43 protein-coding genes and 2 pseudogenes are annotated in these 40,415 nt (G+C 64.5%); 12 read left to right on the top strand and 33 right to left on the bottom strand.

Annotated features, from left to right (window positions below; all coding sequences use genetic code 11):
• The 4 genes from AB3X89_RS34380 to AB3X89_RS34365 form a co-directional block, all read right to left on the bottom strand.
• Positions 1–1,501 (bottom strand): glucose PTS transporter subunit IIA (locus AB3X89_RS34380; RefSeq protein WP_368587233.1); only part of this gene is annotated, 1,501 nt, incomplete at its 3' end.
• A 38-nt stretch (positions 1,502–1,539) separates the two neighbouring features.
• Positions 1,540–2,556 carry an SIS domain-containing protein gene (locus tag AB3X89_RS34375; RefSeq protein WP_368587232.1) on the bottom strand — a complete coding sequence of 339 codons (1,017 nt, stop codon included), beginning with the start codon at positions 2,554–2,556 and terminating at the stop codon, positions 1,540–1,542.
• Positions 2,540–3,643, bottom strand: a complete 1,104-nt coding sequence (gene nagA, locus AB3X89_RS34370; protein ID WP_368587231.1) for an N-acetylglucosamine-6-phosphate deacetylase — start codon at positions 3,641–3,643, stop codon at positions 2,540–2,542. The genes AB3X89_RS34375 and nagA overlap by 17 nt, the downstream gene beginning before the upstream one ends.
• 75 nt (positions 3,644–3,718) lie before the next feature.
• Positions 3,719–4,453: a GntR family transcriptional regulator gene (locus tag AB3X89_RS34365; protein WP_013088293.1), complete on the bottom strand. Its 735-nt coding sequence runs from the start codon at positions 4,451–4,453 to the stop codon at positions 3,719–3,721.
• Positions 4,454–4,820: 367 nt separating this feature from the next.
• Between AB3X89_RS34365 and AB3X89_RS34360 the strand changes: the two genes are divergently transcribed.
• A complete protein-coding gene (locus AB3X89_RS34360) occupies positions 4,821–5,747 on the top strand; it encodes a GNAT family N-acetyltransferase (RefSeq protein WP_368587230.1) in 927 nt (308 codons plus the stop codon).
• 76 nt (positions 5,748–5,823) lie between these two features.
• On the opposite strand, the gene AB3X89_RS34355 is transcribed toward AB3X89_RS34360, so the two are convergent.
• Positions 5,824–6,636 (bottom strand): MetQ/NlpA family ABC transporter substrate-binding protein, encoded by an 813-nt coding sequence (locus AB3X89_RS34355; RefSeq protein ID WP_368587229.1) that lies wholly within the window; start codon positions 6,634–6,636, stop codon positions 5,824–5,826.
• A gap of 271 nt (positions 6,637–6,907) precedes the next feature.
• Here AB3X89_RS34355 and AB3X89_RS34350 point away from each other — a divergent pair, with 271 nt between their 5' ends.
• On the top strand, positions 6,908–7,198 hold the full coding sequence (locus AB3X89_RS34350) for a YciI family protein (RefSeq protein WP_368587228.1): 291 nt from the start codon (positions 6,908–6,910) through the stop codon (positions 7,196–7,198).
• Positions 7,199–7,274: 76 nt separating this feature from the next.
• Here the strand turns inward: AB3X89_RS34350 and AB3X89_RS34345 are convergent, their stop codons facing one another.
• From AB3X89_RS34345 to AB3X89_RS34325, 5 genes are read right to left on the bottom strand one after another with little or no spacing between them, the layout of a single operon-like run.
• On the bottom strand, positions 7,275–7,904 hold the full coding sequence (locus tag AB3X89_RS34345; RefSeq protein WP_368587227.1) for an SCO family protein: 630 nt from the start codon (positions 7,902–7,904) through the stop codon (positions 7,275–7,277).
• 4 nt (positions 7,905–7,908) lie between these two features.
• Positions 7,909–8,814, bottom strand: a complete 906-nt coding sequence (gene cyoE / locus AB3X89_RS34340) for a heme o synthase (RefSeq protein ID WP_176136911.1) — start codon at positions 8,812–8,814, stop codon at positions 7,909–7,911.
• Between the two features lie 5 nt (positions 8,815–8,819).
• Entirely contained in the window at positions 8,820–9,929 is a 1,110-nt protein-coding gene (locus AB3X89_RS34335) for a heme A synthase (RefSeq protein WP_368587226.1), read from the bottom strand.
• A 22-nt stretch (positions 9,930–9,951) separates the two neighbouring features.
• Entirely contained in the window at positions 9,952–10,638 is a 687-nt protein-coding gene (locus AB3X89_RS34330; RefSeq protein WP_368587225.1) for an SCO family protein, read from the bottom strand.
• Positions 10,639–10,689: 51 nt separating this feature from the next.
• Positions 10,690–11,406: an SURF1 family protein gene (locus AB3X89_RS34325; RefSeq protein ID WP_368587224.1), complete on the bottom strand. Its 717-nt coding sequence runs from the start codon at positions 11,404–11,406 to the stop codon at positions 10,690–10,692.
• 111 nt (positions 11,407–11,517) lie between these two features.
• Here AB3X89_RS34325 and AB3X89_RS34320 point away from each other — a divergent pair, with 111 nt between their 5' ends.
• Positions 11,518–11,727, top strand: a complete 210-nt coding sequence (locus AB3X89_RS34320; RefSeq protein ID WP_008921867.1) for a twin transmembrane helix small protein — start codon at positions 11,518–11,520, stop codon at positions 11,725–11,727.
• A 189-nt stretch (positions 11,728–11,916) separates the two neighbouring features.
• Here AB3X89_RS34320 and AB3X89_RS34315 read toward each other — a convergent pair whose 3' ends face one another.
• From AB3X89_RS34315 to AB3X89_RS34280, 8 genes are all read right to left on the bottom strand, one after another.
• A complete protein-coding gene (locus tag AB3X89_RS34315; RefSeq protein ID WP_176109649.1) occupies positions 11,917–12,774 on the bottom strand; it encodes a cytochrome c oxidase subunit 3 in 858 nt (285 codons plus the stop codon).
• 125 nt (positions 12,775–12,899) lie between these two features.
• Positions 12,900–13,109 (bottom strand): DUF2970 domain-containing protein, encoded by a 210-nt coding sequence (locus AB3X89_RS34310; RefSeq protein WP_018419310.1) that lies wholly within the window; start codon positions 13,107–13,109, stop codon positions 12,900–12,902.
• Positions 13,110–13,159: 50 nt separating this feature from the next.
• Entirely contained in the window at positions 13,160–13,786 is a 627-nt protein-coding gene (locus AB3X89_RS34305) for a cytochrome c oxidase assembly protein (protein ID WP_368587223.1), read from the bottom strand.
• A gap of 42 nt (positions 13,787–13,828) precedes the next feature.
• A complete protein-coding gene (locus AB3X89_RS34300) occupies positions 13,829–13,963 on the bottom strand; it encodes a cytochrome oxidase small assembly protein (protein ID WP_368587222.1) in 135 nt (44 codons plus the stop codon).
• Positions 13,964–14,088: 125 nt separating this feature from the next.
• Positions 14,089–15,702: a cytochrome c oxidase subunit I gene (gene ctaD, locus AB3X89_RS34295; RefSeq protein WP_368587221.1), complete on the bottom strand. Its 1,614-nt coding sequence runs from the start codon at positions 15,700–15,702 to the stop codon at positions 14,089–14,091.
• 44 nt (positions 15,703–15,746) lie between these two features.
• Complete coding sequence (gene coxB / locus AB3X89_RS34290) at positions 15,747–17,384, bottom strand: cytochrome c oxidase subunit II (protein ID WP_368587220.1); 1,638 nt, start codon at positions 17,382–17,384, stop codon at positions 15,747–15,749.
• 64 nt (positions 17,385–17,448) lie between these two features.
• Positions 17,449–17,925 carry a DUF2244 domain-containing protein gene (locus tag AB3X89_RS34285; protein ID WP_368587219.1) on the bottom strand — a complete coding sequence of 159 codons (477 nt, stop codon included), beginning with the start codon at positions 17,923–17,925 and terminating at the stop codon, positions 17,449–17,451.
• A 395-nt stretch (positions 17,926–18,320) separates the two neighbouring features.
• Entirely contained in the window at positions 18,321–19,286 is a 966-nt protein-coding gene (locus AB3X89_RS34280) for a methyltransferase domain-containing protein (RefSeq protein WP_368587218.1), read from the bottom strand.
• 82 nt (positions 19,287–19,368) lie between these two features.
• Here AB3X89_RS34280 and AB3X89_RS34275 point away from each other — a divergent pair, with 82 nt between their 5' ends.
• A complete protein-coding gene (locus AB3X89_RS34275; RefSeq protein ID WP_368587217.1) occupies positions 19,369–20,154 on the top strand; it encodes a phosphoribosyltransferase family protein in 786 nt (261 codons plus the stop codon).
• A gap of 18 nt (positions 20,155–20,172) precedes the next feature.
• A complete protein-coding gene (trmL, locus tag AB3X89_RS34270) occupies positions 20,173–20,643 on the top strand; it encodes a tRNA (uridine(34)/cytosine(34)/5-carboxymethylaminomethyluridine(34)-2'-O)-methyltransferase TrmL (protein WP_368587216.1) in 471 nt (156 codons plus the stop codon).
• Here the strand turns inward: trmL and AB3X89_RS34265 are convergent.
• The 5 genes from AB3X89_RS34265 to AB3X89_RS34245 all read right to left on the bottom strand — a co-directional run bounded on the left by AB3X89_RS34265 (position 20,616) and on the right by AB3X89_RS34245 (position 23,600).
• A complete protein-coding gene (locus AB3X89_RS34265; protein WP_368587215.1) occupies positions 20,616–21,170 on the bottom strand; it encodes an O-acetyl-ADP-ribose deacetylase in 555 nt (184 codons plus the stop codon). The two genes, trmL and AB3X89_RS34265, sit on opposite strands and share 28 nt — an antisense overlap.
• Before the next feature lie 97 nt (positions 21,171–21,267).
• Positions 21,268–22,266: an NAD(P)H-dependent glycerol-3-phosphate dehydrogenase gene (locus AB3X89_RS34260; protein WP_368587214.1), complete on the bottom strand. Its 999-nt coding sequence runs from the start codon at positions 22,264–22,266 to the stop codon at positions 21,268–21,270.
• A gap of 22 nt (positions 22,267–22,288) precedes the next feature.
• Positions 22,289–22,768, bottom strand: a complete 480-nt coding sequence (gene secB, locus AB3X89_RS34255) for a protein-export chaperone SecB (protein WP_176109659.1) — start codon at positions 22,766–22,768, stop codon at positions 22,289–22,291.
• 149 nt (positions 22,769–22,917) lie between these two features.
• Positions 22,918–23,178: a glutaredoxin 3 gene (gene grxC, locus AB3X89_RS34250; RefSeq protein ID WP_013088272.1), complete on the bottom strand. Its 261-nt coding sequence runs from the start codon at positions 23,176–23,178 to the stop codon at positions 22,918–22,920.
• A complete protein-coding gene (locus AB3X89_RS34245) occupies positions 23,175–23,600 on the bottom strand; it encodes a rhodanese-like domain-containing protein (RefSeq protein WP_368587213.1) in 426 nt (141 codons plus the stop codon). Before AB3X89_RS34245 ends, grxC begins: the two co-directional genes overlap by 4 nt.
• A gap of 137 nt (positions 23,601–23,737) precedes the next feature.
• Between AB3X89_RS34245 and gpmA the strand changes: the two genes are divergently transcribed.
• The 3 genes from gpmA to AB3X89_RS34230 all read left to right on the top strand — a co-directional run bounded on the left by gpmA (position 23,738) and on the right by AB3X89_RS34230 (position 27,329).
• Positions 23,738–24,484 (top strand): 2,3-diphosphoglycerate-dependent phosphoglycerate mutase, encoded by a 747-nt coding sequence (gpmA, locus tag AB3X89_RS34240; RefSeq protein ID WP_368587212.1) that lies wholly within the window; start codon positions 23,738–23,740, stop codon positions 24,482–24,484.
• A gap of 263 nt (positions 24,485–24,747) precedes the next feature.
• Complete coding sequence (locus tag AB3X89_RS34235) at positions 24,748–26,325, top strand: S41 family peptidase (protein ID WP_368587211.1); 1,578 nt, start codon at positions 24,748–24,750, stop codon at positions 26,323–26,325.
• 245 nt (positions 26,326–26,570) lie between these two features.
• Positions 26,571–27,329 carry a ThiF family adenylyltransferase gene (locus AB3X89_RS34230; protein ID WP_368587210.1) on the top strand — a complete coding sequence of 253 codons (759 nt, stop codon included), beginning with the start codon at positions 26,571–26,573 and terminating at the stop codon, positions 27,327–27,329.
• Between the two features lie 96 nt (positions 27,330–27,425).
• On the opposite strand, the gene ptsP is transcribed toward AB3X89_RS34230, so the two are convergent.
• The 7 genes from ptsP to AB3X89_RS34195 all read right to left on the bottom strand — a co-directional run bounded on the left by ptsP (position 27,426) and on the right by AB3X89_RS34195 (position 35,215).
• On the bottom strand, positions 27,426–29,171 hold the full coding sequence (ptsP, locus tag AB3X89_RS34225) for a phosphoenolpyruvate--protein phosphotransferase (RefSeq protein WP_368587209.1): 1,746 nt from the start codon (positions 29,169–29,171) through the stop codon (positions 27,426–27,428).
• Between the two features lie 398 nt (positions 29,172–29,569).
• A complete protein-coding gene (locus AB3X89_RS34220) occupies positions 29,570–29,839 on the bottom strand; it encodes an HPr family phosphocarrier protein (protein ID WP_013088266.1) in 270 nt (89 codons plus the stop codon).
• A gap of 124 nt (positions 29,840–29,963) precedes the next feature.
• Positions 29,964–30,491 carry a PTS sugar transporter subunit IIA gene (locus AB3X89_RS34215; RefSeq protein ID WP_368587208.1) on the bottom strand — a complete coding sequence of 176 codons (528 nt, stop codon included), beginning with the start codon at positions 30,489–30,491 and terminating at the stop codon, positions 29,964–29,966.
• 227 nt (positions 30,492–30,718) lie between these two features.
• Positions 30,719–31,675, bottom strand: a complete 957-nt coding sequence (gene gshB / locus AB3X89_RS34210; RefSeq protein ID WP_368587207.1) for a glutathione synthase — start codon at positions 31,673–31,675, stop codon at positions 30,719–30,721.
• Positions 31,676–31,778: 103 nt separating this feature from the next.
• Positions 31,779–33,068, bottom strand: a complete 1,290-nt coding sequence (gene gshA, locus AB3X89_RS34205) for a glutamate--cysteine ligase (protein ID WP_018434736.1) — start codon at positions 33,066–33,068, stop codon at positions 31,779–31,781.
• 250 nt (positions 33,069–33,318) lie between these two features.
• A complete protein-coding gene (locus AB3X89_RS34200) occupies positions 33,319–34,830 on the bottom strand; it encodes an ammonium transporter (protein ID WP_368587206.1) in 1,512 nt (503 codons plus the stop codon).
• A gap of 46 nt (positions 34,831–34,876) precedes the next feature.
• Positions 34,877–35,215: a P-II family nitrogen regulator gene (locus AB3X89_RS34195; protein WP_006048089.1), complete on the bottom strand. Its 339-nt coding sequence runs from the start codon at positions 35,213–35,215 to the stop codon at positions 34,877–34,879.
• 386 nt (positions 35,216–35,601) lie between these two features.
• Here AB3X89_RS34195 and AB3X89_RS34190 point away from each other — a divergent pair, with 386 nt between their 5' ends.
• The 3 genes and pseudogenes from AB3X89_RS34190 to AB3X89_RS34180 all read left to right on the top strand — a co-directional run.
• Positions 35,602–35,856, top strand: a complete 255-nt coding sequence (locus AB3X89_RS34190) for an accessory factor UbiK family protein (RefSeq protein WP_026228952.1) — start codon at positions 35,602–35,604, stop codon at positions 35,854–35,856.
• Positions 35,857–35,976: 120 nt separating this feature from the next.
• A pseudogene (locus tag AB3X89_RS34185) lies at positions 35,977–36,303 on the top strand (magnesium chelatase domain-containing protein); the annotation flags it as partial.
• Positions 36,304–36,444 (top strand): annotated as a pseudogene (locus tag AB3X89_RS34180) (ATP-binding protein); the annotation flags it as partial. It lies immediately after the preceding pseudogene.
• A 332-nt stretch (positions 36,445–36,776) separates the two neighbouring features.
• Here the strand turns inward: AB3X89_RS34180 and AB3X89_RS34175 are convergent.
• A complete protein-coding gene (locus AB3X89_RS34175; RefSeq protein WP_368587205.1) occupies positions 36,777–37,460 on the bottom strand; it encodes a hypothetical protein in 684 nt (227 codons plus the stop codon).
• A gap of 205 nt (positions 37,461–37,665) precedes the next feature.
• Here AB3X89_RS34175 and AB3X89_RS34170 point away from each other — a divergent pair, with 205 nt between their 5' ends.
• Positions 37,666–38,202, top strand: a complete 537-nt coding sequence (locus AB3X89_RS34170; RefSeq protein ID WP_368587204.1) for a TlpA disulfide reductase family protein — start codon at positions 37,666–37,668, stop codon at positions 38,200–38,202.
• A gap of 57 nt (positions 38,203–38,259) precedes the next feature.
• Here AB3X89_RS34170 and AB3X89_RS34165 read toward each other — a convergent pair whose 3' ends face one another.
• Both AB3X89_RS34165 and AB3X89_RS34160 read right to left on the bottom strand, forming a co-directional pair.
• Positions 38,260–39,609, bottom strand: a complete 1,350-nt coding sequence (locus AB3X89_RS34165; protein ID WP_368587203.1) for a sigma-54-dependent transcriptional regulator — start codon at positions 39,607–39,609, stop codon at positions 38,260–38,262.
• A gap of 31 nt (positions 39,610–39,640) precedes the next feature.
• Positions 39,641–40,415, bottom strand: a 775-nt coding sequence (locus tag AB3X89_RS34160; RefSeq protein ID WP_368587202.1) for a sensor histidine kinase, incomplete at its 5' end; no start/stop codon positions are given.

Here is a 40,415-nt window from a genome sequence, read left to right as displayed (position 1 = left end):
GTGCGAACGCAGCCGCCTCGCCGACCGCGACCAGCGCCGGGATGCCCGCCTGACGCGCGAGAATCGCCGCGTGCGAGGTCGCGCCGCCGCGCGCCATCACGAGCGCGGTCACACGCGTGCGATCGAGCGACGACAGATCCGACGGCGTGAATTCGTCGGCCGCGAGCACTGCCTCGTCCGGCAGCGTGCGGGCCGCGCTGCTCGTGTAGCCGAGCGCGCGCTGCACGCGCTTTTCAATGTCGCGCAGATCGGCGGCCCGCTCGGCGAGCAGTGCGTCTTCGACATTACTCAGGATGTCTATTTGCGCGCGGATCGCCTCGCGCCACGCAAAACCCGCGCTCTTGCCGAGGCTGATCAGATCGCGCGCGGCGTCGAGCAGCGTCGGATCTTCGAGCAGCACGCGATGCACCGCGAAAATCCCCGCCTCGCCGACCGAGCCGCGTTGCGACGCATCGCGCACGATCGTGTCGAGATCGGCGTCGACGGTCGCGATCGCCTTGTCGAGCAGACGGCTCTCCGCCGCCGACGTGCCGCTCGCCTGCTCCGGCGGATCGACGTCCGCGTCGTCCCAGCGCACCAGCTTGCCGACCGCGACGCCCGGCGCCGCGCATACGCCAGCGAGCGTATTCGGCGCGAGCGGCTCGCCCGCGGCGGGCGTGGCAACCACGCTCGCCGGTGCTGTCGCCGGCCGCGCGGGTTTCTGTTCCACCTCACCGTGCGCTTCGCGCGTCAGTTCATCGGCGATCGCATCGACCGCCGCCTGCGCCTGCGGACCGACGCCGAGCAACTCGACGCTCGCGCCTTCGCCGGCACCGAGTCCGAGCAGACCCACGACGCTTTCGATCGGCGCCTTGCGTCCGTCGTAGCGCACTTCGACGCGCGCGTCGAAGCCACGCGCCGCTTCGCGCGCACGCGCCGCGGGCCGCGCATGCAGACCGCCCGCGTGCGTCAGCGTGATCTGCCGGCGCGCTTCGTCCATCACCTGCGCGGCGCACGCCTCGCGCACCGCGTCATGGCTGACGCCTTCGCGCGCACGCAGCACCAGCAGCGGCGTTTCGGCTGCCTTGACGTGACCGTCCGGCGCCCGCTCGATGATTTCGAACGCTTCCGAATTCGCAATCGCGACCACCGACACGAGGCTCGGCGCATTCAGCGCGACCTGATCCTGATCGAACTCGATCAGCACGTCACCGGCGCGCACCTTTGCGCCCTGCGCGACCATCGGCGCAAAGCCCTTGCCGTTCAACACGACCGTGTCGATACCGATATGCAGCAGAATCTGCGCGCCTTCGGCGCTCTCGAGCGTCACCGCGTGGCCGGTGCGCGCGAGATGCGTGACGACGCCGTCGCACGGCGCGACGAGCCGCCCCTCGAGCGGATCGACGCCGATGCCGTCGCCGAACATGCCACCCGCAAACACCGGGTCCGGCACCTTCGCGAGCGGCACGACCGGGCCGGTCAGCGGTGCAAGCAAAACAATGTGATCTTCGGAATGGCTCATCAGGTTGGACTTCTCGACACGTCGCATCGTCGTTCTCGTCAGTGAGTTTCGGTGACTTTATTCAGATGGCGTGGCGCGTCCGGATTGCGCCCGCGCGCGGCGGCAAGATCCGCGGCCATCACGTAAAAGGACAGGATGGCGGCGATCGGATCGAGCGCCGCGTGTGCGGTAGCGACGAGCGGCAGCGAAGCGTCCGCGACGTCGTCGGGTGCCGCGAGCAGCACGCGCGCGCCGCGCACGCGCATGTCGTGCGCGAGTTGCAGCAGACCCGCCTGCTCCGGCCCGCGCGGTGCGAACACGAGCAGCGGATAGTCGCGATCGATCAGTTCCATCGGACCATGACGCACTTCCGCGCTCGAAAACGCTTCGGCCTGGATGCCGGAAGTTTCCTTCAGCTTCAGCGCGGCCTCCTGCGCGATCGCGAGGCCAAGGCCGCGGCCGATCACGATCATCCGCTCGATGCCGCGCAACTCGTTGACGGCCATCGACCAGTCGAGCCGGCCCGCGCGTTCCAGCGCGTCGGGCAGCGTATTTAGTCCAGCGAGCAACTCGGCGTCGTTCTGCCAATGTGCGACCAGCTGCGCGGAGATCGACAGCATCGCGATGTAGCTCTTGGTCGCCGCGACGCTCAGTTCGGGACCGGCGACGAGCGGCAGATGCCACTCGCAGGCGTCGGTAAGCGGTGAGTTCGGTGCGTTGACGGCGGCGACCGTCAGCGCGCCGGCTGCACGCAACGCGTTCATCGTGCCGACGAGGTCGGGGCTCTTGCCCGATTGCGAAAACGCGAGCGCAAGCTGATCGCGCCCCTGCAGCGGCGCCTGCTGCAGCGTCGCGACCGACATCGGCAGCGACGCGACCGGCACGCCCAAGCGGCTCATCGTCAGCGATGCAAAGTAACTGGCGGCGTGGTCGGAGCTGCCGCGCGCGACGGTCAGCGCGACATGGCGCGGCTGTTGCGCGAGCTTCGCGGCGAGCGCCGCGACGCGCGAGGTGTCCTTGAGCTGCTCGGCGACCGTTGCGGCGGACGCGAGCGCTTCTTTAAGCATATTCGACAATGGCTTCTCCTTCGACGTAGGTTGCGCACAGCGCCAGCTCGCGGTCGAAGACGACCACGTCGGCCCACGCACCCCGCGCGATGCGGCCGCGGTCTTCGATGCCGAGATAGTCGGCGGCGTAGCGCGACAAACGGTGGGATACATCGGCGATCGGCAGGCCGATCGAGACAAGATTGCGCAGCGCCTGATCCATCGTCAGCGTGCTGCCCGCGAGCGTGCCGTCGGCCAAACGTACGCCGCCGAGACACTTGGTCACGTGCTGGCTGCCGAGGCGGTACTCGCCGTCGGGCATGCCGGTCGCCGACGTGCTGTCCGTCACCACATACAGGCGCGGTATTGCGCGCAGCGCGGTGCGGATCGCACCCGGATGCACGTGCAGCAGGTCGGGAATGATTTCGGCGTACTCGGCGTGCGCGAGCGCTGCGCCGACGAGGCCAGGGTTGCGGTGATGCAGCGGCGACATCGCGTTGAACAGATGCGTGAAGCCGCACGCGCCGTGCTTGAGCGCGGCGACCGCGTCGTCGTAGGTGCCGAGCGAATGGCCGAGCTGCACGCGCACGCCGCGCGCCGCCATCTCGGAGATGATCTCCATGTGGCCGGCGATCTCGGGCGCCAGCGTGACGACGCGGATCGGCGCGATCGACAGATACTTGAGCACCTCGTCCAACACCGCCGATACCGCCGCGTCGGGCTGCGCGCCGAGCTTGCCGGGGTTGATATACGGTCCTTCCAGATGCACGCCGAGCACACGCGCGCAGCCCGGCGTGCGCACCCGCGTGACGGTGCCGAGCCCGGCGACGACGTTCATCAGTTCGTCGCGGGGCGCGGTCATCGTCGTGGCGAGCAGGCTCGTGGTGCCGTAGCGAGCATGCGTGCGCGTGATCGTTTCGATCGCGTCGCCGGCTTCCATCACGTCGGCGCCGCCGCCGCCATGCACGTGCAGATCGATGAAGCCGGGCAGGATGTACGGCGCGTCGTTCGTCGACGGATCGACCCGCTCGCCTGACAGCGCCGTGATGCGGCCGTTTTCGTATTCGAGCGTGCCGTGGATCCACCCTTCGGTGGTGAGTATGTTTCCGGTCAGCATGAGTCTCTCTGGTGCGTGATGCGTATGCGGCAAAAATGCGTTCGCCGGACCTGCGGCCTATGCGGCCCTCGCAATTCAGGTGCGCAATTCAGCGACGAAGTCGTAGTAGTCGTCGCGGCAATAGGTGTCGGTCAGCTCGATCGCGCGCTGATCCGCGCTGTAGCCGATACGGGTAATGACCAGCAGTGCGGTGCGCGGTTCGATGTCCATCAGCGCGGCGATTTCGCTCGACGCGTTGACCGCGCGGAAGTGCTGCAGCGCGCGCACCACAGCCGCGCCGCGTTGCTCGAGATAGCTGTACAGCGAGTCGCCGATCACGAGCGGATCGGGCACGATCGCGACCGGCAGCGCCGAATGCTCGACCGCCATCACGATGCCGTCCGCACGCCGCAGCCGCCGCAGGCTCGCGACAGCCGCTCCCGGCGACAGGCCGAGGTGCAGCAGCTCGTCGCGATTGGCAGCGCGCACGTCGCGTTCGAGCCAGACTGAATCCGGGCGAAAACCGCGCTGCTGCATCTTCTTCGTGAAGCCGGTGAGACGCGACAGCGGGTCTTCGACGCGCGGCGTGATAAAGCTACCGGCGCCGCGCGAGCGCCGGATCAGCCCCTGCTCGACCAGCAGTTCGATCGCCTTGCGCGCGGTGATGCGCGATACGCCGATCGCGTCGGACAGTGTGCGCTCGGAAGGCAGAGCCTCGCCGGCCGACCAGACGCCACAATGGATCGCCGTCGCCAGGTTGCGCGCGAGCTGCAGGTAGAGCGGCGTGACGTTGCGCACGTCAGGCATCAATGCGGACCAGCGAGTTTCCATGGGGCTCCAAGGACGCCGCGAGCAGCACGGCCTCGAAAAATGAGAGCCCATTATATAACCAACATAATACCAGTCAACGGACTGGTACCATGCCGGTCGATACCACCGGAAAGCCTTATCAGGTAAGGCTCAGAGGCAGTTTTGCGGGCTGATGAGAAAGGGATTCGCAGACCAGGACTTTCCCGGATCGGACCAACTGGCGATACCAGCGAGCGGCGAACGGCCTTTAGTGGTATCAAAACACGCTCAATGATCAATACCTGTTTAATACCACTTGGCGCGTGGCTGCGATGGACTGGCTTTGTAAATAAGGGTCGTGCCGATATAGTGCGCTGTACCGACCACAAAAAGTTTCGGGGAGCCGTCCTTGACTGATTCCGAGGCGCTGCGGCGCGCTCAGGCCGTCCGCCATTTCAATCGCTTCTATACCCAGTGCATCGGCGCCCTGCACGAGCATCTGGCGCGAAGCGAGTTCTCGCTGACGGAAGTGCGCGTGCTGCACGAGCTATCGCGTGCCCGTGCGCAGACCGCATCGGTGCTCGGGCGCGCGCTCGGGCTCGATAGTGGCTATCTGAGCCGCTTGCTGACCAGTTTCGAGCGACGCAACCTGATCTCGCGCCGCCCGTCCGACACCGACGCGCGCCAGTCGCTGATCGCGCTCACCGAGCACGGCCACGCAACCTACGCGCCGCTCGACGCCGCCGCCATCCACGAAGCACTCGGCCTGCTCGACAAACTCAGCGCGCTATCGCAGGAGCAGTTGATCGCCGCGATGAAGCTGATTGAGCGGCTGCTCGGCGACCAGCCGAAGCATGAGCTCGTGGTGCTGCGTCAGCCGCGCGCCGGCGAATGCGGCTGGCTCGTGCATCGGCAGGCGCAGTGGTTCGCCGCGCAATACGGTTGGGATCACACGTTCGAGGGCTTGCTCGCGCGCGTCGTCGCCGAGTACGCGCAGCGCAACGACCCAGTGCGCGAGAAGTGCTGGATCGCCGAACAGGAAGGTCTGGTGGTCGGCTCGGTTTGCCTCGTCGGAGTCTCGACGACGGTCGCGGGCATACGCCTGCTGTGGGTCGAACCGGACGTGCGGCGGCTCGGCATCGGCACGCAGCTGATCAGCGAATGCGTGCGCTTCGCGCGGCGCGCGGGCTACACGAAGCTGACGCTGACCACCGCGAGCGCATTGGCGGAGCCGCGGCGGCTCTGCGAGCGCGCTGGGTTCAAGCTGGCCGACGGCGCGACGCAGCGCCGCTTCGGCCACGATCTGATGATCGAAAGGTGGGAGTTGGAGCTATAAAAAAGCACGCGCCTGTGCGGCGCGTGCTTTTCTCGATGCTATGCGACTGCGCGTATGATCGCGCCGAACGCGTCGCTTAGAACGACGGCACCATCGAGCCCTTGAACTGCGTCTTGATGAACTGGCGCACGTCTTCCGACTGATACGCGGCGACCAGCTTCTTCACCCACGGCTGATCCTTGTCCTTCGTGCGCACGGCGATCAGGTTCGCGTACGGGCTGTGGATGTCTTCGAGCGCGATCGCGTCCTTGGTCGGCTGCAGGCCAGCGGCCAGCGCGAAGTTCGTGTTGATGACGGCGGCATCGACGTCGGCGAGCGAACGCGGCAGTTGCGCGGCGTCGAGCTCGACGAACTTGATCTTCTTCGGATTGTCGACGACGTCGAGCGGCGTCGCGTTGTTGCCGCCCGTGGCCGCGCCGTCCTTCAGCTTGATCAGGCCTTGCGCCTGCAGCAACAGCAGCGCGCGATTTTCGTTCGACGGATCGTTCGGCACCGCGACCTTCGCGCCTTGCGGCAGGTCCTTCAGCGAATTCAGCTTCTTCGAGTACGCGCCGAGCGGCGAGATGTACGTGAGGCCCGCGTTGACGAGCTTGTAGCCGCGTTGCTTGATCTGGCTATCGAGGTACGGCTGGTGCTGGAAACTGTTGGCGTCGAGGTCGCCGGCGTCGAGCGCGGCGTTCGGCTGGATGTAGTCGTTGAACTCGACGACCTTTACGTTCAGGCCTTCGCGCTTCGCAACCTTGGTGACGACTTCCCAGATCTGCGCGTCCGGACCGCCGATCGTGCCGACCTTGATGACCTTGTCGTCGGCGTGCGCGCCGAAGCTGGTGAGGATCGCCGCGCCGGCGACGACTGCGGTGAGGGCTTTGAGGATATTTCTGCGCTGCATGTGTTTCTCGCTGTTGCGGTTCGACTTTTTGAGTCGATGGCTCCGATGGATGCCGGAGTCGGATGAAAATGGGCGGCGCTCCGGTTCGTGCCGGTGCGCCGTCGGCCAAGCCCAAAATTGTTTCATACGAGCGGCAAGTTGGAAAATACCCTTAGCGCATATGGATATGCATAGCGCGAGCGCGCTGGCTAGCGCGACGCAAAACCGCAGCTAACCGATAATCTGGAGCCGTGGCCTCGCACGGCCCACTCAACCGCCACTGAGAACGACCATGTATCTAATCAACCTGATCTACACCGCCCCGCTCGATCGCATCGACGACGCGCTCGACGCGCATCGCGCGTTTCTCGCAACGCAGTTCGACGCGGGCATCTTCGTCGCGGCCGGCCCGAAAGTGCCGCGCGACGGCGGCATCATCATCGCGGTGGGTATAGAGCGCGACAGGCTGGATCGCATTCTCGCGAGCGATCCGTTCGCCGAGCAACAGCTCGCGCGCTACGAGGTGACGGAGTTCAAGGCAACGCGTGTCGCGCCGGGGCTGAATCTGCCGACGCCGGTTTGAGCGCGAGTTGCGAAGAGGAGATCGATGCGGGGACGCGTGAGCGGCGTCGCGATAAAAAAGCCGCCTGCGATGCGCGTCAATCGAGCAGAAGCTTGAAGTCGTGCACCCACGGCGTCGCGCCCTGACCATCGCGCGCGAACAGACGCAGCTTGCCGTCCGTGTCGAACACATAGCTCGCGGCCGTGTGGTCCATCGTGTAGCTGTCGGGCGTCTTGCCCGGTACCTTCGCGTAGTAGACGCGGAAGTCTTTCGCGAGCTTCGCCAGCTGCTCTTCGCTGGCAGGACGCAAGCCCACGAAGCTCGTATTGAACGCCGGCACGTATTGCGCGAGCAACTGCGGCGTATCGCGCTCGGGGTCGAGCGTGACGAACAGCACCTGCACCCTCTTCGCGGCTTCCGGACCGAGTTGCTGCAACGCCTGTGACAGCTCGGCCATCGTCGTCGGGCAGACGTCGGGGCAATGCGTATAGCCGAAGAACAGCACGACGACCTTGCCTTTGTAGTCGGCAAGCGTGCGAATCTTGCCGGACGTGTCGGGCAATGAGAAATCGCTGGCGAATTGTGTATTGCCGGTGATGTCGAGATTCGTAAAAGCCGGCGGCTGCTTGCCGCAACCGGTCATCAGCAGTGTGCCGCCCAGCGCCGCGCCGAGCGCGCAAGCGATCACAGCGGCGCGCGCGACGCGCGCAAAGCGGTTGTTGAGCATGGTGTTACGCGCCGATTACGACGCGCGCATAGTGGTCGATCAGCAGCGCGGCGAACAGCAGCGACAGATAGACGATCGAATAACGGAAGGTTTTGCGCGCGAGCTCGTCTGAATACTCCCGGTAGATCTTCCACGCATACGCGAGAAACACGGCGCCAAGCAGCACCGCCGCCGCGAGATACACGACGCCGCTCATGCCGGAGATGAACGGCATCAGCGTGACCGCGAACAGAATGACCGTGTAGAGCAGGATATGCAGGCGCGTGTACTTTTCGCCGTGCGTGTTCGGCAGCATCGGCAGGCCGGCGTTTTCGTAGTCTTTGCGGCGATACAGCGCGAGCGCCCAGAAATGCGGCGGCGTCCATACGAAGATGATCAGCACGAGGATCCATGCGTCGCCGGGCACGTGGCCCGTGACCGCTGCCCAGCCGAGCGCCGGCGGCATCGCGCCCGACGCGCCGCCGATCACGATGTTCTGCGGCGTGGCCGGCTTCAGCAGCAGCGTATAGATGACCGCATAGCCGACGAACGTGGCGAGCGTCAGCCACATGGTCAGCGGATTGGCGAACGTGTACAGCGTCCACATGCCGAGGCCGCCGAGCACGGCCGAGAACAGCAGGATTTGCGGGGTAGTGATTTCGCCGCGCGCCGACGGACGCCACGACGTGCGGCGCATTTTCGCGTCGATCTGCTGCTCGACGAGGCAATTGATCGCGAACGCGGCGCCGGCCAGCAGCCAGATGCCGACGGTGCCGCCGATCAGGACGGTCCACGGCACCATGCCCGGCGTCGACAGGAACATGCCGATGACCGCGCAGAATACCGCGAGCTGCGTAACACGCGGCTTGGTCAGTGCGAGATATTGGGAGACCCGGCTGCCGGGCGATTGGGAGAGTGTTGTGCTGTCCATGTGAGTCACGCTGGCGCGGCTTCGCGCGCAGGGATCGCAGCGCGGCCGGGACGGCTATAAGCGATCCGAAAGTTTAACATAACGAGCAATAGCAGCAGGATCGCGGCCCCGCCGTTATGGGCGACCGCGATCGGCAATGGCCATTGCAGCACGATGTTCGACAAGCCGGTGATGAACTGGATCAGCACCACCAGCAGCACGCCGTTGGCGGGTCGCCGCAGCGACTCGAAACGGCGCATCTTCACCGCGAACCACACCAGATACGCGATCACGGCGAACGCGAACGTGCGATGCGTCCAGTGAATCGCGACCAGCGCATCCTGCGTGATCACGTCGCCGTCGCCGGTCATGCCGAGCGCGCGCCACAGATGAAAGCCGTGCGCGAAGTCCATCGGCGGAATCCATTGGCCGTTGCAGGTCGGGAAGTCGGTGCACGCGAGCACCGCGTAGTTCGTGCTGACCCAGCCGCCCAGCGCAATCTGCAGTACCAGCAGACCAAGACCCGCGAGCGCCGCCGCGCGCCAGCGCGCGGCCTCCGGCTCGTAGGCGGGCAGCGGCGTCAAGCGCGCCGCGAGCCAGCCGAGCGTGCCGAGCAGCGCGAGGCCGAGCAGCAGATGCGTGGTCACGATGATCGGCTGCAGCTTCATCGTCACGGTCCACGCGCCGAAGGCGCCCTGCACGACGATCAGGAGCAGCAGCGAAGTCGGCCACCACGGTGACACATGCAGCGGACGACGCTTGATGCGCGCCGTCCACGCGATGACCGTTTGCGCGATGATCAGCACGCCGATCGCCATCGCGAAGTAGCGGTGGATCATTTCGATCCACGCCTTCGTCATGCTGACGGGGCCGCTCGGCATCGCCTGGTAGGCGGCGGAAATCGCCGCGTGCGCGATGAACGGCGACGACGTGCCGTAACAGCCGGGCCAGTCCGGGCAGCCGAGGCCCGAATCCGTGAGGCGCGTGAAGCCGCCGAACATCACGAGGTCGAGCGTCAGGAAGGTGGTGAGCCAGACCAGCTTGCGGAATTTGTTGTCGTCGGCCTTGACCCATACGTAGGACAGCGGCAGCAACGCGATACACAAGCCGATCAGGCCCAGTTGCAATACGAACATCTCATTTACCCAGGTTGCGGCTTCAGCCGATGGTCGACCACTTGAGCAGCTTGGTCAGGTCGCCCTTGATCTTGCTCGGGTTCGCGTCTTTCGGAAAACGCATCATCAGATTGCCGTTCGGATCGACCAGGTAAATGTGGTCGGTGATCTGCGTGCCGGTGTCGGCGGGCAGCCACGCGGCAACCTGCGCCGGATCGGCGATCAGCATGTCGGTGTTGGGGTAGGCGGTTTGTATCACATCGGCGACCTTGTCCGCATCGGTGCGCAGCCACACCTCCACGACGCGCTCGCGTTCCGGGCCCTGCGCTGCGCGGATTTGTCGCATGAAGTACAGCTTTGTCACGCAAGCTTTGTCGCACGCGCTGTTGTCGACCGAGATCATCAGCCAGCGGCCGTGCAGCGACGCGAGCTTCAGCGGCTTACCGTCCTCGCCGGTCACCACGAGCGAGTCGGGGATCGGCCGTTGCGGGTCGATCAGCGTGCCGTAGTTCGTGCTACCGCCGGTCGGCTTGATGACGTAGTACATGAAGTACGAGATCGCGATCGGCGCCGCGCAGATCACCGCGAGGAGCAGCAGCACCCAGCGGCCGCGCCGCCACGAACCCGGGCCGTTCGGTTGGCCGGGCATCGGCCTGGCCGCGGCGGGTTTGCCGGTGGGTTTGTCAGCGGGTTTGCCAACTTCCGGCGAACGGGGAGTATGAGTCGACACTACAGAACCTCTTTCAATGTTTGAACGGCGGCGAGCCGTGCCTTGCGTTCTTCACGCGCCCGGCGCGTGTTCTTTTTTGCCCGCGCGGCGCGCCGCATACAGACCGAACGCGAGCGCAGCGGCGGCCATGCCCCACCACTGCAGCATGTAGCCGTAGTTGCGTTCGACGCCGGTGGTCGGCGCGGGCCAGTCGCGCACCAGGCCGTCGTGGGCGTCGCCGATCTGCTGGATCACGAACGATTGCAGCGGCAAACCGGTTTCCGCGGCGTACGCGGCGACATCGAGATTCTGCCGGATCAGGTGATGCGCGGCCGATCCGCCCTCGCCGAGCTCGAACGCGCGTGACGCGTCGGCTCGCGCAATCCCTTCGATCTCGACCTCGCCCGACGGCGTCGTATACGGCGCGATGGTCTCGCGATTGCTCAGGTTGCGCGGCAGCCAGCCGCGATTAACGAGTACATAGCCGCCGTCGGCGAGTTTAAAAGGCATCACGACGTAAAAGCCCGGCTGATCGTTATACGGACGGTTATCGAGGTACACGACCTTGTCCGCGACGAAACTGCCGCGCGCCTTCACGCGATGAAACTCGACGTCTTTCAGCGCGAGCGGCGTCGCGCTGACGGGCAGCGCGGGCGCGTTCTCGAACTGCGTGATGCGCGCCTCGAGCGCTTCCTTCTGATGCGCGCGATCGCGCTGCCAGAAACCGAGCCGCACCGTCACGACGACGACCAGCAGGATCAGCAGCACGGGAATCAGGCGAAACTTCATTGCAGGTACTCCGTCATCGCGTGCAGGGCCGCCGGGAACCTGCGGCAGACGCCCGCGCGCGGTGCGATAATGAGTGTCTTGCCACTGCGCTTTCCGGTTTCAGTTGGTTCCATGCACATTATCGTTCCCATCGCCTTTGCTCTGATCATCGCCAGCATGGTGTCGGCGCTGTATTTCATGATGCACGACAAAGGCAAGACCAAGCGGATGGTCTGGTCGCTCGCCACGCGGGTGGGCCTGTCGATCTCGCTGTTCCTGTTCATCCTGTTCGCACACTGGATGGGCTGGATTCAGTCGACCGGGATTCCGTACGGGCGCTGACGCTCGCGGATAAGTCGCCGGCGCAATGCGTCGGCGGCAAAATTTTCCCGCCACCAAACAAAACGCCGCCCTGACAGGTCGAGGGCGGCGCCGCATTCATCCTTGCATACTGCTCGTGCGCGCCGCCTGACAGGTGTTGCGCACGTCCCGCGCCTGCGCCGACGTGCGGCGCGCGCGGGTCTGACTGCATTACAGCCAGTACACGACGACGTACAGACCGAGCCACACGACGTCGACGAAGTGCCAGTACCAAGCCGCGCCTTCGAACGCGAAGTGATGTTCCGGCGTGAAGTGACCACGAATCAGGCGCGCCAGCACGACGGCGAGCATCGTGCCGCCGAGGAACACGTGAAAGCCGTGGAAGCCGGTCAGCAGGAAGAACGTCGAACCGTAAATGCCCGAAGCCAGCGTCAGGTTCAGCTCGTGGTATGCATGGAAGTATTCGAAACCCTGCAGGAACAGGAAGCACACGCCCAGCACGAGGGTCGCCGCGAGCCACGCGATCGCCTTCTTACGATGGTTGTCGCGCAATGCGTGGTGCGACACCGTCAGCGTCGCACCCGACGACAGCAGCAGCGCCGTGTTGATGGTCGGCACCGGCCACGGCTGCATCGACTTGTAGGTGCCCACGAGTTCGGCCGGGCCGTTGTTCGGCCACACCGCCGTGAAGTCCGGCCAGATCAGCTTGTAGTCGAGGCTGCCCAACTGATGCATCGCGATTTCGCGAGCATAGAACAGCGCGCCGAAGAATGCGCCGAAGAACATCACTTCGGAGAAGATGAACCAGCTCATGCTCCAGCGGTACGAGCGGTCGACGTTCTTGCCATACATGCCGCCTTCCGACTCGGCGATCGCGTCGCCAAACCAGTGCCACAGCGTAAAGAGCAGCCACAGCAGACCGATGAGCACGCCGAGCGGCGCCCACGTGTGGTCATTGATCCAGGCCGCAAGCGATCCGAGCATGACCAGCAACCCGGTAGCGGCGCTGATCGGATGCCGCGACGGATGCGGTACGAAATAGTACGGGCTCTCGTTTTGACCGCTCATTCTTGATTCTCCACTTCAGTCCAGTTGTTCCGGAATCTCCGGCTGTATCTTCGGCGGCGCGTCGATACCGCACCGCTTCTCTCTAATTCGTGGGCTCTTCTGTGCTGCTGTGCCCTGCTACTGCCTCAACCGACCACGAGGCGCACGACCAGAATCAGTACCCCGATCAGAACGGCCGCACCGATCAGCGCCGCCACGATCACATGCAGCGGGTTCAGCTGCGTCGCGTCCGCCTCGAGATCGCGGCGCTTGCGCACGCCGAAAAACGACCAGAACACCGCGCGCATCGACTGACCGAAACTGCTCTTGCGCGGACTGCCGCCGTTATCGTTCATCTCGCTTCGTCTTCCTTCGTTCGTCCGCGGCTCGCGCCGTCCAAGCTGCTTCAGGCCGGCTTCGCGGGAGTGGCTGCGGCGTTGTTCACTGCATTCCCCTTCGGCGCCGCGTCATCCGCGCTTGCCGCCGCCGGCGTGTTCAACTCGAAAAACGTGTACGACAGCGTGATCGTCTTCACGTCCTTCGGCAACTTCGGGTCGACCACGAACACCACTGGCATCCGCTTCGTTTCGTTCGCGTTCAACGTCTGCTGCGTGAAACAGAAACACTCGATCTTCCTGAAGTACTCGGTCGCCTGCTTCGGCGCGTAGCTCGGAATCGCCTGCGCACGGATCGTGCGCGACTGCTCGTTGCTGACGTCGTACATGACGGTCGTCACTTCCCCCGGATGCACGTCCAGACTGCGCTGCTCCGGCTTGAAACCCAACAGGCCGCGCGCGTTCGCATCGAATTCGATCGAAATCGTGCGGCTCATGTCGACCTGCGTATTCCTCGCCTCGCGCGCCGAAACGTCGCGCTGCACGAGGTTGTTCACGCCCGTGATCTGGCAGATCGCGCGATACATCGGCACCAGCGCGAAACCGAAACCGAACATCATCAAAGCGACGACGAACAGCTTGATCAGCATGGAACGGTTGAAAGAGCGGTCGGCCTCGGCCGGCGGTTGCGTCGACATCTGAATCCTCAACAAACCTGCATACGGACTGCGACTGCGGTGTTAGCTGAACCAGCACTGCTTCAGAATGATGCTCGCGAAAAACACCGCGGCGATTGCGAACATCACCAACCCTATGCGCCTGTTGCCCGTGAGAATCTGCTCCGGCGTACGTCTTTCCTGTGGATTGCGCGTCATGCTCGACTTTCTGAATACGGTTCTTGACTGGTGAGACCGCCCGACTGCAGCCGCCTCGCGAAGCGCCCGGTCCCGGTAGCGGCATGTGTCGCGCCGCCGGAACCCGGCACTTCGCCGGATGACGCTTATTCGACGGTAGGCGGATGCTCGAACGTGTGGAACGGAGCCGGGCTCGGCACGGTCCACTCGAGGCCCGTTGCGCCGTCCCACGGCTTATCGCCCGCTTCGACGAGCTCACCGCCACCACGGTAAGCCGGCAGCGCCACCGCGAACAGGAAGTAGACCTGCGACAAACCGAAGCCGAATGCGCCGATCGAGATCACCTGGTTCCAGTCGGTGAACTGTGCCGGGTAGTCCGCATAGCGACGCGGCATGCCCGCGAGACCGACGAAGTGCATCGGCAGGAACGCGAGGTTGAAGAAGAACATCGACGCCCAGAAGTGGATCTTGCCGCGCGTTTCGTTGTACATCCAGCCGGTCCACTTCGGTGCCCAGTAGTACCACCCGGAGAACAGCGCGAACAGTGACCCCGCCACCAGCACGTAGTGGAAGTGCGCGACCACGAAATAAGTGCCGTGATACTGGATGTCGAGTGGTGCCATCGCGAGCATCAGACCCGACAGGCCACCGAACGTGAACACGATCAGGAAGCCCACCGCGAACAGCATTGGCGTTTCGAACGACAGCGCACCGCGCCACATCGTCGCGACCCAGTTGAACACCTTCACGCCGGTCGGCACCGCGATCAGCATCGTCGCGTACATGAAGAACAGCTGGCCCGTCACCGGCATGCCGGTCACGAACATGTGGTGCGCCCAGACCATGAACGACAGGATCGCGATCGACGCGGTTGCGTACACCATCGAGCTATAGCCGAACAGCGGCTTGCGCGAGAACGCCGGAATCACCTGCGAGACGATCCCGAACGCCGGCAAGATCATGATGTACACCTCGGGGTGGCCGAAGAACCAGAAGATGTGCTGGTACATGACCGGGTCGCCGCCGCCTGCCGCATTGAAGAACGACGTGCCGAAGTGACGGTCGAACAGCACCATCGTGATCGCGCCCGCGAGAACCGGCATCACCGCGATCAGCAGGTACGCGGTGATCAGCCACGTCCAGACGAACATCGGCATCTTCATCAGCGTGAGGCCGGGTGCGCGCATGTTCAGGATCGTCACGACGATGTTGATACCGCCCATGATCGACGACGCGCCCATCAGGTGGACCGCGAAAATCGCGAAGTCCATGCCCGGGCCCATCTGCGTGGACAGCGGTGCGTACAGCGTCCAGCCCGCGGCGGTCGCGCCGCCCGGCGAGAAGAACGAGCCGACCAGCAGGACCGCCGCGACCGGCAGCAGCCAGAAGCTGAAGTTGTTCATCCGCGCGAAAGCCATGTCCGATGCGCCGATCTGCAGCGGCACCATCCAGTTCGCGAAGCCGACGAACGCCGGCATGATCGCGCCGAACACCATGATCAGCCCGTGCATGGTGGTCAACTGGTTGAAGAACTCAGGACGCATGATCTGCAGGCCCGGCTCGAACAGTTCGGCACGGATCATCAGCGCCATCACGCCCCCGGACAGGAACATGGTGAACGAGAAGATCAGGTACAGCGTACCGATGTCCTTGTGGTTGGTGGCGAATAGCCACCGGCGCCAGCCGTGCGGCGTCTCGTGGGCATGGTCGCCGTGCACGTGCTCGTGGCCCGCGACTACATCGTGTCCGATGCTAGACATGAATATCTCCTAAAGCGAATTCTGCGGTGCTGACCATGAACACGTCAGGCTGCCGGGCTGATCTGAACGCGCCGGGCTTCCTTCGCGTCGGTGCCGCCGGTGATCGTCTCCGGCTTCTTCAAAATAATATGGTCTTCGGCAATGCCGGCTGCTTTCAGTGCGTCGCGAACGGCCTCGGCACGACTCTTCGCGAGCTTCGCGTTGACGTCGGCGGAGCCGGTTGCGTCGGTGAAGCCCGACAGCGTGAATTTCGCGTCCGGATGCGCTTTCGCGTAGGCCGCGGCCGCGTCGACCGCTGCTTTCGCGTCGGCCGGCAGCGTGCTCTTGCCGGTCTCAAAGTAGACGCTCGCCGGCAGAGTGGCCTCGGCGCTATTCGCAGCCGCCGCGCCTGCGTCAGTGCCCGACGCTTCAGCCGGCGCCGAAGCCGCTTCCGCACCCGATGCCGCCGCCGCGCCGCTTGCCGCGGCACCCGCCTCGGCCAGATGGTTGCCGCCTTCGGGCAGCTTGCCGTTGCGCGCGTCGGCGACCTGCTTCGGCTGCAGGATGTCGCCCGTGTGGTTGCCCCAGGAGTTACGTTCGTACGTGATCACCGAAGCGATTTCGACGTCGTTCAGCGTCGGCGCCCACGAAGGCATCGCGTTCTTGCCCTTCAGCACGAGGCTCACGTGCTGACCGATCGGACCGTTGGCGATCTTGCTGCCGTCGAGCGCCGGGAATGCGCCCGCGCCCTTGCCGGTCGGCTGGTGGCAGACTGCGCAGTTCGCCGCGTAGACCTTGCCGCCGCGCTCCATCAGCTCGGCCATCGCGTAGGTCTTGTTCGGATCGTCCTGGCCGGCGGCCATTTTCTTCTTCTCAGTGTCGACCCACTTGGCGTAGTCGTCGTCAGACAGAACTTCGACGACGACCGGCATGAACGCGTGTTCCTTGCCGCACAGCTCAGTACAAAAGCCGCGGAACGTGCCGGTGCGGTCAGCCTTGAACCACGTGTCGCGCACGAAGCCGGGGATCGCGTCCTGCTTCACGCCGAAGGCCGGCACATACCAGGAGTGGACCACGTCGTTGGCGGTGGTGATGATGCGGATTTTCTTGTTGACCGGCACCACGAGCGGGTTGTCGACCTCCTGCAGATACAGCGTGGAGATCGGCTCGCGGCCTTCGGTTTGCGCGCGCGGCGTGGCAAGCGTGGACAGGAAACCGATGCCCTCGCCCGGACCCTTCACGTAGTCGTAGCCCCACTTCCACTGGTAGCCGGTGACTTTGATCGTGAGGTCGGCGTTCGAGGTGTCCTTCATCGCGACGACGGCCTTGGTGGCGGGCAGCGCCATCAACACGACGATGATGAACGGCACGATCGTCCAGATGATTTCGACGGTGGTGCTTTCGTGGAAATTGGCTGCCTGGTGGCCCTTCGATTTGCGGTGCGCGAAGATCGAATAGAACATCACACCGAATACACCGACGAAAATGACGGTGCAAAGGAGCAGCATGAACATGTGGAGGTCGAACAGCTCCTGAGCGATTCGCGATGCAGGCGGCTGGAGATTGATCGCGTTGACGGCAGGGCCGCCCGGAGCATCGCCCACTGCCAGGGCGGCACCGGCGAAAAGCAGTCCGCTCGTCGCCAGCACGCTCATGAGCGCTCGCTTGATTGTTTTCATAGCTTCCTTACCCAAATTTTCCATTCAAACCCCTCGACCCCGCTGGCAGCGTGTCGCGCCCCCTTGAACGCCGCGCGTCCGGCACCATCTAACAACGTGCCAGCCACATACGCAGTTCGCCTGCGAACTGCGCGCGCCGATTTTGCGCGAGATGTTGCCCGATCATGATCGTCTGCCCGCGCGAGACCAGCTTGATCAGATCGCGCGGCGTTGCGCCCGGCTCTATCCGCACCCAGCGCGGATTGAATTCGAACTGCGTAATCTGCTCGGCGCTGACCTGCTCGATCACGAGCCGGTTCGGAAACAACCGGATGCGCTCGTAATCGACAGCATGACGCGCATATATTGCAAACGCGATACCTACCGCCAGCAACTCGATTCCGGTGAACGGCAACACCAGCCAGGCACCGACCAGAACCAGCATGAATGCAATTGCCAACGAGAACAACGCAAGCGACACGTACAGACAGACGAACTGCCGCGGCGATATCGAACAGTTGCGCTTCATGGTCCAGTCCCTGAGGACCGGCTCTGAATCCGCCAGCAGATGATCTGATGCGCCCATCGCTGCCTCCTGCGAATCGTCGCGTCCGGCCTGCCTTCTTTTACTTCCGGATGCATTTCGCGGCCGCCGCTCGTGTCACTGTTTACAGCATCACTCGCGACCGCGACAACCCCTACCGCATCACTTCATTTTGCAGCCCTGCGCCTCGGGCTTGCCACCCCAAATGTGGGAACGTCGGGCGACAAACTGACGCATTATAGGCGCGATCCATAGCATCGACAAGCAAGCCCCGATCGGCCCGCAAGCCCGGCGCGACAAGCCTTCGCGCCATTTTGCCCGGCATTTTGCGGCTCTTTCGAAGGGCAAATCCCAGGCATAACGGATGTCCTCTTTACCGCTTTTGCAACAGGTCAACCGCACCGTCGGCAAGCAGTTGATGACCGCGCCGCAATCTGCTACCCACGCTTGCCCGGACCTCGTCCGATGTCCTCGAGCCGCACGATGCCATGTCCTTCGGCCGTGGTGCGCGGCACGGCTTTCCATGCGTGTCCGTAGATCACCTCGAAGGTCAGCGCGATCGTGCCGTCGGCACCCCGGCGCGCTTCGAGCGCGGCGAGCAGGGCTTCGTACAACCGACGCGCGAGCGCGCCGTCATGCGCATCGCGCTCGAACGGGTATGCGCCCCAGCGGCGAACGTCCGCGAGCAGCGACTCGGGCGACTTGTAGGTGATCGTCAGCGTCTCCTGGTCCATCACTGGAATCTCGAAGCCGGCCTCGACGAGCATGTCGCCGAGATCATGCATGTCGACGAAGTCGATCACATGCTTGCGCGACGCGACGCCGTGCGCGGCCTCGATCTCGGCGTAGGCGCCGCGCAATTCCTTTAGCGTGTCGGGGCCGAGCGTGCTGAACATCAGCAGACCGTTGACCTTCAACACCCGCTGCCATTCGGGAAAGACCAGATCGGGCCGCGAATGCCAGTGCAGCGCAAGGTTGGACCAGATGAATTCGAATGCGCCGGCCGTGAATGGCAGCGCGGAGAAATCGGCTTGCGCGAAGCGCGGGCCACGCGCGCCGAGCGCCTTGCCGAGCGAGGCGGGAAGAAAGCGTCGCCAACTGGTGTCGCCGGCATCGTGACGCAGCGCGCGGCGCAGCATGCCGTGCGACAGGTCGGCGCCGAACACCGGCGCCTCGGGAAAGCGCGTGCGCAATGCGGGGATGTCTTCGCCCGCGCCGCAACCGGCATCGAGCACGCTCGAGGGCGCCACCTTGATGTAATCGAGACGCTCGCGCATGCGCTGCGCGATCTCGCGCGGCAGGAATGCAACCTCGTCGAAGGTAGCGGCGCGACGGTCGAAAATACGCCTGAGGCGCCGTGAATCGTAGGCCGGACGGCCAGATTGAGCGGATGTTGGGGACATGTGTGTCGTGCTGGCGTGAGCTCGAAGTATACTCGTTCGTTCCCCACCATTCAGCGTGAACGGCATTCAGCGGCACTCACTCGTGCGATTCCAGTCTTTTTCTTCGTCGTGTCGAAATCAGGTCGCGCGTTTTGCGCGCGGTCTGCATTCGGCATGGCCGCGCGCTTTGAACGTCGCGCTGCCGAACCTGTGCGCGTTATGCGGCAATATGTCGCATAAGACGTTGTGCGACGGGTGCGACGCGGCCTACTGGAACGAGAACCGCCTGCGCTGCACCGTTTGCGCGGTGCCGTTGCCGGCGTCACGCTGGGCCGCTCAGGCGCGGTATCGCTGCGCGGATTGCGCGGCCGAGCCGCCGCCGTTCGACGCCAGCTTCGCGCTCGCCGACTATCGCGCGCCGCTGGATACCCTCGCGGTCGGCCTGAAATTCCGCGCCCGGCTGATGCTTGCGCGCGATTTCGCGCAACGTCTCGAGCGGCTTGCTCAGGACAACTGGCATGACGCGGCCGAGCGGCCCGATGTGATTGCACCAGTCCCGCTCGCCGGTCGCCGGCTGGCCGAGCGCGGCTATAACCAGGCCTGGCAGATCGCGCGGCCGCTCGCCCGGGCGCTCGGCGTGCGCAGCGATGCGACGCTGCTCGAACGAACGCAAAACACCGCGCCGCAATCGCGCCTCGATCTCGATGCGCGTCGGCACAACGTCGGCCGCGCGTTTCGGGTCGCGCGCCCGGTGCGCGGCCTGCACGTCGGCATCGTCGACGACGTGATGACGAGCGGCGCGACGCTCGAAGCGCTCGCGCACACGCTGAAGGACGCCGGCGCGTGGCGGGTCACGAACTTCGTCGCGCTGCGCACTCCGAAAAACTAGCTTTTACGTGGTCCCCTTATGTTCAACGTCGTTCTCGTAGAACCCGAAATTCCGCCCAACACCGGCAACGTGATTCGCCTGTGCGCGAATACCGGCGCCCAGCTGCATCTGATCGAGCCGCTCGGCTTCCCTCTCGACGACACCAAGATGCGGCGCGCCGGCCTCGACTATCACGAGTACGCGGAAATGAACGTGCACGCCGATTGGGACGCGTTCATCGTCAAAGAAACACCCGACCCGTCGCGCATGTTCGCGTTCACCACGCGCGGCTCGGGGCGCTTTCACGACCACGCGTTTCAACCGGGCGACTGGTTCGTGTTCGGCGCCGAAACGCGCGGCCTGCCCGACACGGTGCTCGAGCGCTTTGCGAACGAACAGCGCGTGCGTCTGCCGATGCGTCCTGGCAATCGCAGTCTGAATCTGTCGAATACGGTGGCGGTCGTGGTGTTCGAAGCGTGGCGTCAGGCCGGCTTCGAGGGCGGCGCCTGACGGCGTTCGAGCTCGACCGCGTAGCGCGCGAACATCGCGTCGTCGAAGCACGCGAACGTCACGTGCTTCACGTGGGGTGTGCGCGGCAATGTGTCGAGCACGGTTCCGACCGCGATGCTGACCGCATCGTCGGCGGGGAAACGGTAGATGCCGCAACTGATCGCGGGAAACGCGATGCTCGTGCACTGCTTCTCGCGCGCGACTTCGAGCGAGCGCTGATAGCACGATGCGAGCAGGTCGGCTTCGCCATGCGCGCCGCCGCGCCACACTGGACCGACCGCATGGATCACATGCTTCGCGGGCAGCCGATAGCCGGCGGTGATTTTGGCGTCGCCGGTCGCGCAGCCGCCGAGCGTTTCGCATTCGCGCAGCAACTCCTTGCCGGCCGCGCGATGAATCGCGCCATCCACGCCGCCGCCGCCGAGCAGCGAAGTATTCGCGGCATTGACGATCGCATCGACGGCGAGCGTCGTGATATCGACCACGCGCGCTTCGAGCGTGCCGTGACTGAGATTGAAGGTGGGCATGGAAACCTCGCTGACCCGAGTCTCGATAACGAAGTGGACAGCCAAGTGAGGCAGCCGTTCAACGCGAATATGCGCTAAACGGCTGAAAGAAAAGACTTTATTCGGCCTTCGAATCGCGCCGCAGCAGCGCGCTGACCGCATCGCGCGGCGCCACGCCGTCGAACAGCACCGCGCAGACCGCTTGGGTGATCGGCATTTCGATTGCGTGGGCGCGCGCGATCGAAAGGACCGCCTTCGCGCAGCGCACGCCTTCGGCCACATGACCGAGGCCGCCGAGGATGTCGTCGAGCGTGCGGCCGGTGGCGAGCTGCAGGCCCACGGTGCGGTTGCGCGATAGATCACCGGTCGCGGTCAGAATCAGATCGCCGAGCCCGGTCAGCCCGGTAAAGGTTTCCGCGCGCCCACCGAGCGTCACGCCAAGACGCGACATTTCGGCGAGTCCGCGGGTGATCAGCGCCGCGCGTGCATTGAGGCCGAGGCCGAGGCCATCGGCGATGCCCGTCGCGATGGCGAGCACGTTTTTCACCGCGCCGCCCACTTCGACGCCGACGACGTCGTCGCCGGTATAGATGCGCATCGCGCCGTGATGGAACGCCGCGACCGTGCGTTCGCGGCACGCCGCCGACGAACTCGCAATCGTCAACGCAACCGGCAGTCCCTGCCCGACTTCGCGCGCGAAGCTCGGCCCGGACAATACGCCGTTGCTCGCATGCTCGGGCAATTCCGCCGCGACCGCCTGATGCGGCAACAACTGCGAATCCGCCTCGAAACCCTTGCACAGCCACACGATATGCGCGGGCACCTTGCCGGCATCGCGCATCGCGCGCAACAGACCGCGCAGGCCAGCCACCGGCGTCGCGACCACGCACAGCGCAGCGTCGGCGAGCGCGTGATCGAGCGCCGCGCCGAGATCCGCTTCGTAGCGAAGCGCGCGCGGCAACGCAACGCCCGCGAGATAGCGGGCGTTTTCATGCGAAGTGGAAAGCTCGGCGATGAGCGCGGACTCGCGCGCCCACAACACCGTGTCGTGCCTTAAGGCCAGATGGCCGGCGAGGGCGGTGCCCCAGGCGCCAGCGCCGAGAACGGCGACCTTCATAGCCGGCACTGCCTGCGGCGCCTTAATGCGTGACGCCGCTTTGCGCCGCGCCGTCGCCCTGCTGGGCCGCGCTCATTTGCGCGAGACGCTGCTCGTACAGCGCCTGGAAGTTGATCTCGGCGAGGTGGATCGGCGGGAAACCGGCGCGGGTGATCGCGTCGGCGATGTTGGAACGCAGGTACGGGAACAGGATGGTCGGGCAGGCGATGCCAACGAGCGGATCGATCTGCTCGGCAGGAATGTTGCGAATGTCAAAAATGCCGGCCTGTTTCGCTTCGATCAGGAACGCGACCTTGTCCGACACCTTGGCCGTAACCGTGCCCGTCACGAGGATTTCGAACACGGATTCTGCGAGGCGCTCGGCCTTCACGTCGACTTCGACTTCGACCGACGGCATTTCCTGCTCGAGGAAGATTGCCGGCGAATTCGGCTGCTCGAGCGACATGTCCTTCAGATAGATGCGCTGGATGTTGAAGAACGGCTGGTTATTCTCGTCGGACATGATGGTGATTCCTGATAGGTATGCGTGGCGGCGGCCGATGCACGCATGGGCCGCCAGATTATTGCGCCGGCTCGCCGGCTCCACGAGGAGCGCGCACGCGCCGGCTTATCGAGTGGTCCGCCCGCTCGCGCGGCGCGAAACGCGCGAACTCAGGCTGCTTCGAGCAGCGGCGTCAGACCGCCCGCGCGATCGAGCGCGGAAAGGTCATCATAGCCGCCGACATGCGTCTCGCCGATGAACACCTGCGGCACCGTGCGACGACCGGTCCGGGTCATCATCTCCTCACGACGGGCCGGGTCTTTATCGATCAGTACTTTCTCAACGTGCTCGACGCCGCGCGACTTTAAAAGACGCTCGGCCATCTGGCAATACGGGCACACCTGGGTGCTGTACATGATCACTTTGTTCACTTGGCTGCTCCTTGTTTCACAACCGGCATACCGGCTTTCTGCCAGGCGTCGACGCCGCCCTCGAGAACATGGACTTCCGCGTATCCCGCTTCCTGCACGATACGCGCAGCCTTGTTCGACTGCTGGCCGGTCTGGCATACCAGCAGCACCGGGTTGCTCTTGTTCTTCGCGAGTTGCGCAACTTTCGCCTGCAACTCCGCGAATTCGAAATGCCGTGCCGAGGGCAGGTGCCCCTTGGCGTAATCGGCGGACGACCGCAGATCGATGACCGCCGCGTTGCGCCGGTTGATCAGTTGGGTGGCTTCAGCGGCCGACAGGCCGCCACGTCCACGCCGACTGATGGTCGGCCACAGCAGCAACCCACCGGAGATAAGGACGATTGCGATCAGGACAAGGTTTGTGTATTCGGTGAAAAACTTCACGGAAGATCCGCCGGAAAGAGAGAAATCGAAAAGGTCAACCCGAGCATTATAAAATAACCGTTTGACGCGATGGCGATGCGCCGCCGAAGGCGCCGCACAGCGCGAGACCGCTTCCTCACTACCGACCGGCAACTCACATGTACAAACTCGTTCTCATCCGCCACGGCGAATCGACCTGGAACAAGGAAAACCGCTTTACCGGCTGGGTCGACGTCGACCTCACCGAGCAGGGCAACCTCGAGGCGCAGCAGGCGGGCGTGCTGCTCAAGGAATCGGGGTACACGTTCGACATCGCCTACACGTCGGTGCTCAAGCGCGCGATCCGCACCCTGTGGCACGTGCAGGACAAGATGGACCTGATGTACCTGCCCGTCGTGCATTCGTGGCGCCTGAACGAACGCCACTACGGCGCGCTGTCGGGTCTGAACAAGGCCGAAACGGCCGCCAAGTTCGGCGACGAACAGGTGCTGGTCTGGCGTCGCAGCTACGACACGCCGCCGCCCGCGCTCGAGCCGACCGACGAGCGCGCGCCGTACACCGATCCGCGCTACGCCAAGGTGTCGCGCGAGCAACTGCCGCTGACCGAGTGCCTGAAAGACACGGTCGCGCGCGTGCTGCCGCTGTGGAACGAGTCGATTGCGCCGGCCATCAAGTCGGGCCGCAGCATCCTGATCGCCGCGCACGGCAACTCGATCCGCGCGCTGGTCAAGTATCTCGACAACATCTCGGATAACGACATCGTCGGCCTGAACATCCCGAACGGTGTGCCGCTCGTCTATGAACTCGACGAGGATCTGAAGCCGATCAAGCACTACTATCTCGGCGACCAGGACGCGATCGCGAAGGCGCAAGCCGCGGTCGCGAGCCAGGGCAAGGCGGGCTGATCGAGCGTTTGCCGCCGCGACCCCATGCCACGGGAAGGCGCGGGGCCGCACGGAGACAACCGGCCCGGCGGGCAATACTGTATTGCGCCGCGCGGCGTATCGTACGGCCCATCATCCGCGGGCCGGCCCGCCAGAACCAGGACCTTCCCGTACTGTCGAATCACGATTGCCTGCACCGCGCCCTGACCAGGCGGGTGTGCAGTTATACTTGTCCGTCCAATCTTTATCGACGCTGCCACGCGCTTCCGACCGCAACAGACTCTATGCGAAAGAACCTGAAAAATATCGGCCTGATTGCCGCGGGCCTTGCTACCGGTGTCCTTGCCACCCTGCAATTCTCCGCCTCGGCCCAGCAACCCGCTAGCGCCGCGGTCGCCCCGCTGCCGCTAGACCAGCTCAGGCTCTTTGCCGAAGTGTTCGGGCAGATCAAGCACGAATACGTCGAACCGGTCGACGACAAGAAGCTCCTCACCGCCGCGATCAAGGGCATGGTGTCGAGCCTCGACCCGCACTCGTCGTACCTCGACAAGACCGATTACGAAGAGCTGCAGGAGCAGACCAAGGGCCGCTTCGCGGGCCTCGGCATCGAAATTTCGTCGGAAGACGGCCTGATCAAGGTGATTTCGCCTATCGAAGACACGCCCGCGTTCCGCGCCGGCATCCGTCCGGGCGACCTGATCACGCGCATCAACGACAAGCCCGTACGCGGCATGACGCTCGACCAGGCGGTCAAGCAGATGCGCGGCGAGCCGGGCACCAAGGTCACGCTGACCATCTTCCGCAAGACCGACGACCGCACGTTCCCGCTGACCGTCACGCGCGCGCTCATCAAGGTGCAGTCGGTGAAGGGCAAGATCGTTGCGCCGGGCTTCGCGTACGTGCGCATCACGAGCTTCCAGGAACGCACCACGCCCGATCTCGCGGCCAAGCTGCAGGATCTGGCGCGCCAGGAGCCGAACCTGAAGGGCCTCATCCTCGACCTGCGCAACAACGGCGGCGGTCTGCTGCAAAGCGCGGTCGGCGTCGCGGGCGCATTCCTGCCGCCGAATTCGGTGGTGGTGTCGACCAACGGCCAGATTCCGGATTCGAAGCAGATCTATCGTGACACCTACGATAACTACCGTCTGCAATCGTTCGACAGCGATCCGCTGAAAGACGTCCCGGCCATCTTCAAGACCGTGCCGATGATCGTGCTGACCAACGCGTACTCGGCGTCGGCATCGGAAATCGTCGCGGGCGCGCTGCAGGATCAGCACCGCGCGCTGATTCTCGGCAAGACGACGTTCGGTAAGGGTTCAGTGCAGACCGTACGCCCGATGACGGCGGACACCGCGCTGCGCCTGACCACCGCGTATTACTACACGCCGAGCGGCCGTTCGATCCAGAACAAGGGCATCCGCCCCGACCTTCCGGTCGATCAATACGCGGACGGCGATCCGGACGACGCGCTCGTCACCCGCGAAGTCGACTACTCGAATCACCTTGCGAACACGCAGGATCCGAACGAGAAGAAGGAAGCCGAGCAACGCGAGTCGGAGCGCATGGAGCAGCTTCGTCAGCTCGAAGAGCAGAACGACAAGAAGACGCCGGAACAGCGTCAGAAGGAACGCGAACGCAAGCCGGTCGAGTTCGGTTCGAACGACGACTTCATGCTGCAACAGGCGGTCGGCAAGCTCGAAGGCAAGCCGGTTCAGGAATCGAAGTCGCTGATGGAACGCCGTCTCGCGCAGAACAAGCCGGGCACGTCGGCCTCCGCGCCGGTCGCGGTGAAGCCGACGCAACCGGTGCCGGGCGCATCGGGACCGGCTCCGGCTTCGACACCGGCTCCTGCTGGCAAGTAAGCCGGCAAATAAGCTGGCCAATAAGCAGCCAGCCCGCGCGTGTCTTCGCAGCACGATAGTCTGCGAAGACACGCCGCAGCAGTTTCAGCACAAGCCGCCGCTCAACCGGCGGCGTCTCACGGCAAGCCGCAGCAGCCACCCTCCCCGCGCGATTAAAATAACAGCCGCGAATGCGCGCCGCGGCCCCTCGGCCAGCCTCTCGTTGCGCGACACCGCGACATAGCGACACACCCCACGCGCCCGCCATGAATGACGATCAACTCCTTCGCTACTCCCGCCATATCCTCGTCGACGAAATCGGCATCGAGGCGCAGCAGCGTTTTATCGATGCCCACGCGATCATCGTCGGCGCGGGCGGGCTCGGTTCGCCGGCCGCAATGTATCTCGCGGCGGCGGGCGTCGGCCGTCTGACGCTCGTCGATGCCGATACCGTCGACCTGACCAATCTGCAGCGCCAGATCCTGCACGTCAGCGCGTCGGTTGGGCGCAGCAAGGTCGAGTCCGGGCGCGACACGCTCGCGCAGATCAATCCCGAGGTCGTCATCAACGCGGTGGCCGAGCGCGTCGACGATGCATGGCTCGATCGCGAGGTGCCGCACGCGAGCGTCGTGCTCGATTGCACCGACAACTTCGCGACGCGTCACGCGATCAACCGCGCGTGCGTCCAGCATCGCGTGCCGCTCGTGTCGGGCGCGGCGCTGCGCTTCGACGGCCAGATCAGCACTTTCGATTTCCGCGACGAAGCGTCGCCATGCTACGCATGCGTGTTTCCCGAAGACCAGCCGTTCGAGGAAGTCGCCTGCTCGACGATGGGCGTGTTCGCGCCGACGGTCGGCATCATCGGTTCGATGCAGGCGGCCGAAGCGCTGAAGGTGATCGGCGCAATCGGCACGCCGCTCGTGGGCCGCCTGACGATGCTCGATTCTCTGCGGATGGAATGGAACACGATGCGCATCGGACGTCAGCCGGATTGCCCGGTGTGCGGCCACGTGCACGGCTCTTGAGGGGGTTCCCCGCTGCCCGCTCGATTGACGCCGCAATAGAAAAACGCCGCATATGCGGCGTTTTTCGTTCAACGGGCGCGAGCGAGCGCGTCGGATTCACACCAGCGCGACCCGCTTGAGCGCCGCCTGCACCTCTTCCGGCTCGAACGAAGCCAGCACGTCGGCCACGGGCTTTTCGAGCGTCTTCAGATGCGAGCGCAGCACCTCCTGCTTGACCTCGAGCAGTTGGCTCGGATGCATCGAAAACTCGGTCAGACCCATGCCGAGCAACAGACGCGTCAACGCCGGATCGCCCGCCATCTCACCGCACACCGACACCGGTACGCCCGCACGCTTCGCTTCGCGCAGCGTGAACGCGATCAGATGCAGCACGGCCGGATGCAGCGGGTCGTACAGATGCGCGACCGCGTTGTCCGCGCGATCGATCGCGAGCGTGTACTGGATCAGATCGTTGGTGCCGATCGACAGGAAATCGAGCCGCTTCAGAAACAGCGGCAACGCGATCGCGGCGGCCGGAATCTCGATCATCGCGCCGACCTGCACGTTCGGATCGTAAGCAATGCCCGCGTCGTCGAGTTGGCGCTTGGCTTCGCGGATCAGATCGAGCGTCTGGTCGATTTCCTGCGCGTGCGCGAGCATCGGGATCAGGATCTTCACCTTGCCGAACGCCGACGCGCGCAGGATCGCGCGCAGCTGCGTGAGGAACATCTGCGGCTCGGACAGGCTCCAGCGAATTGCGCGCAAACCGAGCGCCGGATTCACGGCGGTCTCGTAGCCGTCGCCGCCGGCCATCGAATCGAGCGGTTTGTCGGCGCCGACGTCGATCGTGCGGATCGTGACCGGCAAGCCGTTCATCAGCTCGACCGCGCGACGATACGCGCTGAACTGCTCCTCCTCTTCGGCCATCCGGTCCTTGTGATTCATGAACAGGAACTCGGTGCGAAACAGACCCACGCCGGTCGCGCCCGATTCGATTGCCGCGCGCGCATCGTCCGGCAGCTCGATGTTCGCGCACAGTTCGATGCGCGTGCCGCACAACGTTTGCGTCGGCGAGAACTTGAGCCGTTGCAGCTTGCGCTGCTCGAGCTCCTTCTCGCTTTGCCGATACGAGTATTCCTCGAGCACGATCGGCGCGGGGTCGACGATCACTATGCCGTGGTCGCCGTCGACGATGATCAGATCGTCCTGGCGGATCAGCGCGCTCGCATGCTGCACGCCGACCGCGGCCGGAATGCCGAGGCTGCGCGCGACGATCGCGGTATGCGACGTGCGTCCGCCGAGATCGGTGACGAAGCCCTGGAAGGTCTGCGTCTTGAACTGCATCATGTCGGCCGGCGCGATGTCGTGCGCGACGACGATCATTTCATCGCACGCGCCATGCACGTTGTCGACGATGCCCGGTGCACCCGCGAGCGCCTTCAGCACGCGCTCGACGACCTGTTCGATGTCGGCTTTGCGTTCGCGCAGGTATTCGTCTTCGATATCGTCGAAATGGCGCGAGAGTCTTTCGAGTTGTTCGGTCAACGCCCACTCGACGTTGTAGCGGCGTGTGCGGATCAGGTCGATGGTTTCCTGAACGAGCATCACGTCGTTCAGGATCATCGTGTGAACGTCGATGAACGCGCCCACTTCACTGGGGGCATCCGCGGCGAGATCGGCGCGCAGCACGTTGAGTTCTTCATGGACGCGTTGCTGGGCCGCGCGAAAGCGCCCGACCTCCCCTTCGATCTGGGCGGGTTCGATCAGATAGTGGTCTACGTCGAGTGCTGCCGGGGCGATCAGATAGGCCCGCCCGATGGCGATACCGCGTGACACGGGAATTCCATGCAGCGTGAATGACACGCGCACCTCCTCTAGTTGTGTAATGCCGCGGCAAACCGCTGCAATGCTCTCAGACTGTACCTGGCATTATAAATTCCGCGCCTTTTTGAAGTATGTCGGCGGTGTGTGCAGCGCAGCACGAATTATCGCAACCAGGTGTCCTCATACCCGACCAAACGTCGCTCTATACGCGTCGCGCAAAAAAAAATATGGTTTAAACATTGAAAACGCGTGTCGCCATGCGCGCATGCCGCCCCATGTCGCCTCACGCATTCTTCCCTGCGGCTTTCGCGCCGCTTCTACAACCCTTAATGTCGATTAACAGCGGGCCTCTTCCGATATTCAAATGTCGGCGGCGAAAAAAAACCGCGGACTGAGCCGCGGCATTTTTGGGTTTGGCGAACGCAAAGCGCGCGGCGTTATTGACCTTCGCCAAATTTATCGGCGATCAGTTTCAACAGCGCGTCCATCGCTTCCTGTTCGTCGGTACCTTCCGTTTCGATCAGCACGGTACTGCCAATACCCGCGGCTAGCATCATCACGCCCATGATGCTCTTCGCGTTGATACGGCGGCCATTGCGGCTCATCCAGATTTCCGCCTGGTAGTTGCCCGCGAGTTGCGTCAACTTGGCCGACGCGCGCGCGTGCAGCCCCAGCTTGTTCACAATTGTCGTTTCTTGTTGCAGCATGTGATGGTCCGAAGCGCGGGTGAATGAAATGGTGAAAAGTGAAACTGCAAAGCGGCTGCAATGCGCCAGGCGCCGTTGCGATACCGCTTGAATCCGTCGAAGCCTGCCTACGAACCAGCCCGAGTTACAGGCCGGGCGCGTCCGGCTTCTGCGTCAGATCGGCATCCGCCGGCAACGCGGGAACACAGTCAGCGGGCGCCGCGTCGGGCGGCAGCGCCGGCAGGCAATCGACCGGGCAGGCTGCCGCCGCGACCGGTTCCGGCGTCGCCGGTCCGATCGCGTGCACGCCCTTGGTCGCGCCGGCGAGCGCCTTGTCGACGAGCGTGTCGAGCGGCGTCGCGCGATAGCAGACCGCACGCACCAGCATCGGCAGATTGACGCCGCACAGCACGCGCACATTCGGCTCAGTGGCAAGCCGGCCCGCGATGTTGGCCGGTGTCGCGCCGAACATGTCGGTCAGCACGAGCGCGCCATTCTCTTCCTTCAACCGCGCGACTTCCGAATTCGCGAACGCGACGACCTGCGCGGGATCGCAATCCGGCGACACATCGATCACGCCGATACGCGCCGGCAAACCGCCATAAATGTGGGAAATGCAATCGCGCAACGCGGTGGCGAATGGAGCGTGCGCAATGATCAGAATGCCTGCCATGTCAGCCTTACTGCAATAGAACGGCCCCAAAACCGTGGACCGGGACTCGAGCCCGGTTCGCCATCGCCCCGGACCGGCCGTGGGTCGCGGGGGCGGGAATGCATCGTCGGGCGAGCGGGCATTGTAGCAGCCTCATTTTCGCGCCAATCCCGACGGCGCGCCTGGTGCGGATTTACTACCCAGATTGGGGGTGCGGCCGGGCAATCAAGGCCGCTAGAGTCGGCGCGTCAGCCGACCGCGCGCTCCAACGCGTCGACGAACATCGCGGCGACGTCGAAGCCGGTCTGATCCATGATCTCGCGGAAACACGTCGGGCTCGTGACGTTGACTTCGGTGAGCCAGTCGCCGATCGCATCGAGTCCGACCAACAGCAAGCCGCGCGCCGCCAGCACCGGTGCGAGCGTATCGGCAATCTTGCGATCCTGCTCGCTGAGCGGCCGCGCGACACCCAGTCCACCGGCCGCCAGGTTGCCGCGCACCTCATTTCCCTGAGGAATGCGCGCGAGCGAGTACGGCACCGCTTCGCCGCCGATCAGCAGGATGCGCTTATCACCCTCCTTGATCTCGGGGATGAATTTCTGCGCCATCACCGAGCGTGCGCCGTCGTGGCTCAGCATTTCGACGATCGAGCCGAGGTTCATACCGTCCGCCTTCACGCGGAACACGCCCATGCCGCCCATGCCGTCGAGCGGCTTCAGGATCACGTCGCCGTGCTGTTCGTGGAACGCGCGCAGACGCGCCGGGTCGCGCGTGACCAGCGTCGGCGCGACGAACTGCGCGAACTCGCCGATCGCGAGCTTCTCCGAATGATCGCGAATGGCCTGCGGCTTGTTGAAGACGCGCGCGCCGCCACGCTCGGCCAGCTCGAGCAGCCACGTCGACGTCACGTATTCCATGTCGAACGGCGGGTCTTTGCGCATCACGACCGCGCCGAAGCTTGCAAGCGCTCGCGGCGCGGCGGCATCGGCGGCGAACCAGACGTCACGATGCAGATCGGCGGTATCGCCGGTGATCGCAATGCGCTGCACGTTCGCCTCGACATCGCCGCCCGTCCACGCCAGATGCTTCGGCTCGCAGGTGTACACCGTGTGACCGCGGCGCGCCGCTTCGGCCATCATCGCGTAGGTCGAGTCTTTGTAAATCTTGAATTGGCTGAGCGGATCGGCGATGAAAAGAATGTCCATGAAAGTCCCGGTGCGCCCTGACGGGCGTGACATTGTTCGTCAATATAGTCTTTGAAGACGGCGATGGCGGCACGCATGCCGCCATCCTGCCGCGCGAGGTGGTTTAGACCTGGATCGCTTCGGGATCGGTCTTTTCGAGTTCGACCGATGCGGCCAGCAACCCGAGCCGCGCCACGACGCCATACATATAGAAGCGGTTCGGCGGCGCCGCGCCGGGCTTCGCGTGCGCATCGGGCAGCGCCGTGTGCTCGAAGCCGAGCGGCACGAAGTGCATGCCCGGCGCGTTCAGGTTCTGGTCGCGCTCGCGGCTGCCGTGCACGCGATAGAAGCCGCCCACCACATAGCGGTCGATCATGTAGACGACCGGCTCGGCGACTTCCTCGCCGATGCGCTCGAACGTATACACGCCTTCCTGCACGATCACGTCGTGCACTTCGAGGCCGTCTTTGGTCGCGGCCATGCGCGTGCGCTCGCGCTTCGTCAGCGCGGCGACCTCCGACGCGTCGTGCACGGTCATCACGCCCATGCCGTAAGTGCCCGCATCCGACTTGATCACGACATACGGTTTTTCGGAGATGCCGTACTCACGATACTTGCGCGCGATCTTCTTCAGCACGCCGTCGATCGCATCGGCCAGCGCTTCCTCGCCGGTGCGCTGCTGGAAGTCGACGCCCTCGACGTGCGCGAAGTATGGATTGATCATCCACGGATCGATCTCGACCATCTTCGCGAACTTCTTCGCGACGTCGTCATAACACGAGAAATGCGTCGACTTGCGGCGTACTGCCCAGCCCGCGTGAAGCGGCGGCAGCAGGTACTGCTCGTGCAGATTTTCGAGCACGGGCGGAATGCCGCCGGACAGGTCGTTGTTCAGCAGAATCGAGCACGGGTCGAAGTTCTTCAGCCCCAGGCGCCGCTGCGAGCGCTCGAGCGGTTCGAGCACGAGCTTCTGGCCGTCGGACAGCGCGATCGTGACCGGGCCGTTGATGGTTTCGTCGAGCGTGCCGAAGCGTACGTTCAGGCCCGCCTGGCGCATGATCGACGCGAGCCGGGCGACGTTTTCGAGGTAGAACGCGTTGCGCGTGTGGCGCTCCGGAATCACGAGCAGATTCTTCGCGTCCGGGCAGATCTTTTCGATCGACGCCATCGCGGCCTGCACCGCGAGCGGCAGCACTTCCTGCGGCAGATTGTTGAAGGCGCCGGGAAACAGGTTGGTGTCGACCGGCGCGAGCTTGAAGCCCGCGTTACGCAGATCGACGGAACAATAGAACGGCGGCGTGTGCTCCTGCCATTCAAGCCGGAACCAGCGTTCGATAGCGGGCGTGGCGTCGAGGATCTTCCGCTCGAGGTCGAGCAGCGGGCCGTTTAACGCCGTAACTAGGTGCGGAACCATTGATCACTCGCAGACTGGAGAAAAAAGATTGTAGAGCAAATGCTTTGTCCATTTGGGGACGGTTTCTCCATTCGCAAGCAGACTCGAATGCATTCTCCCTATCTCGATGATAGGCGCGGAAAATTACCGTTCGCAACCCGATCAGCAAGAAAAAAGCCCGCCATGAAGGCGGGCGAACTCTTTGCTGCGCTTAACTTTTTCCTGACTGAGGAGCCCGGGAGCGCGGGCCCGCGGCGGAACAGGTTCTTCGTTATTCGACTTTCTCGCCGTGCAGGCTCACGTCGAGGCCTTCGCGCTCCTGCTCTTCGGTCACGCGGATGCCGATCACCATGTCGATGATCTTCAGCAGCACGAAGCTCACCACGCCGCTGTAGATCAGGGTCGTCAGCACGCCCTTCGCCTGCAGGATCACGTTGCCGTCGAAGCCGCCGATATCCTTGACCGCGAACACGCCGGTCAGCAGGGCCCCGATGATCCCACCGATGCAGTGCACGCCGAACGCGTCGAGCGAATCGTCGTAACCGAGCTTGTGCTTGAGCCACGTGGCCGACCAGAAGCAGACCACACCCGCCACAATGCCGATCACGAGCGCACCGACCGTGCCGACGAAGCCCGACGCCGGCGTCACCGCCACCAGACCCGCGACCGCGCCCGACACGATACCGAGCACCGACGGCTTACCCTTGGCCGCCCATTCGGCGAACATCCATGCGAGCGCCGCCGCGGCGGTCGCCACCTGCGTGGCGAACATCGCGAAGCCGGCACGGCCGTCGGCCGCTACCGCCGAACCCGCGTTGAAGCCGAACCAGCCGACCCACAGCATCGCGCCACCGATCAGCGTCAGCGTCAGGTTGTGCGGCGCCATCGCCTCCTTGCCGTAGCCGACGCGCTTGCCGAGCACCAGACAGCAGACCAGCCCCGCGATACCCGCGTTGATGTGCACCACCGTGCCGCCCGCGAAGTCGAGGATGCCCGCGGTAGCCAGCCAGCCGCTCGGTTCCCACACCATGTGCGCGATCGGCGAGTAGACGAGGATCGACCACAGCGTCATGAACACCAGCATCGCCGAGAACTTCATGCGGTCCGCGAACGCACCGGTGATTAGCGCCGGCGTGATGATCGCGAAGGTCATCTGATAGACGAAGTAGACCGTCTCGGGGATCGTCGGCGCGAGGTGGCTGACGGTCAGCGTCGTGGCCTTGTCGCCCTTGATGTAGTTCATGCCCGTCATGAACACGCGCGAGAAGCCGCCGATGAACGAGTTGCCCGGCGTGAACGCGAGGCTGTAGCCCACCACGGTCCAGGCGATCGTCACCAGACAGGTGATCGCGAAGCTTTGCATCAGCGTCGCGAGCACGTTCTTCTTGCGGACCATGCCGCCGTAGAACAGCGCGAGGCCCGGGATCGTCATGAACAGCACCAGCGCAGTGGAGGTCAGCATCCACGCGGTGTCGCCGGAGTTGATCTTCGACGAATCGACCGAGAACGGGGCGGTCGGCGCTGCCGGGGCGGCTGCGGCCGCGGCAGCCGACGCGTCGGCGGCGGCCGGTGCGCTTGCGGCCGGCGCGGCGGACGCATCGGCGGCGGGAGCCGAGGCAGCCGGGGCAGCGGCTGCTGCGGAGGCGTCCGGTGCCGGCGCGCTCGCGGTCGTATCGGGGGCGGAGGCGGCTGCGGGAGCGGACGCGTCGTCCGCCAGGGCAGTGCCGACGCCGGCCGCGAGCAGCGAGCCGGCAATCAGCAGGGACATCATGAGTTTGCGCATCTTGGTTTTCCTCTTGTCGCGATCCGTGTCGCTTTGCTCTGGTCTTTTACAGTGCGTCCGCGCCGGTCTCGCCGGTGCGGATCCGAATCACCTGCTCGATCGGCGTGACGAAGATCTTGCCGTCGCCGATCTTGCCGGTTCGCGCGGCGCGCTCGAGCGCCTCGATCGCCTGGTCCACGATGTCGTCCGATACCGCTGCTTCGATCTTCACCTTCGGCAGAAAATCGACCACGTATTCAGCACCCCGATACAGTTCGGTGTGGCCCTTCTGCCTCCCGAAGCCTTTGACTTCGGTCACCGTGATGCCCGATACGCCGATCGCCGACAGGGCTTCGCGCGCTTCATCCAGCTTGAACGGCTTGATGATTGCGGTAATGAGTTTCATGAAATCCTCGCTAGTTGTTGCTGAACCGTTGCTGCCCGTTGCGTATCCGTGACCGCGGTCTCCTGCGCTTGCGGTAAAAGTGCCCTGGCAGTGCGCGCGCGGCAGTAACAGCAACTCCTATGCCATGTTGTGTCAGACTGCGCGTCGCGCGGGTGGCGCAGCGCGCCCAGACGGCCTTGTCCGAACGGCCAGCGGCGCGGCCAGCGGTGGCGCGGCGGGGGGATCGTTGCTAGAGTGTCCGAACGTTCTGAACGCGAGGCGCGCACCAAACGCGCTCACGCGGCGGCGGCAGCGAAGGAGCCGCGCGCACCAGGATCGCCCATTCGCCGCAACGGAGGACGGGCGCAATGAAACATGCACATTTTTTGTGCACCAAGGGGAACACGATGAAACAACCGAACGACGTTTTTAACGACTTCCAGGCTCGCGTCAGCGATCTGTTCAAGAATTCGCCGGCCAAGGATGTCGAACGCAACGTCAAGGCAATGCTGTCGCAGGGCTTCTCGAAGCTCGATCTGGTCACGCGCGAGGAATTCGATACGCAGACCCAGGTGCTCGTGCGTACGCGCGCGCGCCTCGAAGAACTCGAGCGCCGCGTCGCCGAGCTCGAACAGAAGCTGCCGCTCACGCAGACGCCGTAAGCATTGCTAGCAGCCTTCGCGCTGCGCAGTGCCGCACATCACCGGCAAGCGGGCCGTGACGTCATCAGCGTTTTAGGGGATTTGCGCGCGAAGTGAGCGCGCTGTCCGACGGGAGGGAATATGTCGCTTGCCGTGGTGCGCAGCCGCGCGCCGGCCGCTGGCCGTGCGCCCGAAGTGACCGTCGAGGTTCACCTCGCCAATGGACTGCCGTCCTTTTCGATCGTCGGCCTGCCCGACCTGGAAGTGCGCGAGAGCCGTGAGCGCGTTCGAGCGGCGCTGCAGAACTGCGGTTTCGACTTCCCGGTCCGCCGCATCACCGTCAATCTCGCGCCCGCCGACCTGCCGAAAGAATCCGGTCGTTTCGATCTGCCTATCGCACTCGGCATCCTCGCCGCGAGTGGGCAAATTCCAGCCGAATCGCTACTCCACCGCGAGTTTGCCGGCGAGCGCTTTGGCTGGTCGGCGCGCGCGTATTACCGGGTGTTGAAGGTCGCGCGCACCGTCGCGGATCTAGCCGGGGCGGCGATGCCGAGCGCGGCGGAGGTCGCCGAGGCAATCCAATACCGCCGCGCTTTTGGCTCGTTATGAGTAGAAAAATCTACTGTCAAGACTTGACTTATTCACACGCCCACGATCCTGTTAGATTTTGATACAACTCGAAAGCGTGCAGACAGGCATCTCGCGAAGCCGTTGATTTCATTGATGTTTTTAAAACGCCCTACGCTCGTTGATTTTGGCGAAAGGCCCGTCTGATGGGCTTTTGCGGCCTTTGAGGGCGACTTCTCAACAGAGTTATCCACAGGTTGTGCGCGTAACTCAAAAAACTCAACGTAAACCGGTAATTAGCTCGCAAACCTGCGAAGGAACTTTCACTGCATTTGGCGTTCTGAGGCGCGTCCGTTCGGCCAAAAATACCGCGCTCAATATAGCTGGAACGACGAAAAAAACTGGTCGACCTGGTCTTGCGGCAGCGGTTGATCGGCGATGATCGCCGCCTGGTACACGTGCCGGCCGCGCGCGACGAGCCGCGCATACACGGTGCGCGTTTCGTGTTTGGCGCCCGCGGCGCCACTCACCGTCATTTCCTGCCCGGGAATCTTGCCGCCCGCCGCCAGCGGGATCTGCACCGCGTGCGCATCGGGCGTCGCGCCGACGTTGCGCGCCAGTCCCGAGCGCAGGAAATCGAGTGCCGCGCGCTGCGTCGCGTCGCTATCGTCGGGCAGCATCACGGTGCCGACCGCGAAGACCGCATTGCCCGCTTCGGCAGTCTGCATCGCCATCTGCATGGGTGTGCCGTCGATCTGCACCGCGCGCTGGTCGTTGCCCGGCTTGGCCGGGAAGTCGACCGTGTAGCCCTTATCGTTGTTCATCACGGTGCGCCAGTCGAAGGTCGGCGAGCAGGCGCTGAGCGCGACGCCGAGGGTCAACGCGGCCGTCACCGCGCCGAGCACGGTACGGGCGTGACCGGGTCGCGTGAAAGCGCGAAGGAAATGGCCCGCCGGCTGGACGACGTCCGCAAGACGGGCGGAAATTCGGCTGATCAACGGAACACGGCACGAAACGCGCGCAACTGAGCGGCAGACGCGAAGAACGGTTTGGAGCATGGGGCGGAAGAGATCGGGCTTGCGGAGCATAAAACGCCATTATCCGCTGATCGGCTGCCGGCCCGTCGCGCCGAGCCGCGCCCTCCGGCCATTTCGGCGCAGCCGCCGCATTGCAGCTACAATAGAAAAGCTCTTCAGCGCCGGCCCGAGCGCCATTGCACCGACCCATTGTTCCGCGCCACGCGCGACTCACGAGGTTCCGTCCATGAGTTCCAATTCACCGACCGCCGCCCGGCGCACGAACCCGCTTCGCTATCTGATCGCGGTGGCCGTGGCCATTGCGCTCGCGGTCGCCGGTTACTTCGCGTTTGCTGGACAGCAGCGCGTGCCCGATGCGACCTTCACGCTGCTTTCGGGACAGAAGCTCACGACCGCGGACCTGAAAGGCAAGGTTTATCTGGTCAATTTCTGGGCAACGAGTTGCGACACCTGCATGAAGGAAATGCCGCAGATGGTCGAGACCTATAACCGCTTCAAGGGCCAGGGCCTCGAATTCGTCGCGGTGGCGATGAACTACGACGCGCCGATGTACGTGACCAACTACACGCAAACGCGTCAGCTGCCGTTCAAGGTCGCCATGGACGACGGCTCGGCCGCCAAGCAGTTCGGCAACGTGCAGCTCACGCCGACCACCTTCGTCGTCGATAAAGACGGCAAGATCCTGAAGCGCTACGTCGGAGAGCCGCAGTTCGCGGAACTCGACCAGTTGCTCACGAAAGCGCTAAAAGCTGGCGCGGCCTAAACCAGGTCACGCAGATCCGCAACGCGCCGGCGCAATCTCTCGCCGGCGGCACCCTCCTCACCGCTCCCCCTCTCCTTTGGCCGCAAGGCCATATCGCTTGATCTTCTCGTAGAGCGTCGCCTTGCCGAGCTGCAGCCGGTCTGCCGCGACAGCGACCACGCCGCCCGCCTGTTCCAACGCCTCGGCGATCATCGCGCGCTCGAACTGCTCGACACGCTCCTTTAGCGGATGCGTGGCCCCGTCGTCTTCGTCGAACGACAGCACCGGTTCGTCGGCGATGCCGAGTACGAAGCGGTCGGCGGCATTGCGCAGCTCGCGCACATTGCCCGGCCAGTCGCGCTGCATCAGGCTCGCTCGCTGGCGATCGGTGAGCATCGGCGCCGGCCGCTGATAACGGACCGCCGCATCGAGCAGGAAATGCTCGAACAGCGGCACGATGTCCTCGCGACGCTCGCTCAAAGGCGGCAGCGCGATCGTCACCACGTTGAGCCGGTATAGCAGATCGCGCCGGAACGAGCCGTCCGCGACATGCTCGGCCATATCGCCTTTCGCCGCCGCGATCACACGGCAATCGACGCGAATCGGCTGGTTCGAGCCGAGCCGCTCGAGCACGCCGTCCTGCAGCACACGCAGCAGCTTGACCTGCAGCGCGAGCGGCATGCTCTCGATCTCGTCAAGAAACAACGTGCCGCCCGACGCATGTTCGAGCTTGCCAATCCGCCGCTTGGCCGCGCCGGTGAACGCGCCCGGCTCGTAGCCGAACATCTCCGATTCGAACATCGGCTCGGGCAGCGCGCCGCAGTTCACCGCGATGAACGGCTTGTCGCGCCGCGGCGACAGCTCGTGCAGGCTGCGTGCAATCAGCTCCTTGCCTGCACCGGTATCGCCGTTGATCAGCACGGACGCATCGGTCGGCGCGACGTTGGCGATCAGCCGCCGCACCTGCTCCATCGCCGGACTGCGGCCGATCATGCGCGGCGCGACCGCGTTCTGCCCAGCCAACTCACGGCGCAGCGCCAGGTTTTCGAGCACGAGCTTGCGGCGCTCCATTGCGCGCCGCACCGTTTCGATCAGCCGCTCGGATGCGAACGGCTTTTCGATGAAGTCGTAGGCGCCGTCGCGCATTGCCTGCACGGCCATCGAGATATCGCCATGGCCAGTGACCAGAATCACCGGAACGTCGGGCGCGCGCTCGTGGCACTGCGCGAGCAGATCGAGGCCGCTCGCGCCGGGCAGCCGGATATCGCTGACGATCACACCGGAAAAGTCCGCGCTGATCAGCTTCGCCGCCGCCTCGACCGATGCATGGCCGACCACGTCGAAGCCGGCCAGCTGCAGGCTCTGCACGCTCGCGCGCCGCACCAGTTCGTCGTCTTCGATATACAGCACTTGCAGGCCGTCGTTCATTGCGTGTTCCGGGTGATGCGTCAGTGTGAATTCAGGAGCCCGCCGTCAGCGGATCGTGCGAAGGACTGGTCTGCACGCGCGCGCGACGCAGCGTCAATACGAATGATGCACCGCCTTGCGGCGCGTTGCGCGCGACCAGCGAGCCGCCGCAATCACGCGCGATCGACGACGAAATCGCGAGGCCGAGGCCGAGCCCCTGGCCCATTTCCTTGGTGGTGAAGAACGGTTCGAACAGGTGGGGCAACACGTCGTCGGGAATGCCCGGACCGTTGTCGCCGACCGCGATCGACAGGTTCGCGGCGCTTGCCTCGACCTCGACCGTGATACGCGGCGGGTTCATGCCGGCAGTTGCGTCGAGCGCGTTGCCGAGCAGGTTGATCAGCTCCTGTTCGAGCCGCAGATCGTCGCAGTTCGCGACCAGCTCCGGATGATCGTCGGCGAGATTCAGCGGTGCGCGCGCGCCGCCTGCCGCCGCGGCGGGCCCAACGTCGGTGTCGACCTCGGCATCGATCAGCACGAATTCGAGCTCGACGCCCTGCAGACGCTTCTGCAGCAGCGCGACGACGTTGCGCAGCGCCCGCACGATCGACGCGCGCGCGCTGCGCGGCCGCGCGCGGCCGACGAACAGCTTCAGCTGGTTGGTGATCTTGCCCATGCGCTCGGTGAGCGCCGCGATCGCTTCGAGATTCTCGCGCGCCGATGCCTGATCGCCGCGTTCGAGCAGCACGCGCGTGTTGTCGGAGAAACTGCGCAGTGCCGCGAGCGGCTGGTTCAGCTCGTGCGTGATGCCGGCCGCCATCTGGCCG

Source organism: Paraburkholderia sp. BR14320, from assembly GCF_040948665.1.
In the GTDB taxonomy this organism is placed as follows: Bacteria; Pseudomonadota; Gammaproteobacteria; order Burkholderiales; family Burkholderiaceae; genus Paraburkholderia; species Paraburkholderia youngii.
The sequence above is the reverse complement of the archived record's forward strand: the minus strand, read 5'-3'. Positions and strand labels throughout refer to the sequence as shown.

Coding starts and splice junctions, on each gene's coding strand:
- nagA (WP_368587231.1), bottom strand. CDS start 3,643: ATGCTGACCGGAAACATACTCACCACCGAAGGGTGGATCCACGGCACG.
- AB3X89_RS34365 (WP_013088293.1), bottom strand. CDS start 4,453: ATGGAAACTCGCTGGTCCGCATTGATGCCTGACGTGCGCAACGTCACG.
- AB3X89_RS34355 (WP_368587229.1), bottom strand. CDS start 6,636: ATGCAGCGCAGAAATATCCTCAAAGCCCTCACCGCAGTCGTCGCCGGC.
- AB3X89_RS34350 (WP_368587228.1), top strand. CDS start 6,908: ATGTATCTAATCAACCTGATCTACACCGCCCCGCTCGATCGCATCGAC.
- AB3X89_RS34345 (WP_368587227.1), bottom strand. CDS start 7,904: ATGCTCAACAACCGCTTTGCGCGCGTCGCGCGCGCCGCTGTGATCGCT.
- cyoE (WP_176136911.1), bottom strand. CDS start 8,814: ATGGACAGCACAACACTCTCCCAATCGCCCGGCAGCCGGGTCTCCCAA.
- AB3X89_RS34335 (WP_368587226.1), bottom strand. CDS start 9,929: ATGTTCGTATTGCAACTGGGCCTGATCGGCTTGTGTATCGCGTTGCTG.
- AB3X89_RS34325 (WP_368587224.1), bottom strand. CDS start 11,406: ATGAAGTTTCGCCTGATTCCCGTGCTGCTGATCCTGCTGGTCGTCGTC.
- AB3X89_RS34320 (WP_008921867.1), top strand. CDS start 11,518: ATGCACATTATCGTTCCCATCGCCTTTGCTCTGATCATCGCCAGCATG.
- AB3X89_RS34315 (WP_176109649.1), bottom strand. CDS start 12,774: ATGAGCGGTCAAAACGAGAGCCCGTACTATTTCGTACCGCATCCGTCG.
- AB3X89_RS34310 (WP_018419310.1), bottom strand. CDS start 13,109: ATGAACGATAACGGCGGCAGTCCGCGCAAGAGCAGTTTCGGTCAGTCG.
- AB3X89_RS34305 (WP_368587223.1), bottom strand. CDS start 13,786: ATGTCGACGCAACCGCCGGCCGAGGCCGACCGCTCTTTCAACCGTTCC.
- AB3X89_RS34300 (WP_368587222.1), bottom strand. CDS start 13,963: ATGACGCGCAATCCACAGGAAAGACGTACGCCGGAGCAGATTCTCACG.
- ctaD (WP_368587221.1), bottom strand. CDS start 15,702: ATGTCTAGCATCGGACACGATGTAGTCGCGGGCCACGAGCACGTGCAC.
- coxB (WP_368587220.1), bottom strand. CDS start 17,384: ATGGAAAATTTGGGTAAGGAAGCTATGAAAACAATCAAGCGAGCGCTC.
- AB3X89_RS34285 (WP_368587219.1), bottom strand. CDS start 17,925: ATGGGCGCATCAGATCATCTGCTGGCGGATTCAGAGCCGGTCCTCAGG.
- AB3X89_RS34280 (WP_368587218.1), bottom strand. CDS start 19,286: ATGTCCCCAACATCCGCTCAATCTGGCCGTCCGGCCTACGATTCACGG.
- trmL (WP_368587216.1), top strand. CDS start 20,173: ATGTTCAACGTCGTTCTCGTAGAACCCGAAATTCCGCCCAACACCGGC.
- AB3X89_RS34265 (WP_368587215.1), bottom strand. CDS start 21,170: ATGCCCACCTTCAATCTCAGTCACGGCACGCTCGAAGCGCGCGTGGTC.
- AB3X89_RS34260 (WP_368587214.1), bottom strand. CDS start 22,266: ATGAAGGTCGCCGTTCTCGGCGCTGGCGCCTGGGGCACCGCCCTCGCC.
- secB (WP_176109659.1), bottom strand. CDS start 22,768: ATGTCCGACGAGAATAACCAGCCGTTCTTCAACATCCAGCGCATCTAT.
- gpmA (WP_368587212.1), top strand. CDS start 23,738: ATGTACAAACTCGTTCTCATCCGCCACGGCGAATCGACCTGGAACAAG.
- AB3X89_RS34235 (WP_368587211.1), top strand. CDS start 24,748: ATGCGAAAGAACCTGAAAAATATCGGCCTGATTGCCGCGGGCCTTGCT.
- AB3X89_RS34230 (WP_368587210.1), top strand. CDS start 26,571: ATGAATGACGATCAACTCCTTCGCTACTCCCGCCATATCCTCGTCGAC.
- AB3X89_RS34220 (WP_013088266.1), bottom strand. CDS start 29,839: ATGCTGCAACAAGAAACGACAATTGTGAACAAGCTGGGGCTGCACGCG.
- AB3X89_RS34215 (WP_368587208.1), bottom strand. CDS start 30,491: ATGGCAGGCATTCTGATCATTGCGCACGCTCCATTCGCCACCGCGTTG.
- gshB (WP_368587207.1), bottom strand. CDS start 31,675: ATGGACATTCTTTTCATCGCCGATCCGCTCAGCCAATTCAAGATTTAC.
- gshA (WP_018434736.1), bottom strand. CDS start 33,068: ATGGTTCCGCACCTAGTTACGGCGTTAAACGGCCCGCTGCTCGACCTC.
- AB3X89_RS34200 (WP_368587206.1), bottom strand. CDS start 34,830: ATGCGCAAACTCATGATGTCCCTGCTGATTGCCGGCTCGCTGCTCGCG.
- AB3X89_RS34195 (WP_006048089.1), bottom strand. CDS start 35,215: ATGAAACTCATTACCGCAATCATCAAGCCGTTCAAGCTGGATGAAGCG.
- AB3X89_RS34190 (WP_026228952.1), top strand. CDS start 35,602: ATGAAACAACCGAACGACGTTTTTAACGACTTCCAGGCTCGCGTCAGC.
- AB3X89_RS34175 (WP_368587205.1), bottom strand. CDS start 37,460: ATGCTCCAAACCGTTCTTCGCGTCTGCCGCTCAGTTGCGCGCGTTTCG.
- AB3X89_RS34170 (WP_368587204.1), top strand. CDS start 37,666: ATGAGTTCCAATTCACCGACCGCCGCCCGGCGCACGAACCCGCTTCGC.
- AB3X89_RS34165 (WP_368587203.1), bottom strand. CDS start 39,609: ATGAACGACGGCCTGCAAGTGCTGTATATCGAAGACGACGAACTGGTG.